This is a genomic window from Pseudomonas sp. Soil_N_39, from assembly GCF_057655955.1.
Genome location: NZ_JBDGLI010000021.1, coordinates 1 through 56919 on the forward strand (window position 1 = coordinate 1; position 56919 = coordinate 56919).

Annotated in this window: 52 protein-coding genes and 4 tRNA genes (1 of these 56 only partly in view); 29 read left to right on the forward strand and 27 right to left on the reverse strand. The window is 61.2% G+C overall.

The window, feature by feature from the left end; translation table 11 throughout:
• Window positions 1–247: 247 nt before the first annotated feature.
• The 6 genes from msrQ to AC3A5O_RS24320 all read right to left on the reverse strand — a co-directional run bounded on the left by msrQ (window position 248) and on the right by AC3A5O_RS24320 (window position 6227).
• The gene (msrQ, locus tag AC3A5O_RS24295; protein ID WP_122564890.1) at window positions 248–868 is read right to left on the reverse strand and encodes a protein-methionine-sulfoxide reductase heme-binding subunit MsrQ; all 621 of its coding nucleotides are present in this window, start codon (window positions 866–868) and stop codon (window positions 248–250) included.
• Window positions 868–1881, reverse strand: coding sequence for a protein-methionine-sulfoxide reductase catalytic subunit MsrP (gene msrP / locus AC3A5O_RS24300; protein WP_092333698.1), 1014 nt, complete (start codon window positions 1879–1881; stop codon window positions 868–870). Before msrP ends, msrQ begins: the two co-directional genes overlap by 1 nt.
• A gap of 75 nt (window positions 1882–1956) precedes the next feature.
• Window positions 1957–2802 (reverse strand): CDP-diacylglycerol--serine O-phosphatidyltransferase, encoded by an 846-nt coding sequence (pssA, locus tag AC3A5O_RS24305; protein WP_053125264.1) that lies wholly within the window; start codon window positions 2800–2802, stop codon window positions 1957–1959.
• Between the two features lie 144 nt (window positions 2803–2946).
• A complete protein-coding gene (gene ilvC / locus AC3A5O_RS24310) occupies window positions 2947–3963 on the reverse strand; it encodes a ketol-acid reductoisomerase (protein ID WP_003185459.1) in 1017 nt (338 codons plus the stop codon).
• Window positions 3964–4008: 45 nt separating this feature from the next.
• Window positions 4009–4500 (reverse strand): acetolactate synthase small subunit, encoded by a 492-nt coding sequence (ilvN, locus tag AC3A5O_RS24315; protein WP_003176102.1) that lies wholly within the window; start codon window positions 4498–4500, stop codon window positions 4009–4011.
• 2 nt (window positions 4501–4502) lie between these two features.
• Window positions 4503–6227, reverse strand: a complete 1725-nt coding sequence (locus AC3A5O_RS24320) for an acetolactate synthase 3 large subunit (protein WP_122564963.1) — start codon at window positions 6225–6227, stop codon at window positions 4503–4505.
• A 401-nt stretch (window positions 6228–6628) separates the two neighbouring features.
• On the opposite strand from AC3A5O_RS24320, the gene AC3A5O_RS24325 reads away from it, so the two are divergent.
• Window positions 6629–7051 carry a DUF4124 domain-containing protein gene (locus AC3A5O_RS24325; protein WP_305468514.1) on the forward strand — a complete coding sequence of 141 codons (423 nt, stop codon included), beginning with the start codon at window positions 6629–6631 and terminating at the stop codon, window positions 7049–7051.
• Window positions 7052–7057: 6 nt separating this feature from the next.
• Here AC3A5O_RS24325 and AC3A5O_RS24330 read toward each other — a convergent pair whose 3' ends face one another.
• From AC3A5O_RS24330 to mrcB, 3 genes are read right to left on the reverse strand one after another with little or no spacing between them, the layout of a single operon-like run.
• Complete coding sequence (locus tag AC3A5O_RS24330) at window positions 7058–7387, reverse strand: YqcC family protein (RefSeq protein WP_487753842.1); 330 nt, start codon at window positions 7385–7387, stop codon at window positions 7058–7060.
• The gene (locus AC3A5O_RS24335; protein ID WP_122564894.1) at window positions 7387–8106 is read right to left on the reverse strand and encodes a tetratricopeptide repeat protein; all 720 of its coding nucleotides are present in this window, start codon (window positions 8104–8106) and stop codon (window positions 7387–7389) included. The genes AC3A5O_RS24330 and AC3A5O_RS24335 overlap by 1 nt, the downstream gene beginning before the upstream one ends.
• 16 nt (window positions 8107–8122) lie before the next feature.
• Complete coding sequence (gene mrcB, locus AC3A5O_RS24340; protein ID WP_060740602.1) at window positions 8123–10441, reverse strand: penicillin-binding protein 1B; 2319 nt, start codon at window positions 10439–10441, stop codon at window positions 8123–8125.
• A 119-nt stretch (window positions 10442–10560) separates the two neighbouring features.
• On the opposite strand from mrcB, the gene AC3A5O_RS24345 reads away from it, so the two are divergent.
• The 3 genes from AC3A5O_RS24345 (at window position 10561) to AC3A5O_RS24355 (ending at window position 13046) form a co-directional block, all read left to right on the forward strand.
• Window positions 10561–12117 carry a bifunctional aminoglycoside phosphotransferase/ATP-binding protein gene (locus AC3A5O_RS24345; RefSeq protein WP_122564895.1) on the forward strand — a complete coding sequence of 519 codons (1557 nt, stop codon included), beginning with the start codon at window positions 10561–10563 and terminating at the stop codon, window positions 12115–12117.
• A 91-nt stretch (window positions 12118–12208) separates the two neighbouring features.
• The gene (locus AC3A5O_RS24350; RefSeq protein WP_122564896.1) at window positions 12209–12550 is read left to right on the forward strand and encodes a pentapeptide repeat-containing protein; all 342 of its coding nucleotides are present in this window, start codon (window positions 12209–12211) and stop codon (window positions 12548–12550) included.
• 223 nt (window positions 12551–12773) lie between these two features.
• Window positions 12774–13046 carry a TfoX/Sxy family protein gene (locus AC3A5O_RS24355; RefSeq protein ID WP_053125275.1) on the forward strand — a complete coding sequence of 91 codons (273 nt, stop codon included), beginning with the start codon at window positions 12774–12776 and terminating at the stop codon, window positions 13044–13046.
• A 225-nt stretch (window positions 13047–13271) separates the two neighbouring features.
• On the opposite strand, the gene AC3A5O_RS24360 is transcribed toward AC3A5O_RS24355, so the two are convergent.
• The 4 genes from AC3A5O_RS24360 to AC3A5O_RS24375 are packed head-to-tail and all read right to left on the reverse strand — an operon-like array spanning window position 13272 to window position 16822.
• Window positions 13272–14120 (reverse strand): ChaN family lipoprotein, encoded by an 849-nt coding sequence (locus tag AC3A5O_RS24360; protein ID WP_354339592.1) that lies wholly within the window; start codon window positions 14118–14120, stop codon window positions 13272–13274.
• 22 nt (window positions 14121–14142) lie between these two features.
• Window positions 14143–14910: a heme ABC transporter ATP-binding protein gene (locus tag AC3A5O_RS24365; protein ID WP_122564898.1), complete on the reverse strand. Its 768-nt coding sequence runs from the start codon at window positions 14908–14910 to the stop codon at window positions 14143–14145.
• Window positions 14910–15893 carry a FecCD family ABC transporter permease gene (locus tag AC3A5O_RS24370; protein WP_163006678.1) on the reverse strand — a complete coding sequence of 328 codons (984 nt, stop codon included), beginning with the start codon at window positions 15891–15893 and terminating at the stop codon, window positions 14910–14912. Before AC3A5O_RS24370 ends, AC3A5O_RS24365 begins: the two co-directional genes overlap by 1 nt.
• Window positions 15894–15943: 50 nt before the next feature.
• Window positions 15944–16822, reverse strand: coding sequence for a heme/hemin ABC transporter substrate-binding protein (locus AC3A5O_RS24375; protein ID WP_487753843.1), 879 nt, complete (start codon window positions 16820–16822; stop codon window positions 15944–15946).
• 256 nt (window positions 16823–17078) lie between these two features.
• Here AC3A5O_RS24375 and AC3A5O_RS24380 point away from each other — a divergent pair, with 256 nt between their 5' ends.
• Entirely contained in the window at window positions 17079–17396 is a 318-nt protein-coding gene (locus AC3A5O_RS24380) for a Rieske (2Fe-2S) protein (RefSeq protein WP_122564901.1), read from the forward strand.
• Here the strand turns inward: AC3A5O_RS24380 and sfsA are convergent.
• Together sfsA and AC3A5O_RS24390 are read right to left on the reverse strand one after the other, a co-directional pair.
• Complete coding sequence (sfsA, locus tag AC3A5O_RS24385; RefSeq protein ID WP_122564902.1) at window positions 17352–18107, reverse strand: DNA/RNA nuclease SfsA; 756 nt, start codon at window positions 18105–18107, stop codon at window positions 17352–17354. The genes AC3A5O_RS24380 and sfsA overlap by 45 nt on opposite strands.
• On the reverse strand, window positions 18107–19279 hold the full coding sequence (locus tag AC3A5O_RS24390; RefSeq protein ID WP_305468519.1) for a pyridoxal phosphate-dependent aminotransferase: 1173 nt from the start codon (window positions 19277–19279) through the stop codon (window positions 18107–18109). Before AC3A5O_RS24390 ends, sfsA begins: the two co-directional genes overlap by 1 nt.
• Before the next feature lie 337 nt (window positions 19280–19616).
• Here AC3A5O_RS24390 and dksA point away from each other — a divergent pair, with 337 nt between their 5' ends.
• The 14 genes from dksA (at window position 19617) to AC3A5O_RS24460 (ending at window position 39297) form a co-directional block, all read left to right on the forward strand.
• Window positions 19617–20060 (forward strand): RNA polymerase-binding protein DksA, encoded by a 444-nt coding sequence (gene dksA, locus AC3A5O_RS24395; protein WP_047229844.1) that lies wholly within the window; start codon window positions 19617–19619, stop codon window positions 20058–20060.
• A 230-nt stretch (window positions 20061–20290) separates the two neighbouring features.
• A complete protein-coding gene (gluQRS, locus tag AC3A5O_RS24400; RefSeq protein WP_487753844.1) occupies window positions 20291–21181 on the forward strand; it encodes a tRNA glutamyl-Q(34) synthetase GluQRS in 891 nt (296 codons plus the stop codon).
• 77 nt (window positions 21182–21258) lie between these two features.
• Window positions 21259–21435: a hypothetical protein gene (locus AC3A5O_RS24405; RefSeq protein ID WP_003176118.1), complete on the forward strand. Its 177-nt coding sequence runs from the start codon at window positions 21259–21261 to the stop codon at window positions 21433–21435.
• Window positions 21419–24373 (forward strand): sensor histidine kinase, encoded by a 2955-nt coding sequence (locus AC3A5O_RS24410; RefSeq protein WP_170866875.1) that lies wholly within the window; start codon window positions 21419–21421, stop codon window positions 24371–24373. Before AC3A5O_RS24405 ends, AC3A5O_RS24410 begins: the two co-directional genes overlap by 17 nt.
• 22 nt (window positions 24374–24395) lie before the next feature.
• On the forward strand, window positions 24396–25829 hold the full coding sequence (locus tag AC3A5O_RS24415; RefSeq protein WP_122564906.1) for a sigma-54-dependent transcriptional regulator: 1434 nt from the start codon (window positions 24396–24398) through the stop codon (window positions 25827–25829).
• An 811-nt stretch (window positions 25830–26640) separates the two neighbouring features.
• Window positions 26641–28038 (forward strand): polynucleotide adenylyltransferase PcnB, encoded by a 1398-nt coding sequence (locus AC3A5O_RS24420; protein WP_305468523.1) that lies wholly within the window; start codon window positions 26641–26643, stop codon window positions 28036–28038.
• Between the two features lie 3 nt (window positions 28039–28041).
• Complete coding sequence (gene folK, locus AC3A5O_RS24425) at window positions 28042–28527, forward strand: 2-amino-4-hydroxy-6-hydroxymethyldihydropteridine diphosphokinase (protein ID WP_122564908.1); 486 nt, start codon at window positions 28042–28044, stop codon at window positions 28525–28527.
• A 368-nt stretch (window positions 28528–28895) separates the two neighbouring features.
• Entirely contained in the window at window positions 28896–29696 is an 801-nt protein-coding gene (gene panB / locus AC3A5O_RS24430; protein ID WP_122564909.1) for a 3-methyl-2-oxobutanoate hydroxymethyltransferase, read from the forward strand.
• Window positions 29693–30553, forward strand: coding sequence for a pantoate--beta-alanine ligase (gene panC, locus AC3A5O_RS24435; protein WP_487753845.1), 861 nt, complete (start codon window positions 29693–29695; stop codon window positions 30551–30553). Before panB ends, panC begins: the two co-directional genes overlap by 4 nt.
• Before the next feature lie 336 nt (window positions 30554–30889).
• Entirely contained in the window at window positions 30890–32554 is a 1665-nt protein-coding gene (pgi, locus tag AC3A5O_RS24440) for a glucose-6-phosphate isomerase (RefSeq protein WP_122564911.1), read from the forward strand.
• 191 nt (window positions 32555–32745) lie between these two features.
• Window positions 32746–34683, forward strand: coding sequence for an acetate--CoA ligase (gene acs / locus AC3A5O_RS24445; RefSeq protein ID WP_122564912.1), 1938 nt, complete (start codon window positions 32746–32748; stop codon window positions 34681–34683).
• Between the two features lie 246 nt (window positions 34684–34929).
• Entirely contained in the window at window positions 34930–35946 is a 1017-nt protein-coding gene (locus AC3A5O_RS24450) for a class I SAM-dependent rRNA methyltransferase (RefSeq protein ID WP_122564913.1), read from the forward strand.
• 119 nt (window positions 35947–36065) lie between these two features.
• Complete coding sequence (locus AC3A5O_RS24455) at window positions 36066–38999, forward strand: DUF748 domain-containing protein (protein ID WP_205929577.1); 2934 nt, start codon at window positions 36066–36068, stop codon at window positions 38997–38999.
• A 1-nt stretch (window position 39000) separates the two neighbouring features.
• Window positions 39001–39297: a DUF2845 domain-containing protein gene (locus tag AC3A5O_RS24460; protein WP_487753846.1), complete on the forward strand. Its 297-nt coding sequence runs from the start codon at window positions 39001–39003 to the stop codon at window positions 39295–39297.
• Between the two features lie 380 nt (window positions 39298–39677).
• On the opposite strand, the gene AC3A5O_RS24465 is transcribed toward AC3A5O_RS24460, so the two are convergent.
• Both AC3A5O_RS24465 and AC3A5O_RS24470 read right to left on the reverse strand, forming a co-directional pair.
• On the reverse strand, window positions 39678–40031 hold the full coding sequence (locus tag AC3A5O_RS24465) for a BON domain-containing protein (protein WP_025215523.1): 354 nt from the start codon (window positions 40029–40031) through the stop codon (window positions 39678–39680).
• A gap of 286 nt (window positions 40032–40317) precedes the next feature.
• Entirely contained in the window at window positions 40318–40740 is a 423-nt protein-coding gene (locus AC3A5O_RS24470; protein WP_487753847.1) for a pilin, read from the reverse strand.
• A 224-nt stretch (window positions 40741–40964) separates the two neighbouring features.
• Between AC3A5O_RS24470 and pilB the strand changes: the two genes are divergently transcribed.
• Genes pilB through yacG form a run of 5 tightly spaced genes read left to right on the forward strand, consistent with a single transcriptional unit; the run spans window position 40965 to window position 45595 of the window.
• Complete coding sequence (gene pilB, locus AC3A5O_RS24475) at window positions 40965–42665, forward strand: type IV-A pilus assembly ATPase PilB (RefSeq protein ID WP_122564916.1); 1701 nt, start codon at window positions 40965–40967, stop codon at window positions 42663–42665.
• Window positions 42666–42667: 2 nt separating this feature from the next.
• Window positions 42668–43885, forward strand: coding sequence for a type II secretion system F family protein (locus tag AC3A5O_RS24480; protein WP_122564917.1), 1218 nt, complete (start codon window positions 42668–42670; stop codon window positions 43883–43885).
• Between the two features lies 1 nt (window position 43886).
• Window positions 43887–44756 (forward strand): prepilin peptidase, encoded by an 870-nt coding sequence (locus tag AC3A5O_RS24485; RefSeq protein ID WP_122564918.1) that lies wholly within the window; start codon window positions 43887–43889, stop codon window positions 44754–44756.
• Between the two features lie 12 nt (window positions 44757–44768).
• Window positions 44769–45392 carry a dephospho-CoA kinase gene (coaE, locus tag AC3A5O_RS24490; protein WP_122564919.1) on the forward strand — a complete coding sequence of 208 codons (624 nt, stop codon included), beginning with the start codon at window positions 44769–44771 and terminating at the stop codon, window positions 45390–45392.
• On the forward strand, window positions 45389–45595 hold the full coding sequence (gene yacG, locus AC3A5O_RS24495) for a DNA gyrase inhibitor YacG (RefSeq protein ID WP_018609255.1): 207 nt from the start codon (window positions 45389–45391) through the stop codon (window positions 45593–45595). The genes coaE and yacG overlap by 4 nt, the downstream gene beginning before the upstream one ends.
• Here the strand turns inward: yacG and AC3A5O_RS24500 are convergent.
• On the reverse strand, window positions 45592–45807 hold the full coding sequence (locus AC3A5O_RS24500) for a hypothetical protein (protein ID WP_053125334.1): 216 nt from the start codon (window positions 45805–45807) through the stop codon (window positions 45592–45594). The two genes, yacG and AC3A5O_RS24500, sit on opposite strands and share 4 nt — an antisense overlap.
• Before the next feature lie 63 nt (window positions 45808–45870).
• Complete coding sequence (locus AC3A5O_RS24505) at window positions 45871–46557, reverse strand: energy-coupling factor ABC transporter permease (protein ID WP_305468537.1); 687 nt, start codon at window positions 46555–46557, stop codon at window positions 45871–45873.
• 159 nt (window positions 46558–46716) lie between these two features.
• Here AC3A5O_RS24505 and AC3A5O_RS24510 point away from each other — a divergent pair, with 159 nt between their 5' ends.
• Genes AC3A5O_RS24510 through AC3A5O_RS24525 form a run of 4 tightly spaced genes read left to right on the forward strand, consistent with a single transcriptional unit; the run spans window position 46717 to window position 49452 of the window.
• Entirely contained in the window at window positions 46717–47343 is a 627-nt protein-coding gene (locus AC3A5O_RS24510) for a DUF1780 domain-containing protein (RefSeq protein WP_025215531.1), read from the forward strand.
• A complete protein-coding gene (locus AC3A5O_RS24515) occupies window positions 47340–47867 on the forward strand; it encodes an MOSC domain-containing protein (protein WP_122564921.1) in 528 nt (175 codons plus the stop codon). Before AC3A5O_RS24510 ends, AC3A5O_RS24515 begins: the two co-directional genes overlap by 4 nt.
• 52 nt (window positions 47868–47919) lie before the next feature.
• Entirely contained in the window at window positions 47920–48093 is a 174-nt protein-coding gene (locus AC3A5O_RS24520; protein WP_076386361.1) for a DUF3094 family protein, read from the forward strand.
• 60 nt (window positions 48094–48153) lie between these two features.
• A complete protein-coding gene (locus tag AC3A5O_RS24525; protein WP_487753848.1) occupies window positions 48154–49452 on the forward strand; it encodes an NAD(P)/FAD-dependent oxidoreductase in 1299 nt (432 codons plus the stop codon).
• A gap of 187 nt (window positions 49453–49639) precedes the next feature.
• On the opposite strand, the gene AC3A5O_RS24530 is transcribed toward AC3A5O_RS24525, so the two are convergent.
• The 8 genes from AC3A5O_RS24530 to rluD form a co-directional block, all read right to left on the reverse strand.
• Window positions 49640–51265, reverse strand: a complete 1626-nt coding sequence (locus tag AC3A5O_RS24530) for a methyl-accepting chemotaxis protein (RefSeq protein WP_122564923.1) — start codon at window positions 51263–51265, stop codon at window positions 49640–49642.
• A gap of 146 nt (window positions 51266–51411) precedes the next feature.
• Window positions 51412–51488, reverse strand: a tRNA-Pro gene (locus AC3A5O_RS24535).
• A gap of 94 nt (window positions 51489–51582) precedes the next feature.
• Window positions 51583–51658, reverse strand: a tRNA-Lys gene (locus AC3A5O_RS24540).
• A gap of 5 nt (window positions 51659–51663) precedes the next feature.
• A tRNA-Pro gene (locus tag AC3A5O_RS24545) sits at window positions 51664–51740 on the reverse strand.
• A gap of 7 nt (window positions 51741–51747) precedes the next feature.
• Window positions 51748–51823: transfer RNA gene (locus AC3A5O_RS24550), tRNA-Asn, on the reverse strand.
• 316 nt (window positions 51824–52139) lie between these two features.
• A complete protein-coding gene (gene clpB, locus AC3A5O_RS24555; protein ID WP_305491125.1) occupies window positions 52140–54704 on the reverse strand; it encodes an ATP-dependent chaperone ClpB in 2565 nt (854 codons plus the stop codon).
• A 130-nt stretch (window positions 54705–54834) separates the two neighbouring features.
• Window positions 54835–55560: a peptidoglycan editing factor PgeF gene (pgeF, locus tag AC3A5O_RS24560; protein WP_122564925.1), complete on the reverse strand. Its 726-nt coding sequence runs from the start codon at window positions 55558–55560 to the stop codon at window positions 54835–54837.
• Window positions 55557–56519: a 23S rRNA pseudouridine(1911/1915/1917) synthase RluD gene (rluD, locus tag AC3A5O_RS24565; RefSeq protein WP_003205696.1), complete on the reverse strand. Its 963-nt coding sequence runs from the start codon at window positions 56517–56519 to the stop codon at window positions 55557–55559. The genes pgeF and rluD overlap by 4 nt, the downstream gene beginning before the upstream one ends.
• Window positions 56520–56669: 150 nt before the next feature.
• Here rluD and AC3A5O_RS24570 point away from each other — a divergent pair, with 150 nt between their 5' ends.
• Window positions 56670–56919, forward strand: the beginning of a protein-coding gene (locus AC3A5O_RS24570; RefSeq protein WP_058546854.1) for an outer membrane protein assembly factor BamD. Its footprint extends 767 nt past the window's final position; 250 of the gene's 1017 nt are visible here — the first part of the coding sequence; it begins with the start codon at window positions 56670–56672; the stop codon falls past the right edge of the window.

Sequence of the window (56919 nt, forward strand, 5' to 3'; positions counted from 1 at the left end):
GGAGGCGAATTCTACAGCGTTACTCGCTGCTGTCAACACCTCTTTTTCACCGCTTTCGACCGAGAAGATCGAACCGCCGATGGAGCCAAATAACACTGCCCTATCTGCTCCTTCCAGGCTTCGATGAACTGAAGCCAAACCCCTTCGAAACTTACTTAACTCATTGAATCTCAAGGAGTTTTCCGTTTCGACTGCGCCGGAAGTGGGGCGAATTATAGACGTCCAGAATCTGCCGTCAACCCCCTAATTACGCTTTTGTTGCAGAAGGCACTTTCCTGCCCAGCAAACGCGGGATTCGACGCATAACCGGCGGGACTCTCAGCATCAACAGTACGACCCCAATAAAGGCGTATATCGACCACTCCTTCAGATCTGCCCGCACGATCCACAGCATATGCAGCAATCCAAGCCCCAGGATCAGATACACCAGGCGATGCAACTTCTTCCAGCGCACGCCAAGTCGCCGCTGGCTGTAACGATTGGATGTGACTGCCAGCGCCAGCAAGCCGAGAAACCCAAGCGCCCCGACAATAATGTAAGGCCGCTTGCTCAATTCGACGCCCAACTGCGACCAATCGAATCCCAGTATGAACGCCGCATACCCGCTTAAATGCAACACAACATAAGCAAAGCACCACAAACCCAACTGGCGCCTGACCGCAATCCACCCCGCCCACCCCGTCATTTTTTGCAACGGCGTCATGCTCAAGGTGATCAACAACAGGATCAGTGTCCCCAACCCGAGCCGATCCACCAGCACTTTGCCCGGGTCAGGACCCAACGAATTCATCAAGGCTTCGTAAAGCCAGAGCAACGGCCAGACTGCCGCGGCGATGAAGACGCTAATTCGCCAGACTGGAAAACGCATCAGTAGTCCTTCCTCAGGTCCATCCCTGCATATAAAGAAGCGACTTCATCCTGATAGCCGTTGAACATCAGCGTATCGCGCACATTGGGACTGAACAGCCCACTCGGCAAACGACGTTCACGCGCCTGGGTCCAGCGCGGGTGGTCGACCGTTGGATTGACGTTGGCATAAAAGCCGTACTCATCAGACGCGATGCTCTGCCACGTGGTTTTCGGCTGCTCGCTCACCAGACTGATGCGCACGATGGACTTCACACTTTTGAACCCATACTTCCACGGGACCACCAACCGCAGCGGCGCGCCGTTCTGGTTTGGCAACTCCCGTCCGTACATCCCAACCGCGAGGATAGCCAACGGGTTCATCGCCTCGTCCAATCGCAAGCCCTCCACATACGGCCAGTCGATCAAGGCGAAACCAGAACGCTGCCCCGGCATGACTTTCGGATCCTGCAGGGTTTCGAAGCGGATGTACTTGGCCTTGGAGGTCGGCTCGACCTGCTTGAGCAATGCAGAGATGGGAAAACCGATCCACGGAATGACCATCGACCAGGCCTCGACACAGCGCAGTCGATAAATCCGCTCTTCCAGCTGATAAGGCTTCATGAAGTCTTCCAACCCATAGCGTCCCGGCTTGCCCACCTCTCCATCCACCACCACGCTCCAGGGCTCGGTCTTCAGGGAGCCGGCATTGGCGGCCGGATCGCCCTTGTCGGTCCCGAACTCATAGAAGTTGTTGTAATGGGTCGCGTCCTTGAACGGCGTGATGGGCTCATTCTTGACCGTGACCGCCTCCCATTGGACGGACGGCAATTTTTCGGCAAACCAGGACGGCGCCTTGCCCGGCTCGACCTCGGCATAACGCGCCGCTTCGGCAGCGCTGGCCCATCGCGGTAAGCTGCTCACGGCGAGACCTGCCATGGTTGCTCCGAGCATTTGACGACGGGAGAGATAGAGGGATTCGGGCGTGACGTCCGATTCACGGCAGTCGGACGACTTGGGGATCTTGATCAGCATGACAACTCCGCAGTATTGGAGGGCAGATGTACCAATAGACTGCGGAGTATGGGGGAAATTACATTAAGGCAACGTTTAGCGTCGGCGAAGACGCAACAAGTATTGCACCGGGCCCGAAGCGGCATAGGCGAGGAATACCAGCAGCAGGATACGCGGCGGATCACTGAACACCACCGCGAATACCAGCACCACCGCCAGAATCGCAACGAATGGCACACGCCCTTTCAGATCCAGCTCCTTGAAGCTGTTGTACTTGATGTTGCTGACCATCAGCATCCCGGCCGCGGCAACCAGCAGCGCTACCAGGAACGACATTTTCGACCCCTGGATGCCGTAGTCGCTGAATGCCCAGACAACACCGGCCACGACACCCGCCGCGGCCGGACTGGCCAGGCCGATGAAGTAACGTTTATCAGCCTTGCCGACCTGGGTGTTGAAACGGGCCAGGCGCAATGCCGCACCCGCCACATAAATGAAGGCGACCATCCAGCCGACCTTGCCCATGTCCCCCAGCGCCCAGCCGAACGCCAGCAAGGCGGGCGCCACGCCAAAAGCGACCATGTCGGACAGTGAATCGTATTCGGCGCCGAACGCGCTTTGGGTATTGGTCATGCGGGCGACGCGCCCGTCCAGGCCATCGAGCACCATGGCGACGAAGATCGCAATGGCGGCGAACGCAAAGTAACGGCTCGCCCCTGCGCTATCGCCGGCGCTCAAGGCAGCCTGGGCACTCATGGAACTGATGATGGAATAGAAACCGGCGAACAGGTTCGCGGTGGTGAACAGATTCGGCAGCAGATAGATGCCACGATGCCGGACCTTACGGCCTTCAGCGTCATGGCCTTCTTCGATGTGCTCATCGATGGGCAACAGGCTTTCGGCGTCAGGAGCCTGGTTTGGCTCGTCGGGACGTTCGCTCATGGACAATACCTTGCAACGGTGTGAAAAATTCGACAGATGTCTGGGACGACGGTTCGACCGCAAACGATGCAGCTTTATACCAGAAGCCATCGCCCAAACGAAAAAACGCGGCCAAGGCCGCGTTTTTCGACTCAAGTTCGCGACTTAGTTCTTGGCTTTGTCGACGATCTTGTTGGCACCGATCCACGGCATCATCGAGCGCAGTTGCTCGCCGATGATTTCGATACCGTGGGCGGCGTTGTTGCGACGCTTGGCGGTCATCGAAGGATAGCCGGTGGCGCCTTCGCTGATGAACATCTTGGCGTATTCGCCGTCCTGAATACGTTTCAGGGCGTTGCGCATGGCCTGGCGGGACTCGGCGTTGATGACTTCCGGACCGGTCACGTACTCGCCGTATTCGGCGTTGTTGGAGATCGAGTAGTTCATGTTGGCGATACCGCCTTCGTACATGAGGTCAACGATCAGCTTCAGTTCGTGCAGGCATTCGAAGTAGGCCATTTCTGGCGCGTAGCCCGCTTCAACCAGGGTTTCGAAACCGGCTTTTACCAGCTCGACGGTACCGCCACACAGAACGGCTTGCTCGCCGAACAGGTCGGTTTCAGTCTCGTCCTTGAAGGTGGTTTCGATGATGCCGGTACGACCGCCACCCACACCAGCAGCGTAGGACAGGGCCACGTTCTTGGCGTTGCCGGACGCGTCCTGGTAGATCGCGATCAGGTCAGGGATACCGCCGCCTTTCACGAACTCGGAACGCACGGTGTGACCCGGGGCCTTCGGCGCGATCATGATCACGTCGAGGTCGGCACGAGGCACGACTTGGTTGTAGTGGATCGCGAAACCGTGGGAGAAGGCCAGGGTGGCACCTTTCTTGATGTTCGGCTCGATTTCGTTCTTGTACAGGGCAGATTGGAACTCGTCCGGGGTCAGGATCATGACCAGGTCGGCTGCGGCAACTGCGGAAGCCACGTCGGTCACTTTCAGGCCGTGGGCCTCGGCCTTGGCAACGGTGGCCGAGCCTTTACGCAGGCCGACAGTCACGTCAACGCCGGAATCTTTCAGGTTGCACGCCTGGGCGTGACCTTGGGAACCGTAGCCGATGATGGCGACTTTCTTGCCCTGGATGATCGACAGGTCGCAGTCTTTATCGTAGAAAACTTTCATGAATTTCCCCTATATCCGGCCATTCAGGCCATTCGCTAATTTGGTTTAGATGCTCAGTACTTTGTCGCCACGGGCAATCCCGGTGACGCCACTGCGTACGGTTTCCAGAATCGAGGCAGTGCCGATCGATTGGATGAAGCTGTCGAGCTTGTCGCTGGTACCGGTCAACTGAACGGTATAGACGCTGGCGCTGACATCGACGATCTGCCCACGATAAATATCGGTAGTACGCTTGATCTCGGCGCGCTGGGCGCCGGTGGCCTTGACCTTGACCAGCATCAGTTCACGCTCGATGTGAGCGCTTTCCGACAGGTCCACCAGCTTGACCACCTCGATCAGCTTGTTCAGGTTCTTGGTGATCTGCTCGATGACTTCATCGTGCCCCACGGTGGTCAGCGTCAGACGCGACAGGGTCGGGTCTTCGGTTGGCGCCACGGTCAGGCTTTCGATGTTGTAGTTGCGCTGCGAGAACAGGCCTACAACACGAGACAGCGCACCCGGTTCGTTTTCCAGAAGCAAGGAAATAATGTGTCGCATGATTAGGTACGCTCCGTCTTGCTCAGCCACATATCGCGCATGGAGCCGTCTTTGATCTGCATCGGGTAGACGTGCTCGCTGGTGTCGACCGCAATATCGATCACCACCAGGCGATCCTTCATGGCGAACGCTTCCTCCATCTTCGACTTCAAATCCTTCGATTCGGTGATGCGCACGCCAACGTGACCATAGGCCTCTGCCAGCTTGACGAAATCAGGCAGCGATTCCATGTACGAGTGCGAATGACGGCTGCCGTAGCTCATGTCCTGCCACTGGCGAACCATCCCCAACACACCGTTGTTCAGGATCACGATCTTCACCGGCAAACCGTATTGCAGGCAGGTGGACAGTTCCTGGATGTTCATCTGGATGCTGCCCTCGCCCGTGACGCAGGCGACATCAGCCTCCGGGAAGCTCAACTTGATGCCCATGGCTGCCGGAAAACCGAAGCCCATGGTGCCCAGGCCACCGGAGTTGATCCAGCGGTTGGGTTTGTCGAACTTGTAGTACTGCGCCGCGAACATCTGGTGCTGGCCCACGTCGGAGGTCACAAAGGCATCGCCCTTGGTCACTTCGCACAGGGTTTCGATCACGGTCTGCGGCTTGATCACGCTGCCGTCGCCCTTGTCGTAAGGGAACAGGCCGCGATCGCCGCGCCATTCATCGACCTGCTTCCACCAACTGGCGACGGACTCCTTGTTCGGAACCTCGCCGATTTCCTTGAGAATGGCGACCATTTCGGTCAGCACGCTCTCGACAGGACCGACAATCGGCACGTCTGCCTTGATGGTCTTGGAGATGGAAGCCGGGTCGATGTCGATGTGGATGATCTTGGCGTTCGGGCAGAATTTAGCCGCGCCATTGATCACACGGTCGTCGAAACGCGCGCCGACCGCCAGGATCACATCGGCGTGGTGCATCGCCAGGTTGGCGGTGTAGCTGCCGTGCATGCCGAGCATACCGATGAACTGACGGTCAGTACCCGGGAACGCGCCCAGGCCCATCAGCGTATTGGTGACCGGCAGGTTGAGCATTTTCGCCAGCTCGGTCAGCGGCGCGGAGCCACCGCCGAGGATTACACCACCACCGGAGTACAACACAGGGCGCTTGGCCGCCAGCAGCATTTCGGCCGCCTTGCGGATTTGCCCGGAGTGACCACGGACCGCCGGGCTGTAGGAACGCAGCTTGGCTTTTTTCGGGAAGATGTATTCGAACTTCTCGGCCGGGTTGGTCATGTCTTTCGGGACATCGACCACGACTGGACCCGGACGACCGGATTCGGCCAGGTAGAAAGCCTTCTTCATGACTTCCGGGATTTCCGACGCGTGCTTGATCATGAAGCTGTGCTTCACGATCGGCCGGGAAATACCGATCATGTCGGTTTCCTGGAACGCGTCGGTGCCGACCATGGTGCTGGGCACCTGACCGGAGATGATTACCATCGGGATGGAGTCCATGTACGCCGTGGCGATACCGGTGATGGCGTTCGTGGCGCCTGGACCGGAAGTCACCAGTACCACGCCGGCCTTGCCGGTGGCACGGGCATAGCCGTCAGCCATATGAGTGGCCGCCTGCTCGTGACGAACCAGGATGTGGGTCACTTCCGGTTCTTTGAACAGGGCATCATAGACATGAAGAAGAGCACCACCGGGGTACCCGTAGATATATTTGACGCCTTCGTCACGCAAAAAGCGGACGAGCATCTCACCGCCAGATAAAAGCTCCACGTTGTTCACCTCTAAAACGCCAGAATACCGACCCACAAAAAGGGGACGGGTCTTAATAGGTTTACTTCTCGGCAGAGCATGAGCGACGGTGGTCGCCGACTACGTCAGCACTGACTGAGCAAGTATTGGGATCGTCCCAAGTGTTGCGGGCCTTTCCCACCCAGCGCGAGGTAACGCGTTGCGGGTGTAACAGGTCGGCGCGGATGTGCGCCTCATGATCTGCCGAGTGGGTCTGCTTCTGGCAGTCCCTCTACAGCGGACTTTGGATTCTTCTGTTTCGCCTCCTTCAAGTCAAGTCGTCTATGTGCTTTATTCGAAGTAAGCGCATGAGAACGCAAGAAAAAACCCTTAAACGGCAACTGTGTTAGCTTCAATTGCGCAACCCAAGACAAGGAAACAGCATGCGAATGATCTTCTTGACGGCCAGCCTGCTGGTTGGCCTGAGCCCGATATGCATGGCCGGCCAGGTCTACAAATGGGTCGACGCCCAGGGCGTGACCCATTTCGGCGCCCAGCCCCCCGACGGCACAGAGGCCACGACTGTGATCAAGTCCGCTCCACCCGCCACCAAACCGGCGGCACCGCCGTCTGGTGGGGTCATTGGCGACCAGAAGGCCATCGACCAACAGGTCAGGAAACAGGTTGCCGAACAGGAAGCCCAGCTCAAGGCGTTCTGCGAACAGGCCCGGACCAACCTGGCACAATTGCAGAACAACCCCAGGGTGCGCGAAGACGTGGAGGGGGAAATGCGCCGCCTCACCGATGAAGAGCGGCGCCTGCGGATCGATGAGACCCGCCAGCAAATCGAGGAGAACTGCCAGTAATGGCGGTCAGCCGACGTCGCTGATCAACCGATCGAATTGCGCCAGCTGCCGCTGCAACTCGACGCCCTGCCCTGGCCGCTGGGCATAGACCATCTCGGCCATGGCAAGGATGCCCGAGGCGTTGGGCAGCGGCAGGTCGTTTTCCAGGATGGCTTTCATCCTGGGCAGGAAAATCCATTGCAGCCACTGCTCGAAATCCAGGGTGTCGACCGCGAACGGCTCGACGCTGGCCAGCGCCTGCGCCGAAGGCGATACCTCGCTCCACCAGCCCTGGACCCGTAGCTCCCGCTCGATCAACAGCAACTGATCGGCGATTTGAGGAAAACGTGTATCCATCAGAGCGAAACCTTGGCCTTCTGACGAGCCAACGCCGCGCCAGCGGAATCGCCCTGTTTCTCACGGGCCTGGGCGATCAATTCCCACAAGCTGGCCTGAAGTGCCGGGCGACCACTGGATAATGTCAGGCCACGGCGGGCCAGTTGTTCGGCTTGCGGCGCATCACCCTGGGCCATGCGCACCTGGGCCAGGCGATAAAGCACCTGGGGTTCACGTGGCGCCACACGCTGGGCACGCTCCAGGCTGGAGGACGCACCGTTGAGGTCACCGCCGGCCTGTTGCTGTTGCGCCGTGGTCAGCAGAGCCAGTACCGGGCCGTCCAGTTGTTCATCGGCAGACAAACCACCGGAACTTGCCGACGGGATGCTGCTCGGCGTCGAAGGCATGCTGTAGCTGCCCTGATCGATCGGCGAGGTTTCGATAGGTCCTGGCGTGATCGGGCCCGGCGTGATCGGCGTGCTGCTGATCGGCGCCGAAGTCGTCGCGCCTCCGCCGGGCACCATCACCACGACGCCGGTGTCGCCTTGCGGGATTGCCTGGACCTGGCCCTGCACCGGCCGTTTCACCGTCGTTTGACGGAAACCGCCATTGGCCGAGACCCGCTCGCTGTTGGACACGGCAGTGCCGGAGTCAACGACCGGAATCGAACCGCGTTGTACGGTAGAGCAACCACTGAGCAAAGCCACGGCCGTTACCGCTGGAATCAACCACTTGTTCACTTGAAACCCTCTTTGCTTAATTCATCCAGTCCTTGACCCAATCCATCACCGATTCGGCAGGATTCGTGCCGCCACAGGCTGCACCGGGTGGTGGTTCGCTGCCGCGAATATACGGCATCTGTACGGCGCCCGGGCAATTGGCGTCGGAGCCTTGGCCGGTACGCGAATCAACCCAGGCCTGGACGATGTTGTCCGGTTGCGGCATGTCCAGCGGCAGCGGGTCGGCCTTGCGCATGAAACTGGTCCAGACCTGCAGCGCACCAGTGGCGCCGGTGAACGGGGTCTTGCCGTTGTCATCACGTCCGAGCCAGACCACTGCCAGCAGGTCCTGGCTGAAACCGGCGAACCAGCTGTCGCGCGAGTCGTTACTGGTACCGGTCTTGCCCGCCAGGGTCAGGGTCCGAGGCAACACGTTATAAACCGAACTGCCGGTGCCTTCACGCATGACTCGCTGCATCGCGCTCTGGATCAGATAAATGGAGGCCGGGTCGAAACGCTGCTGGATCTGGAACGGATAACGCTTGAGCGGCTCACCATCGGCGGTCAGCACGCTGCGGATCCCGCGCATCGGCGTATTGAAACCGCCATTGGCCAGGGTCTGGTACATGGCCGCCACTTCGATCGGTGTAAGGCCACCGGCGCCCAGCAGCATCGACGGGAAGGCCGGGAATTCGCGACTTACCCCCAGGCGCGCCAGGGTCTTGAGTACATTCGGCACACCGACTTCCAGCCCGAGGCGAGCCGTCGACAGGTTGTAGGAATGCGCCAGCCCCTGGTAGAGGAACACCGTGCCGTGGGAACGACGATCATAGTTTTGCGGTTTCCAGACCTGACCATCAGCGCCCTTGACCGAGAACGTCTCGTCCGACAACCAACTGGTCAGCGTGTACTGGCTCGGTTTCTCCAGCGCGGTGAGGTACACCGCAGGCTTGATCAGCGAGCCAATCGGACGCACCGCATCCAGGGCCCGGTTGAAGCCGGCGAAGCTGGCCTGGCGGCTGCCGATCATGGCCTGGACTTCGCCAGTTTCCGGGTTGGTCACGACCATGGCCGCTTCGACTTCGTCGGCGCCCTTGCGTCCGCCCAGCCGCTTGAAGGTGTCCTCGACCGAGGCCTCGGCCTTCATCTGCAGGATCGGGTCGAAACTGGTGAAGATGCGCAGGCCTTCTTCGGTCAAGTCTTCGTCGCGGTAGTCTTCCCGCAGTTGACGCTTGACCAGGTCCATGAAGCCCGGGAACGAACTGTCTGCCAGGCTGCCACGCTTGGTCACGCCCAACGGCATCTTTTTCGCCGCTTCGACTTGCTCGGCTGTCGCCACACCTTGTTGTTGCAGCAGATCGAGCACCAGGTTGCGCCGCTCGAGGGCACGTTCCGGATTACGCCGCGGGTTGTAGGAAGACGGCCCCTTGACCATGCCCACCAGCAACGCCACCTGATGCAGCTTGAGCTCGGACAGCGGCTGGCTGAAGAAGAACTGGCTGGCAAGGCCGAAACCGTGCACCGCCCGTTGACCGTCCTGGCCGACGAACACCTCGTTGAGGTACGCCTCCAGAATCTCCTGCTTGTCGTAGTGCAGCTCCAGCAACAGCGCCATCATGGCTTCGGTGAGCTTGCGAGTCAGGCTGCGCTCGTTGGTCAGGTAGAAGTTCTTGACCAACTGTTGGGTCAGGGTACTGCCGCCCTGGCGCATATGGCCCGAGGAGGTGTTGACCCAGATGGCCCGGGCAATCGACTTGGGCGAGACGCCGAAGTGATGGTAGAAGTCGCGGTCTTCGACGGCGATCAGCGTGTCGAGCAGGAACGGCGGCACCTGGTCGATCTTGATCAGGATCCGATCTTCGAGGTTCTTGGGGTACAGGCCACCAATGAGCAGTGGCTCAAGGCGCACCACCGACAGACTCGCGTTGTTCGCGCCGGTCAGCGCAGCCACGTAGTCGCCGGAAAAACGCACCCGCACCGGTTGTGCCTGTTCCATGCCTTCATAGAACTGGAAGCCACGGGTGTTGAGGTCGATGGTATTGCCATTGACCGAGGCCGCACCCGGACCATTGGCCACGCTTTCACGGCGATAGCCCAAGGCATCGAGCTCGGTCAGGAAGTCGTCCTTGCTCAGCTTTTGTCCGACGAACAGCTCCAACGGCCGGGCATAGACCTTGGCCGGGATGGTCCAGCGCTTGCCGGAGAACTTCTCCTGGACCACGGCATCGAGATAGACCGCAAAACCGGCGAGCACGACGAGGCCCACCAGGCTGAGTTTAAGGGCCCAGCCCAGCCAGGGCCGCAAGCGGCTGGCGGGTGGTTTCTTGGGGGTACGGGGGGATCGGGTACGAGTCATGGCGGCGGATTATACGCACTTTGCTTCGGTTCAACATGAGCCCGCCACGCGGTTTGCGTTAGCGCGGCTTGCGGCCATAATGACGGCCTTGAATTTTTCCAGTCTATGAAGGACCGCCCGTGAGCCAATCCCTGATCGCCGCCCTGCAAAACCCGGCCCTCTACCCGCATCCCGTCGAAGCGTTCCAGGTCATCGAAACCCATATTTCCTGGGTATTGCTCACCGGTCCATACGCCTACAAATTCAAAAAGCCAGTCAACTTCGGCTTCCTCGATTTCACCAACCTCCAGGCTCGCCAGCATTTCTGTGGCGAAGAGTTGCGCCTGAACCAGCGCCTGACCCAAGACCTGTATCTGGACGTGCTGCCGATTACCGGCAGCGTCGAAGCGCCACAACTGGGTGGAGACGGTCCGGCCATCGAATACGCCCTGAAGATGCGTCAGTTCCCCCAGAGCCAATTGCTCAGCACACTGCAAGCCAACGGCGAACTGACCACCGCGCACATCGACGAGATGGCCGCGCAGATCGCCCAGTTCCACCTCTCCACGCCCAAGGTGCCGGCCGACAACGCCGCCGGCACTCCGCAAAGCGTGATGGCGCCGGTGCTGCAAAACTTCGAACAGATCCGTCCGTTCCTCAACGACAAGGCCGACCTGTTGCAACTCGAAGCACTGCAAGCCTGGGCCGAAAGCAGTTTCGAACGCCTCAAGCCACTGTTCACCCAGCGCAAGACCGAAGGTTTCATCCGCGAATGCCACGGCGATATCCACCTGGGCAACGCCACCGTGATCGACGGCAAAGTGGTGATTTTCGACTGCATCGAATTCAACGAACCGTTCCGTTTCACCGACGTCTACGCCGACACCGGCTTCCTGGCGATGGACTTGGAGGACCGTGGTCTCAAGTCCCTGGCGCGGCGTTTCGTCAGCCAGTACCTGGAACTGACCGGCGATTACCAGGGCCTGGAACTGCTGAACTTCTATAAAGCCTATCGTGCCCTCGTCCGGGCCAAAGTCGCGCTGTTCAGCATGCCGGCCGAAGCCGATCCGGTGCAGCGCGCCACCACCCTGCGCCAATACCGCAACTACGCCAACCTGGCCGAAAGCTACAGCACCATCCCTTCGCCTTTCCTGGCCATCACCCACGGTGTTTCGGCCGTTGGCAAAAGCCATGTCGCGATGCGCCTGGTCGAGGCACTGGGTGCCATTCGCCTGCGCTCGGACGTGGAGCGCAAGCGCCTGTTCGGCCAGCAACAGGTCCCCAACGACCCACAAGCCGGCATCTATAGCAGCGACGCCAGCAGCGCCACCTACACCCGCCTGCATGAAGTCGCCGCGGCGATCCTGCGCGCCGGATTCCCGGTAGTGATCGATGCCACCTACCTCAAGCACGATCAGCGCGACGCTGCGGCAAAAGTCGCCGAGGCCACCGGCGCTCCGTTCCTGATCCTCGACTGCGACGCGCCGCAAGCGGTCATCGAAAGCCGCCTGGCGCAGCGTCAGGCCGACCAGCAAGACCCCTCCGATGCGAATCTGGCGGTCATCGCCGCACAACAGTCCAGCCGCGAAGCCCTGACCCCGACGGAAATTCTCTGCAGCAAACAGGTCAAAACCAACGAAAGCGGCACGCTCGACATCGTGGTCGCGCAAATCCGTCAGCGCCTGCCAGGCCTGTAGATCACTATTTCGGCCGTGAAGCGACGCCCGGCTTCACGGCCGTCAAATAGTGGCACTATACTGGCGTCATAAAACCAACAGGTGATATGAAATGAGCCACCCCAAGATTCTCAACAGCCCGCTCTATGCCCTGCTGCGCAAAGATGACATTTCCGGCTTCAACAAGGAGCGCCCCCAAGGTACGGTCGACATGCGCGGCGGCGATTTTCGTGGCCTCGATCTGCGGGAGCTGAACGCGGACGACGTCGATTTCACCGATGCGTATTTCCGCGCTGCCGATTTACGCGGCATCGATTTCCGCAAATCGTCATTGGAAGGCGCGAGCCTGGCCCATGCGCAAATATCCGGCGCCTACTTCCCGCCTGAGTTGTCTGCCGACGAGATCCTGATGTCGATGAATTTCGGCACCCGGCTGCGCTACCGTACCCGCTGACACTGTCTGAACCGGGCCGGCCAACGCGCAGACCTGACACGACCGAACGGATCTCCAGTGCCCCCGCTTGCGCTGGAGAATGCAGCCCCTTCCCACTTCATCGTGCGTAATGCATTAGAAGCTTTTGCGTCGAATCCCACCAAAGAATCACGCTTTTCCTACTGACCGCTACACTGCTCAGAAGCTTGCCCACCGCACCAGTCGGCCGTCGCAAGGAGGCTCGATGAATGATGAACTGCAACACCTGAAGAATCTGGGCAAGACATCGGCCCAGTGGCTGCACGCCGTGGGTATCCACAGCGCTTCCGATCTACGCCGGCTCGGGGCGGTAGACGCCTATCGCGCCGTGCGCACACGCGGCTTCCGGGCGTCCAAGGTGTTGCTGTACGCCATCGAGGGCGCATTGATGGATGTGCATTGGAATGACATCCCCGCCGAACGCAAGGAAGCCCTGAACAAACAGCTGGACGCCCTTTCGACGCGCCACAAAGCCTGATGCCCCTTTCGTTTCCAGAGCGAACCCTGGCCGCGAGGTTATTTCGACAAATCGCAAAAACAATGTTTGACATGGTAATGAGAATCGCTATGATTACCACATCCGGTCGCGAGACTGGTCGATATTTGAACAGCCCTTGGTTCGGACTCTCAGATATCTCCTCATCAGGCTAATCACGGTTATTTGACCCGGCTCTTGCCGGGTCTTTTTTTGCCCGCAAAAACGTCACTGTCCAATCTGTTCGCGCATTTGCGCACAATAATCCTGGGGTGGCATGGCCGGGGTGTACCACACGTAGTCCGCCATGGCGGAGGTCACGTCACGGCCCTCCTCGGCCAACATCAGGACGGTCGGTGCCTCGCTGGCGCCGAGATCCAGAGCATGCAGCGGTACGCCAAGATCTTTTCGCCCATGCCAGGCACCGACGAACAACAATGCCGGGGTCGGCGCTTGCAGCAAGCGTTCGGCCATGCGCCGGTCACGCTGTTGCTGCACGGCCAGCATCGGCGGCATTTGCGACTCCGGCAGCAAACCACAGTGGGACTCTCGGATCTGTCCCAACAGCTGTTCCTTCACCGTGGCGGCATTGGCGCGAGTGCCCATCAAGCCGGGCGCTTGCCGATAGAAACGCTGAATCTCGGCGGCGTCCAGGTTGGCGGCCAGCAACGGATAGCGTTGCGCCAGGGCAAACTCGACGACAGGCCCATACAGACTCCAATCCCAGCCGGGGGACCAGGCCAGCGCGCCGGGCAGATCCTTGGGCAAGGCAGGTAGCTGGCGGACCGAATCAACGCGTGGCTGCTGGGAGGGGGTGAGCATTTCCAACAACAGGCTGCCCTGGGCCCGCTGCCCGGCCAAGGCCTGGAGTAGCCAGAGCTGCAGCGCGTGGTGATCAGGATTGTCGTGCTGCTCCCCCACCACCACCCGCGGCGCCTTTGCCAGGCGTTCGACCAATGTCTGGGGCGTCACGGCCTGGCCGTTGTGCAGATCACGAATCCGTCCGCCGAGCGGAGGCGGCGTAAGGCTCTGGCACGCTGTCAGTACACTCAAGGCCAGAATCAGGAGCAGGCGCACGTCCGTATCCTCCAGGGCGCCCTCATCGGGCAATGATCAATGGATGCCCGCGCTCCGGATGGTCTTGCACCAGCACGTCCAGGCCAAACACCGCCTTGAGCGGTTCCGGGCGCAGCACATGCCGGGGCGTGTCCAGGGCCACCGGCCGACCGGACGCGAGCAGCAACAGGCGATCACAGTAACGCGCCGCCAGGTTCAGGTCATGCAGGATCACCAGCACGGCAGCCCCGCGATTGGCGAATTCACGCACCGCCTGGAGGATGGTGTGCTGATGCAGCGGATCGAGCATCGAGGTCGGCTCGTCCAGCAGCAGGGTCTGCCCCGCCTCACCCGGCCACAACTGCGCCAACACCCGCGCCAGATGCACCCGTTGGCGTTCGCCGCCGGACAACGCCAGGTAGCTGCGACCGTGCAGATGCGCGGCGTCTGCCGCTTGCAGCGCCGCGGTGACGATTTGCTCGTCGCGCAGCCGGCCACTCTGGTGCGGCAGGCGTCCCATGCCGACGACTTCTTCGACACGGAAGGCAAAATCCAGGGTCGAGGACTGCGGCAAGACCGCCAGACGACGGGCGCGCTCGGCACCGTGCCATTGGGCCAGTGGCCGCTCATCGAGCCAGACCTGCCCCTGGCTCGGGCGCAATTCGCCACACAGGCCCGCCAACAAGGTACTTTTGCCCGCGCCGTTGGGCCCGAGCACACCGAGTACTTCGCCGGGATTGAGCAGCAGATCGATGTCCGCCAGCACGGTTTTGCGGCCACGCTGAATGTGCAGGTTCTGTGCGCGCAACATCAGGCACGCCCTCGTACCAATAGATAGAGGAAGAACGGCGCGCCGATGAAGGCCGTGACGATGCCGATCGGCAATTCCGCCGGGGCCAGCGCCAAGCGTGCCACCAAGTCGGCGAGCAACAACAGGCTTGCCCCCGCCAGCACTGAAGCGGGCAATAACACACGATGGTCGGGGCCGGCCACCAGACGCACCAGATGCGGCACCACCAGCCCGACGAAACCGATCATGCCCGCCGCCGCCACCGCCGCGCCAACCCCCAGGGCCGTACAGAACACCAACTCTCGCTTGAGGGCTTCGACGTTGACGCCCAGGTGGGCAGCCTCGGACTCGCCCAGCAACAGCGCATTGAGTTGCCGAGCCCGGCGTGGCAGCCAGAGCGCCACGCCGGCGCTGACCAGCAACAGCGGCCACAACCTCGCGTAGCTGGCGCCGTTGAGACTGCCCAGGTTCCAGAACGTCAGGGTGCGCAGGGTCGCGTCATCCGCCAAGTAGGTGAAGAGGCCGACGGCGGAGCCGGACAGCGCGGTCAGGGCAATGCCGGCCAGGAGCATGGTCGCGACATGGGTCTGGCCATTGCGGCGACCGAGACGATAGACCAGCGCCGTCACGCCGAGCCCGCCAAGGAACGCACACAACGACAACACGTAAGGGCCAAAGGCTTCGGGCAACCCGCCCAGTGCCGAGCCAGCAACGATGGCGAACGCGGCCCCCAGTGCCGCGCCGCTGGACACGCCCACCAGCCCCGGGTCGGCCAAGGGATTACGAAACAGCCCCTGCATCGCCACGCCGGACAACGCCAACACCCCGCCCACCGCCAAGCCCAGCAGGGTGCGCGGCAAACGGATCTGGCCGAGGATCAGTTCGGCTTGCTCCAGGCCATCGGCGGTCACTGGCAAGCCCAACAGGCGCAAGGCGGCGCGCAAGGTGTCCAGCAGCGGCAAGCTCACCGGCCCCAGGGCCAGGGACAGCCAGGTCGCCAGCAGACACAGCAGGCCCAGACCGATGAACAAGGTGCGTGGCTTGACCAACGAGGTCATGGCGCCGTGGCCGACGCAGCCGGATAGAAGCCTGCCGTCAGTTTCACCAGGCTTTGCGGCAACCGCGGGCCCAACCCGCCCACCAACAGCGTCGGATCGAGCTCCATGACGCGCCCATCCCTGGCGGCCCGGGTCGAGGAAAGAATCGGGTTTTCCCTGAACAGCGCCGCACGCGCTTCTTCGCCACTCAAGGCACGGTCGGTAAAGACCAGCACTTCAGGATTCAGGCTGGCCAAGGTCTCCACGGAAAAAGACTTGTAGCCGCTGTGGGTCGCCAAGTTGTGACCGCCGGCCTGCTGCAACAACCAATCGGCGGCCGTGCCCAGGCCTGCGACCAGTGGCTTGCCGCCGGAACTGCCCACCAACAGCAATACGCCAGGCGCCTTTTGTTTGCGCTGGGCCTCGGTCACCCGGGCATGTTGCTGGGCGAGCTGTTCCTGATAACGGTCGAACAGCCGTGTCGCCTCGGTCTCGGCCCCCAGCAATTGCCCCAGGTGCTGCAAATTGCCCTGCAGGGTCGGCAGGTCTGGCGTGGCCGAGAACAATTCGACCTGCACACCGGCGCTGCGGATTTGCGCCAGCACGGGTGGCGGCCCCATTTCCTCGGTGCCCACCAGGATCTGCGGACGCAGGCTCAATACGCCCTCTGCGGACAGTAGTCGCTGATAGCCAATGCTGGGCAGGGCCCGCAAGGCTTCAGGATGCTGGCTAGTAGTGTCGACGCCCACCAGCTTCGACTCGCCCCCCAGCGCACTGACCCATTCCGACAAGGCGCCGCCGGCGCTGACCCAACGTTGCGGCAATTCAGCCGCGCCGGCCCCCTGGTTGACTAACAGTGCGACACAGAGCGCAACAACGCGGATGTTCAGGCGCATCGGGCAGCTTCCTCAAAGAAGTTTTTCGCAGGACTGGGCCGGGACAAGTATCCTCGGCCACCTGCGAAGGAGGCGCCATTTGATAATTGTTTTCATTTGACCGTCAAGCATCGATCTTTTGCCACATAGAGCGATGTGGGAGCGAGCTTGCTCGCGATAGCGGCCTGTCAGTCACTGAGATGTTGAATGTGCCGCCGTCATCGCGAGCAAGCTCGCTCCCACAGGGATTTACACCGACAGACATATAGAGACACACATGAAGTTTCTTTGTAGCGCCGCCGAAGTGCCCGACAACGGCAGTCGCGGTTTCGACCTCGATGGGCGCAAGGTGCTGGCCGTGCGACGCGCCGGCCAGGTGTATGCCTATCTCAACCGCTGCCCGCACCGTGGCGTGCCACTGGAATGGCAACCCGACCAGTTTCTCGACCCCAGCGCCAGCCTGATCCAGTGCGCCACTCACGGCGCATTGTTCCTGATCGAAAGCGGTGAATGCGTGGCCGGCCCCTGCGCCGGTCAGTTCCTGGCTGCGCTAGACAGCCGGGAGGACGAGCAAGGCATCTGGGTCGAGCTGTAGCGGTTCAAGCAATACCGGCAACGCACGGTCCACCCACATCTGCTCGGGCGTCAACGTAACCCCGTAGGCCAGCACCTCCACACCCGCCGACACCGCATCACGCAAGGCAGCGGCGTACGCCGGGTCGATCTCGTGTGCCGGGCGTACCGCCTCGATGCCGCTCAGGTTCACGCAATACAGCTGCACTGCCCGCACGCCTTCCCGAGCCAGGCAGGCAAGCTCCCTCAAATGTTTGGCCCCGCGCAGGGTCACTGCATCGGGAAACGCGGCCACATTAGTACCATCGAAACCCAGCGTGACACTTTTGACTTCGACCCAGGCCGAGCCCTGAGCGTAGTCCAGGCGAAAATCGATACGACTGTTTTCCACGCCATAAGCCACTTCACGCTTGAGCCCGGTAAACCCGTTCAATTCAGTGATGACTCCGGCGCGCAAGGCTTCTTCGACCAAAGCGTTGGCCCGCGCGGTATTGATGCAGGCCAGCCGCCCTTGAGGGGTTTCACCGATTTCCCAGGTGCCGGGCAACTTGCGCTTGGGGTCGCTGGAGCGACTGAACCAGACACGGGCGCCTTCGGCCATGCAATTGAGCATCGAGCCGGTGTTGGGGCAGTGAATAGTAAGGAGTTCGCCGTGAACGGTCTCGATATCTGCGAGAAAACGCTTGTAACGTCGAATCAGACGCCCCTCTTCCAGTGCAGGAGAAAAACGCATCAGCCTTGCCAGCTCCGCAGTCCACGTTCGATTCGCGCCACCGCTTCCTGTAGCCGCGGCAAGCTCTGTGTGTAGGCGAACCGCACATGGTGGCTGGCCTGATGGCGGCCGAAATCCAGACCCGGCGTGAAGGCCACGTGTTCGGTTTCCAGAAAGTGCTGGCAGAACGCAAAGGCATCGCCGCCGAACGCGCTGATATCGGCATAGAGGTAAAACGCCCCCTGCGGTTCCACCGCGATACCGAAGCCCAGCTCCCGCAAGGCCGGCAGCAGAAAGTCGCGGCGCAGCGCGAACTCGGCCCGCCGCTGCTCGAAGATTTCGATCGTGGCGGGCTCGAAACAGGCCAGGGCAGCATACTGGGCCATGCTCGGCGCACTGATGTAGAGGTTCTGCGCAAGCTTTTCCAGCTCGCCGATGGCTGCCGACGGGGCCACCAGCCAGCCAAGCCGCCAGCCGGTCATGCCGAAATACTTGGAAAAACTATTGAGGACAAAGGCGTCGTCGTCGACTTCCAGCACGCTGGCGGCGTCGGTGCCGTAGGTCAGGCCATGATAGATCTCGTCCACCACCAGATGGCCGTTGTGGCCCTTGATGGCCTTGGACAACCCTGCCAGCTCGTCCCGGGTGAGAATCGTCCCGGTCGGATTGGCCGGCGAGGCCACCAACGCACCGACGCTGTCCTGGTCCCAATGGCGATTCACCAGGTCTGGCGTCAATTGGTAGCGCACATCCGGCCCCACGGGCACCAATTGCGCCGCGCCTTCGACCAAACGCAAGAAATGACGGTTGCACGGATAGCCGGGGTCGGCCAACAGCCAATGCTTGCCCGGGTCCACCAGCAAGGCGCTGGCCAGTAGCAACGCGCCAGAGCCGCCCGGCGTGATCATGATACGTCGAGGATCGATGTCGACCCCGTAGCGCTGCCTGTAGAAACCTGAGATGGCCTCGCGCAGCTCGGGGATGCCACGGGCCGCAGTGTAACGGGTCTTGCCCGCCGCCAGCGCCGCCTGGCCGGCCTGGATGATCGGCTCGGCGGTGGTGAAATCCGGCTCGCCTATCTCCAAGTGGATGACGTCATGCCCGGCGGCTTGCAGTTCGTTGGCGCGGGCCAACAGCGCCATCACATGGAAAGGTTCGATGGCGCGGCTGCGCGCACTGTAGGGCTGAGCCATTGGCCTTCCTTCAGGGGAAAAGGACCGATTCTACCCAACTCAGGAACAACTGCGGGAACGCGCGCGAACCCAAAGCGGTCTGAGCCCTCGGATTGCAGGAAATGACTCCTGCGATTGGCCCAGGCTTGACTAGAATCAAGCATTGAGCAGGTTTACATCCCCACCGAAGCGAACCCGATCACGTTTTACAGGCCCCGGCCGCCGCAGGCTCGACAACCGGGAGTAGCGCGGCCCGATTTGATCTGGTAAGTTCGCCCGCTTGCAGCCGCAGGGCCGGCAGGTGTCGGTGATGGAGCAATCCTGCGTAGTGGATTACAAGAGTAGAGGCGGTCCATTCATGCCCACCCAAGCAAAGCAAAATCAAAATCAGTCGCTCAGCGGGTTTGAGCCTTACGTCCCGCAAGCTGGCGAAGAGTACATGGGCGCCCCCATGCGCGCGCACTTCACCAAGATCCTGAACAAGTGGAAACAGGACTTGATGCAGGAAGTCGACCGCACCGTGGATCACATGAAAGACGAAGCGGCCAACTTCCCCGACCCGGCCGACCGTGCCAGTCAGGAAGAAGAGTTCAGCCTCGAGCTGCGCGCCCGTGACCGTGAGCGCAAGCTCATCAAGAAAATCGACAAGACGCTGCAACTGATCGAAGACGAAGAATACGGTTGGTGCGAGTCCTGTGGCGTCGAGATCGGCGTCAAGCGTCTGGAAGCCCGTCCGACCGCCGACATGTGTGTCGACTGCAAGACCCTGGCGGAAATCAAGGAAAAACAGGTCGGCAAGTAATCGCCGAGACTGTCACCGAAACGGAGCGTTCATACGCTCCGTTTTTTGTTTCTGGCACCTTCGGTACACCCAATACCCTTGTGGGAGCGAGCTTGCTCGCGATGACGGCGGCATATTCAATACGGGTGCAAGCTGACCCACCGCTATCGCGAGCAAGCTCGCTCCCACAGGGATAGGTTTCGTCAGCAAGCGTTATATCCCTACCGCTCAGACTCAGTAACATTCGCCCTATGACCGCCACCGCCCCCTACATCGGACGCTTCGCCCCCACCCCCAGCGGCCACTTGCACTTCGGCTCACTGGTCGCCGCACTGGCGTCGTACCTCGATGCCCGGGCCGTGGACGGGCGTTGGTTGCTGCGCATGGAAGACCTCGACCCGCCTCGGGAAGAACCGGGTGCGCAAGCGGCGATTCTCAAGGCGCTGGAAAGCTACGGGTTCGAATGGGACGGCGCGATGGTTCGCCAAAGCGAGCGCCATGATGCCTACGACCAGGTCATCAACCGGCTATTCAGCCAGGGCCTGGCCTATGCCTGCACCTGTTCGCGCAAGCAACTGGAGGCGTATCAAGGCATTTACCCGGGCCTGTGCCGCAATGCCGGGCACGGCACCGAGGACGCCGCCATCCGCCTGCGTGTCCCTGAGCTTGAGTACCACTTCACCGACCGGGTCCAGGGCGAGTTCCGCCAGCACCTGGGCCGTGAGGTCGGTGATTTCGTGATCCGCCGCCGCGACGGGCTCTACGCCTATCAATTGGCCGTGGTCCTGGACGACGCCTGGCAAGGGGTGACCGATATCGTGCGCGGCGCCGACCTGCTGGACTCCACGCCGCGCCAGCTCTATTTGCAAGAACTGCTCGGCTTGCCACAACCGCGTTACCTGCACGTGCCATTGATCACCCAGCCCGACGGGCACAAGCTCGGCAAATCCTACCGTTCACCGCCGCTGGCGGCCGACCAGGCCACGCCGCTGTTGCTGCGGGCGTTGCGCGCACTAGGCCAGCAACCGGGCCTCGAACTGCTCGACGCCAGCCCACGGGAACTGCTGGCCTGGGGCATTCGCCACTGGGACGCGGGCAAGATCCCGCGCACACTGAGCCTGCCCGAAGCGCAAATACGTTGACGGCCCTTGCAGCTTGGCGCCCATCCGTTACCATCGCCGCACGTTTTCGGGCACGCGCATAAATTAGAGAGGCCGGGATGTATATCTATCGCTTGGTCCTGCTCCTGGTAGTGGGGATTTACTTGTTCTCCCCGGCCATCATGGATTGGTGGATCGATGCCACGGGTGCCTGGTATCGGCCGTATCTGCTCTGGCTGATCCTGATTGTCGTGACCTTCATCCTGCAGAGCCAAAAAGATGCCGATGAGCTTTAGCCTGACCCAGATGATCCTGATCAGCGCCGCCTACCTGGCGGTGCTGTTCGGCGTGGCCTGGATCAGCGAACGGGGCATGATCCCCCGGGCGATCATCCGTCACCCGCTGACCTACACCCTCTCACTGGGTGTCTACGCCAGCGCGTGGGCGTTCTATGGCACGGTCGGGCTGGCCTATCAGTACGGTTATGGTTTCCTCTCCAGTTACCTCGGTGTATCGGGCGCGTTCCTGCTGGCGCCAGTGTTGCTCTACCCGATCCTGAAAATCACCCGCACCTACCAACTTTCCTCCCTGGCCGACCTGTTCGCGTTTCGCTTTCGCAGCACCTGGGCCGGCGCCCTGACCACGATCTTCATGCTGGTCGGGGTGTTACCGTTGCTGGCCCTGCAAATGCAGGCCGTGGCCGACTCCATCAGCATCCTGACCCGCGAACCGGTGCAGCACCGGGTGGCGTTGAGTTTCTGCGTACTGATCATCCTGTTCACGATTTTCTTCGGTTCCCGGCACATCGCCACGCGGGAGAAACACGAAGGCCTGGTGTTCGCGATCGCCTTCGAGTCGGTGATCAAGCTGATCGCCATCGGCGGCGTCGGTCTCTATGCCCTGTACGGCGTGTTCGACGGCCCGCAACAGCTGGAAGTGTGGCTGCTGCAGAACCAGACCGCCCTCGCCGCCCTGCACACGCCCTTGCAGGAAGGCCCGTGGCGCACGCTGTTGCTGGTGTTCTTCGCCTCGGCCATCGTGATGCCGCACATGTATCACATGACCTTTACCGAAAACCTCAACCCGCGCTCGCTGGTGAGCGCCAGTTGGGGCCTGCCGTTGTTCCTGCTGCTGATGAGCCTGGCGGTGCCGTTGATCTTGTGGGCCGGCTTGAAGCTGGGCGCCAGCACCAACCCGGAATACTTCACCCTGGGCATCGGCATCGCCGCCAACAGCAAGGCCCTGGCGTTGCTGGCCTACGTTGGCGGCCTCTCGGCGGCCAGCGGCTTGATTATCGTCACCACGCTGGCCTTGTCGGGCATGGCCCTCAACCACCTGGTGCTGCCGCTCTACCAGCCACCGGCCGAAGGCAACATCTATCGCTGGCTGAAATGGACTCGACGGGCGCTGATCGTCGCGATCATCATGGCCGGCTACGGTTTCTACCTGATGCTGGGCGACGGGCAGGACCTGGCCAACCTGGGCATCGTCGCCTTCGTCGCCACCTTGCAGTTCCTGCCCGGCGTGCTGTCGGTGCTGTATTGGCCGACCGCCAACCGCCGCGGCTTCATCGCCGGCCTGCTGGCGGGAATCCTGGTGTGGCTGGTGGCGATGCTGCTGCCGCTGATGGGTAACTTGCAGGGTTTCTATATTCCGCTGCTGAACATGATCTACGTGCTCGACGACACCAGTTGGCACATGGCGGCCATCGCCTCCCTGGCGGCGAACGTGCTGATGTTCACCCTGATCTCGCTGTTCACCAACGCCAGCAGCGAAGAAGCCAGCGCCGCCGAAGCCTGTGCGGTGGACAACGTTCGTCGCCCGCAGCGCCGCGAGCTGCACGCCGCCTCGCCCCAGGAGTTCGCCACGCAACTGGCCAAGCCCCTCGGCGCCAAGGCTGCGCAAAAGGAAGTCGAACAGGCCCTGCGCGATCTTTACCTGCCCTTCGATGAACGCCGCCCGTATGCCTTGCGGCGCCTGCGAGACCGGATCGAGGCCAACCTGTCCGGCCTGATGGGCCCCAGCGTGGCCCAAGACATGGTCGAGACGTTCCTGCCCTACAAGGCCGGTGGCGAGAACTATGTCACCGAAGACATCCACTTCATCGAAAGCCGCCTCGAGGATTACCACTCGCGCCTCACCGGCCTGGCTGCCGAACTGGACGCCTTGCGCCGTTACCACCGCCAGACCTTGCAGGAACTGCCGATGGGTGTGTGTTCCCTGGCCAAGGACCAGGAAATCCTGATGTGGAACAAGGCCATGGAAGAACTGACCGGGATCGCCGCCCAGCGCGTGGTCGGTTCACGCCTGAGCACCTTGGGCGAGCCATGGAAAGGCTTGCTGCAAGGCTTCATCGACCTGCCGGACGAGCACCTGCACAAACAGCACCTGGCCCTCGACGGCCAGACCCGGTGGCTGAACCTGCACAAGGCGGCGATCGACGAGCCGTTGGCACCCGGTAACAGCGGCTTGGTACTGCTGGTGGAAGACCTGACCGACACCCAGATGCTCGAAGACAAGCTGGTCCACTCCGAACGACTGGCAAGCATTGGCCGGTTGGCCGCCGGGGTGGCCCATGAAATCGGCAACCCGATCACCGGCATCGCCTGCCTGGCGCAGAACCTGCGCGAAGAGCGCGAGGACGACGGTGAGCTGACGGAAATCAGCGGTCAGATCCTCGAACAGACCAAACGCGTTTCGCGCATCGTCCAGTCGCTGATGAGCTTCGCCCATGCCGGCGGTCACCAGCACAATGACGAGCCCGTCTGCCTGGCCGAAGTGGCCCAGGATGCCATTGGTCTGCTGGCCCTCAACCGGCGCAATTTCGAGGTGCAATTCTTCAACCTGTGCGACCCGGACCATTGGGTCGATGGCGACCCCCAGCGGCTCGCCCAGGTATTGATCAACCTGCTCTCCAACGCGCGGGACGCCTCACCGGCCGGCAGCGCGGTGCGGGTCAAGAGCGAGGCTTTCGAACACACGATCGACCTGATCGTCGAAGACGAAGGCAGTGGTATCCCACAGAACATCATGGACCGATTGTTCGAACCCTTCTTCACCACCAAGGATCCTGGCGAAGGCACCGGTCTGGGCCTCGCACTGGTCTATTCCATCGTTGAAGAGCATTATGGACAAATCACCATCGACAGCCCGGCCGATGTTCAGAGCCAACGCGGCACCCGTATCCGGGTGACCTTGCCGCGTCATGTCGAAGCGACGTCCGCTGTGAACTGAGACCGTCGAGAGAATCGAATCAATGCCGCACATTTTGATCGTCGAAGACGAAACAATTATCCGCTCCGCCTTGCGCCGCCTGCTGGAACGCAACCAGTACCAGGTCAGCGAAGCCGGTTCAGTGCAGGAAGCACAAGAACGTTTCAGCATCCCCACGTTTGACCTGATCGTCAGTGACCTGCGCCTGCCGGGCGCACCGGGTACCGAGTTGATCAAGCTCGGCCAGGGCACGCCAGTGCTGATCATGACCAGCTACGCCAGCCTGCGCTCGGCGGTCGACTCCATGAAAATGGGCGCGGTGGACTACATCGCCAAACCGTTCGACCACGACGAGATGCTCCAGGCCGTAGCCCGCATCCTGCGCGACCGACAGGCGGCGACCAGCAACCCGGCGGAACCCGTTGGCAAGGCCAGCGCTTCTGCAAAAGCCGGTGCCAGCAACACTAACGGCGAAATTGGCATCATCGGTTCCTGCCCGCCCATGCAGGACCTGTACAGCAAGATTCGCAAAGTGGCGCCGACCGACTCCAATGTCCTGGTCCAGGGCGAGTCCGGCACCGGCAAGGAGCTGGTGGCCCGCGCCCTGCACAACCTGTCGCGCCGGGCCAAGGCACCGATGATCTCGGTGAACTGCGCGGCGATTCCGGAAAGCCTGATCGAGTCCGAACTGTTCGGTCACGAGAAAGGTGCGTTCACCGGCGCCAGCGCCGGGCGTGCCGGGCTGGTGGAAGCGGCGGACGGCGGCACGTTGTTCCTCGATGAAATCGGCGAGCTGCCACTGGAAGCCCAGGCGCGGTTGCTGCGGGTGCTCCAGGAAGGCGAAATCCGCCGGGTCGGCTCGGTGCAGTCGCAGAAGGTCGATGTCCGCCTGATCGCGGCCACCCACCGTGATCTCAAGAGCCTGGCGAAAATCGGCCAGTTCCGCGAAGACTTGTACTACCGCTTGCACGTGATCGCCTTGAAGCTTCCGGCCTTGCGCGAGCGTGGCGCGGACGTCAATGAAATCGCCCAGGCGTTTTTGGCCCGCCAGAGCGCGCGAGTCAACCGTACCGACCTCAAGTTCGCCCCGGATGCCGAACAAGCCATTCGTCATTACGCCTGGCCGGGTAACGTTCGGGAGCTGGAAAACGCGGTCGAGCGGGCAGTGATCCTGTGCGAGAGCCCGGAAATCTCTGCCGACCTGCTGGGCATCGACATTGAACTGAGTGATCTGGACGATGAAGAATTCATCGGCCTGGCCCCACAACAGGGCGGCGCTGCCAACAACACCAGCCACGAACCCACCGAAGACCTGTCCCTGGAAGACTACTTCCAGCATTTCGTCCTGGAACATCAGGACCACATGACCGAGACCGAACTGGCCCGCAAGCTGGGCGTCAGCCGCAAGTGCCTGTGGGAACGGCGCCAGCGCCTGGGGATCCCACGGCGCAAGACCGGGGCGACCAGCGAAAGCTGATTTGTGGGAGCGAGCTTGCTCGCGATGGCAGTGTGTCAGTCACCCTTTGTGCAAACTGATACGCCGCCATCGCGAGCAAGCTCGCTCCCACAGAGGGAAGGTTCGAACACTGATGAATGTGAAAAAACTGTTACCCCAGTCTTTTTCACGTAACAGAAGCCGGGGTTTACGGTAACGAAACCCCGGCTTTTTTTCGCCTCGGAAAAATGGCTATAACCATAGAACCCCCGGTTTCTCTGGGTTTCGCAAAAGTTGGCACGCACCCTGCTATAGCTTTGGTACAAGAACAATAACAAGCAATGCAAAAGACAATAAAAATAAGACGAATCGACTCACGCACAATAAAAACAAGACGGCGAGAGGCGCAGCTAACTGATTCTTTTGGAGAGGCGTTGTATTTGGGGCTTGCCCCACAACCAGGCCGAGAACAATAAAAACTGTCTCAAGACAGGTGCCTGAACTGGTTGGATCGATTGATCACTGCAACACAGCGACCAAAGCAATCCGTTTGCTCTTGGCTCCCGATTGGGAGGGTCACGAAGGGAAAACCTCGTGGCGCGGGCACTCAACAAAAACAAGAAGCCCGAAACCAATAATAAAAACAGAGCACGCAACTAATTCTGGGGGAGCTTCGGCTCCCCTTGTGGTTTCTGTCATTCCCCTTCCCTGAAGCCTACAAAGCTTGTCGCTTGAAGCTTGCAGCTCAAAACTGCTCCGTCCTACACCATCCCTCGACTAAATGCTAGAATCCCCGCCCATCATGCGGTCATTCTTCGTTTTTGGCCGAATATTCCTTCAAACAGTGCATCCCATGCTGAAGAAGCTGTTCCAGTCATTCCGTTCTCCCTTGCGTCGTACGCAACACATTCGCAGCACGCCTGAAGTGCTCAACAGCGGCCAGCATTCGCTGCAAAAGGCCCAGTTCAGCCGTTATGCGGTGAACATCGTCGAACGTTTGCAGAACGCCGGCTACCAGGCTTACCTGGTCGGCGGTTGCGTGCGCGACATGCTGCTCAACATCACGCCCAAGGATTTCGACGTCGCCACCAGCGCCACGCCGGAACAGATACGGGCCGAGTTTCGCAATGCACGGATCATCGGCCGGCGCTTCAAGCTGGTCCATATCCACTTCGGCCGCGAAATCATCGAAGTGGCGACCTTTCGCGCCAACCACCCGCAAAACGATGAAGAGGAAGACAGCAACCAGTCTTCCCGCAATGAGAGCGGGCGCATCCTGCGCGATAACGTCTACGGCACACTGGAAGAAGACGCGCAGCGCCGCGACTTCACCATCAACGCCCTGTATTACGATCCGGTCAGCGAGCGCATCCTCGATTACGCCAACGGCGTACACGACATTCGCAATCGCCTGATCCGTCTGATCGGTGATCCGAAGCAGCGCTACCAGGAAGACCCGGTGCGGATGCTGCGGGCCGTGCGTTTCGCCGCCAAGCTGGATTTCGGCATCGAAAAACACAGCGCCCTGCCGATTCGCGAACTGGCACCGATGCTGCGGGAAATTCCTTCGGCGCGCCTGTTCGAGGAAGTGCTCAAGCTGTTCCTGTCAGGCAACGCGGCCGACACCTTCGAAATGCTGGTGGACCTGCAGCTGTTCGATCCGCTGTTCCCCGCCAGCGCCGAGGCCCTGGAGCACAATCCGACCTATACCCACACCTTGATCAGCGAAGCACTGATCAACACCGACCTGCGCATCAAGCAGAACAAGCCAGTGACGCCGGCGTTCCTGTTCGCCGCCTTGCTCTGGCCTGCCCTGCCGGCCCGGGTGCTGCGCCTGCAAGACCGTGGCATGCCACCGATCCCGGCGATGCAGGAAGCCGCCCACGAGTTGATCGCCGAACAGTGCCAGCGCATCGCTATTCCAAAACGCTTCACGATGCCGATCCGCGAGATCTGGGACATGCAGGAGCGCCTGCCACGGCGCAGCGGCAAACGTGCCGACCTGCTGCTGGACAACCCGCGTTTCCGCGCCGGCTACGACTTCCTGCTGCTGCGTGAAAGCGCAGGCGAGCAGACCGATGGACTGGGCGAATGGTGGACCGATTACCAGGACGCCAACGACAGCGAGCGCCGCGACATGATTCGTGAACTCAGCGGCAAGGATGACGGCGCCAGTGGCCCGCGCAAGCGCCGCCGCAGCAGCGGTGCCAAGCGCAAACGTGCCGGCGTACCGAGCGCATCGGGCGAGTAATCGATGGAACGCATCTACATCGGCATGGGCAGCAACCTGGCCGAACCCGCCGAACAATTGCGCAGTGCCGTCCAGGCGCTGGCGCAATTGCCCGACACCCAACTGGTGGGGGTCTCGGCGTTTTATCAAAGCGATTCCCTGCTACCCGGCCAACCGCGCTACACCAACGCGGTGGCGGCGCTGGACAGCCACCTGGCACCGCTTGACTTGCTCGATGCGCTGCAAGCCATCGAAACCGGACAGGGTCGCGAACGCCTCGAACGCTGGGGCCCACGCACCCTGGACCTGGATATCCTGCTGTTTGGCGAGCGCCTGATCGACGAGCCTCGCCTCAAGGTCCCCCACTACCACATGCAGGCCCGGGCCTTTGTCCTGTACCCGCTGGCCGAATTGGCCCCCGCCGACTTGCGCCTGGCCGATGGGCGCTTGCTCAAGGATCTCCTTGCGGCGTGCCCATTCGTTGGTCTGGAACGCTTGCCACCGAACTGAAGCAGTTCCTCTTGTGGGAGCAAAGCTTGCTCGCGATTGCGGTGGCCAGTGAACATCCATACCGTCTTCTGATCCACCGCCATCGCGAGCAAGCTTTGCTCCCACAGGATGCGGTACTGGACAGTCATTCCGGGGACATGCTCCTACGCTGAAACGCATCAGTAACCCCGGTAACACCCGGCGGTAACACATCCAATTGACTTCCCGAGTGCTCCTCACGACTATAGGCGTCCCGTAGCCGCCAACGCGGCGTTTAAAGGGCGCAATCCAGGCCTTACAAGCACCACGCATAGAAGGTGCGCCTGTATAAATGGCGAATCATGCGCGTTACTCGCAGTAGTTCACGAGCGCCTAATGAGGACTTTTTCATGCCAGCTATTACCCTGACCACGCTGCAAGGTCTCAAGCAAAAAGGTGAAAAAATCACCATGCTGACCTGCTATGACGCAACCTTCGCCCATGCCTGCAATGAGGCCGGTGTCGAAGTGCTGCTGGTGGGCGATTCCCTCGGCATGGTGCTGCAAGGTCACGACAGCACACTGCCGGTGACCACCGCCGAGATGGCCTACCATGTGGCCGCCGTCAAACGCGGTAACACCGATGCGTTGATCCTCGCCGACCTGCCGTTCATGGCCTACGCCACCCTCGAACAAACCATGACCAACAGCGCCATGCTGATGCAGGCCGGTGCCCACATGGTCAAGGTCGAAGGCGCGTTGTGGCTGGCCGACTCGATTCGGCTGCTGGCCGAGCGGGGTATCCCAGTGTGCGCGCACCTGGGCCTGACCCCCCAAGCGGTGAATATCCTCGGCGGCTACAAGGTCCAGGGCCGCAATGAAAACCAGGCGCGGCAGATGCGCGCCGATGCGATTGCGCTGGAGCAGGCGGGTGCGGCGATGTTGCTGCTCGAATGCGTGCCCAGCGAACTGGCGGAAGAAATCACCCAGGCGGTGAAGATCCCGGTGATCGGGATCGGCGCCGGCAACGCCACCGATGGCCAGGTGCTGGTGCTGCACGACATGCTCGGGCTGTCGATCACCGGTCGCGTGCCCAAGTTCGTGAAGAACTTCATGGTCGGGCAAACCTCCATCCAGGGCGCCCTGAGTGCCTACGTCGCGGAAGTCAAGGCGGCGACCTTCCCGGGCGCCGAACACGGGTTTTCCGCATGAACACCGTCAAAACCGTACGCGAATTGCGGGCCGCCGTAGCCCGTGCCCGTGGCGAAGGCAAGCGCATCGCCTTCGTGCCGACCATGGGCAACCTGCACAGCGGTCATGTGGCGCTGGTGACCAAGGCCGCACAACGGGCCGACTTCGTGGTGGCGAGCATTTTCGTCAATCCGCTGCAATTCGGCGCTGGCGAAGACCTGGACAAATACCCCCGCACCCTCGCGGCCGACCAGGAAAAACTGCTCCAGGCCGGCTGCCAACTGCTGTTCGCCCCCAGCGTCGAAGAGATGTACCCCGACGGCATGGCCGGACAGACCCGGGTCAGCGTCCCGCAATTGTCCGAGGGCTTGTGCGGCGCCAGCCGTCCAGGGCATTTCGAAGGCGTGGCGACGGTGGTCAGCAAGCTGTTCAACATGGTCCAGCCTGACCTGGCGGTGTTTGGCCAGAAAGACTTCCAGCAACTGGCGGTGATTCGCGCCCTGGTCCATGACTTGAACATGCCGATCCAGATCATCGGCGAGCCGACCGTTCGCGCCGAGGATGGCCTGGCGCTGTCGTCGCGCAACGGCTTCCTCAGCCCGGATCAACGTGCCGTCGCGCCCGTGATCTATCGCGTCCTGAGCCAGATCGCCGAGGCAATCAAGCAGGGCCAGCGGGATTTCCCCGCGCTGATCGGCGCGCAGCTCAAGCAACTCGAAGCCGCCGGCCTGCGTCCCGATTACCTGGAAATCCGTCACGCCAAGACCCTGCGCCCAGCGTTGAGCGAGGACCGCGACCTGGTGATTCTGGTGGCCGCCTTCCTCGGTACCACGCGCCTGATCGACAACCTGCATCTGGATCTCGACACCCCCGCCTGAACACCACAAAACCCTGTGGGAGCGAGCTTGCTCGCGATAGCAGTGGGACAGTTGATGTAATGCTGACTGACACACCGCCATCGCGAGCAAGCTCGCTCCCACAGTGGACCAGTAATATCCCCAACACCTCCGTCTGTCGGCCCTTGCCCACCCTCGTTGTATAAAAAAGTACCGGGAACCGGTCTTACAAAGTCAAGACAGATCGCAACGCGAGGTTTACTGTAGTCGCCCTGTGTCTGGCGATCGTGTCGATGCAGTGTCCGGACGCCCACCTCGAGCCGCGCCGGAATTTTTAGTGTACAAAAGGTCGTTCAAGTAAAAAGGAAACCCGCAGCGATGGCGTATTACCGAACCCCTCATGACGTGACCGCTCTGCCAGCCTGGCAAGCGCTGAATGACCACCGCAAAGCCATGCAGGATTTCAGCATGCGCGAAGCGTTCAATGCCGATCCGCAGCGTTTCACTCAATTCACCCTGTCGAGCTGCGGCCTGTTTCTCGACTACTCGAAAAACCTGATCAACGCCCAGACCCGCGACCTGCTGGTGGGCCTGGCCAACGAAGTCGACCTCAAGGGCGCGATCAAGTCGCTGTTCGAAGGCGAAATCGTCAACGCCTCGGAAAACCGCCCTGCCCTGCACACCGCCCTGCGTCGGCCGGTGGGCGACAAATTGCTGGTCAACGGCGTCAACGTGATGCCGGACGTGCACAAAGTGCTGAACCAGATCACTGACCTGGTCGGCCGCATTCACGACGGCCTGTGGCGCGGCTACACCGAGAAGCCGATCACCGACGTGGTGAACATCGGCATCGGTGGTTCTTTCCTCGGCCCGGAACTGGTGTCCGAAGCGCTGTTGTCCTACGCGCAAAAAGGTGTTCGCTGCCACTACCTGGCGAACATCGACGGCAGCGAGTTCCATGAACTGACCATGAAGCTGCGCGCCGAGACCACGCTGTTCATCGTCTCGTCGAAATCCTTCAACACCCTGGAAACCCTGAAGAACGCCCAGGCCGCCCGCGCCTGGTACCTGGCCCAGGGCGGTTCCGAAGCGGAGCTGTATCGCCACTTCATCGCCGTGTCGAGCAACAACGCCGCCGCCGTGGCCTTCGGTATCCGTGAAGAGAACATCTTCCCGATGTGGGACTGGGTCGGCGGGCGTTACTCGCTGTGGTCGGCCATCGGCCTGCCGATCGCCCTGGCCATCGGCATGTCGAACTTCAAGGAATTGCTCTCCGGCGCCTATTCCATGGACCAGCATTTCCAGAGCGCCCCGTTCGAGCAGAACATGCCGGTGCTGCTGGCGCTGCTGGGCGTGTGGTACGGCAATTTCTGGGGCGCGCAGAGCCATGCGATCCTGCCGTACGACCACTACCTGCGCAACATCACCAAGCATTTGCAGCAGTTGGACATGGAATCCAACGGCAAGAGCGTGCGCCAGGACGGTACCCCAGTGTCGACCGACACGGGCCCAGTGATCTGGGGCGGCGTCGGCTGCAACGGTCAGCACGCCTACCACCAGTTGCTGCACCAGGGCACCCAGTTGATCCCGGCCGACTTCATCGTGCCGATCGTCAGCTTCAACCCGGTTTCCGACCATCACCAGTGGCTGTACGCCAACTGCCTGTCCCAGAGCCAGGCACTGATGCTAGGCAAGACCCGCGCCGAGGCCGAAGCCGAGTTGCGGGACAAGGGCGCCAGCGAAGAAGAGGTGCAGAAACTGGCCTCCCACAAGGTGATTCCGGGCAACCGTCCGAGCAACACCCTCGTGGTCGAACGCATCAGCCCACGCCGCCTCGGCGCACTGGTGGCGCTGTATGAACACAAGGTGTTCGTGCAGAGCGTGGTCTGGGGCATCAACGCCTTCGACCAATGGGGCGTGGAGCTGGGCAAGGAACTGGGCAAGGGTGTCTACAACCGCCTGGTGGGCAGCGAAGAAAGCCCGGCCGACGACGCCTCGACCCAGGGTTTGATCAACTACTTCCGCGGGCGTCACCGCGGCTGATCGAGTTCACCGCTAATCCCTGTGGGAGCGAGCTTGCTCGCGATGGCGGTGTGTCAGTCAACCTCTGTGTTACTGATCCACCCCCATCGCGAGCAAGCTCGCTCCCACAGTTGCTTTGTGCATGACTTGAACCCTCAGGCTACTGGGCGCATCTTTATGACTTGTCGCAAAAACAAGAATAAGGAACCGTCATGTTCGATATCAGCCAGTACCCCCACGCCGATGCCGTCCGCCGGGCTGCGCAACTGAGTCAGGACGAGTACAAGCGGCTCTACAAAGAATCCATCGAACACCCCAGCGCCTTCTGGGCCGAGCAGGCCACGCGCTTTCTCGACTGGATGACGCCCTGGCAAACCGTCCAGCGCTATGACCTCAAGAACGGCGACGCGTCCTGGTTCGCCGGCGGCAAGCTGAACGTCAGCGCCAATTGCATCGACCGTCACCTGGACACCCGTGGCGACCAGGTCGCGATCATCTGGGAAGGCGACGACCCCGCCGAATCGGCGCAAATCACCTACAAGAAACTGCACAATCATGTGTGCCGCCTGGCCAACGTGCTGAAAAGCCGTGGCGTGAAGAAAGGCGACCGGGTCTGCATCTACATGCCGATGATTCCCGAGGCCGCCTACGCCATGCTCGCCTGCACCCGCATCGGCGCGGTGCATTCGGTGGTGTTCGGCGGCTTCTCGCCGGACTCCCTGCGCGATCGGATTCTCGATGCCGACTGCCGCACCGTGATCACCGCTGACGAAGGCGTGCGTGGCGGACGCTTCATACCGCTCAAGCGCAACGTCGACAAAGCCCTGGAAAGCTGCCCGAACGTCAGCACCGTGCTGGTGGTCGAGCGCACCCAGGGCGAGGTGGGCTGGGTTGAAGGTCGTGACCTCTGGTATCACCAGGCCATGCACGACATCAGCGACGACTGCCCGCCCGAACCGATGGACGCCGAAGACCCGCTGTTTATCCTCTACACCTCCGGCAGTACCGGCAAACCCAAGGGTGTGCTGCACACCACGGGCGGCTATCTGCTGCAAGCGGCGATGACATTCAAGTACGTGCTCGACTACCGCGACAACGAAGTGTTCTGGTGCACCGCCGACGTCGGCTGGGTCACCGGCCATAGCTACATCGTCTACGGCCCGCTGGCCAACGGCGCCACCACACTGATCTTCGAGGGCGTGCCGAGCCACCCCAGCAGTTCGCGCTTCTGGCAGGTGATTGACAAGCACCAGGTCAACATCTTCTACACCGCACCGACCGCCCTACGTGCGCTGATGCGCGAAGGGGCCGGACCGTTGCAGGAAACGTCGCGCAAAAGCCTGCGATTGCTCGGCAGCGTCGGTGAGCCGATCAACCCTGAGGCGTGGGAATGGTATTTCAACATCGTAGGCGAACAACGCTGCCCGATTGTCGATACCTGGTGGCAGACCGAAACCGGCGGCATCATGCTCAGCCCGCTGGTCAGTGCCCCACGGCTCAAACCGGGCTGCGCCACCCAACCGATGTTCGGCGTGCAACCGGTCTTGCTGGATGAGGTGGGCAAGGAAATCAGCGGCGCCGGCAGCGGCGTGCTGGCGATCAAATCCAGTTGGCCGGGGCAGATTCGCAGTGTCTATGGCGACCACCAACGCATGGTGGAGACGTACTTCAAGCCCTATCCCGGCTACTACTTCACCGGCGACGGCGCGCGCCGCGACGAAGACGGCGATTACTGGATCACCGGGCGCATCGACGATGTGATCAACGTCTCCGGGCATCGCATTGGCACCGCCGAGGTGGAAAGCGCCCTGGTGCTGCACGACAACATCGCCGAAGCGGCCGTGGTCGGTTACCCCCATGACCTCAAGGGCCAAGGCATCTATGCCTTTGTCACGCCGATGAACGGTGTGGAGGCCAATGACGAGCTGAAGAAGGAATTGCTCGCCCACGTCAGCAAGGAAATCGGCAGCTTCGCCAAGCCGGAACTGATCCAATGGGCACCGGCGCTGCCCAAGACCCGTTCGGGCAAGATCATGCGACGCATCCTGCGCAAGATCGCCTGCAACGAACTCGACAGCCTCGGCGACACCTCGACCCTGGCCGATCCAAGTGTGGTGGAAGGGCTGATCGACAAGCGCTTGAATCGATAAGCCAAACGACGCGGTTCCCCCTGAGGTACCGCGTCCTTGTGGCGAGGGGCTTTGTGGGAGCAAAGCTTGCTCGCGAAACAGGCACCTCGATTCCTGAAAGACCGCATCGCCTTCATCGCGGGCAAGCCTTGCTCCCACAAAGCCCTTCGCCATAGGTCAGAGCCCGACTCAACAGCATGCAATACCCAACCCGAGTATCCATAACTGCTAAACTCCCGCGCCTCATTTCTCAAAGGCGCGCCCGGCATGTCTTCCTTGAATCAGGCGCTGCGCGCCGCCCTCGACCAGCGTCAGGAACTGCTCGGCCAATTGCATGAGCAAGGCACCGATTGCTATCGCCTGTTCCACGGCAGCCAGGAAGGCGCGCCCGGCCTGACCGTCGACCGCTACGGCCCGCAACTGCTGGTGCAGAGCTTCCATCAGTCACTGGAGCGCGACGACCTGCTGCAACTGCATGGCCTCGTCAACGAATGGCTGGGCCTGGAAACCTTGTTGGTCTACAACGACCGCGCCCGGGGCAATTCGCGCATCGACCGCCAGGACACGGTCTATCAGGCGGACGAGGCCGCCCTGCAAGACCTGGTCGGGCATGAATGGGGCTTGAATTATCGCGTTCGCGGCCGCCATGCCGGGCAGGATCCCTTGCTGTTTCTCGACCTGCGCAACGCCCGAGGCTGGGTCAAGGCAAACAGCCGTGGCAAAAGCGTGTTGAACCTGTTCGCCTACACCTGTGGCGTCGGCCTGAGCGCTGCGGCCGGTGGCGCGCGGGAGGTGTGCAACCTGGACTTCGCCGAAGGCAACCTGGCGGTGGGCCGCGAAAACGGCCTGCTCAACCCCGATTTGCCACCCATGGAATTCGTGCAGTCGGATTACTTCCCGGCGATTCGCCAACTGGCCGGCCTGCCCATCAGCCAGCGTCGCGGGCAAAAACTGCCCAGCTATGTGCGCCTGGAGCAACGCCAGTACGACCTGGTGCTGCTCGACCCTCCGGCCTGGGCCAAAAGTGCCTTCGGCACTGTCGACTTGTTGCGCGACTACCAAAGCCTGCTGAAACCGGCGCTGCTCACCACCGCTGACAATGGCGTGCTGATCTGCTGCAACAACCTGGCAAAAGTGCCCATGGACGACTGGCGCGAGCAGGTGTTGCGTTGTGCGGAAAAAGCTGGCCGACCGGTGCGCGAGTGGAGCGTGCTGGCACCCGGCAGCGATTTTCCCTCCCTGGATCAACAACCGCCACTCAAGACGCTGATCCTCCAACTCTAAGCCAGACTCGGAATTCTTACGCGCAAAACGGACAAATCTGTTAAATCACAGTGGCTTCGGAACCGTAAACGCATGCCATACTCCAAGGCACTCTGAATTCACACTAGATGAAGCCGCACATGCCCAAAGGATTGATTCGCGCTTTCGGCGCCCTGTTGACCGCACTGGCCCTCTACAGCCTGTTGGGTTTTCTGATATTGCCGGGCATTGCCTTGCGCATCGCCAATCAGCAATTGGCCGCCCATGCGACAGTGCCGGCGCAGATCCAGCGTATAGAACTCAATCCTTTCAGCCTTGAAGTCACCCTCTGGGGCCTGAATATTGGCGAGCCAGGCAAGGAGCAGGTCGGCTTCGAACGGCTCTACGCCAATCTGCAACTCGACAGCTTGTGGTCCGGCGCCCTGCATCTGGTCGACATCGAGCTGGACAAGCCCAAGACCGAAGTCGTGTTCACCAAGGACGGCCAGTTGAACCTGCTGGGCCTGTTCAAGCTGCCTGCCAGCGAACCGACGCCCGCCGATCCCGAGGCCAAGCCGTTCCCCCTGCGGGTCGATCGAATCAAGTTGGCCGGCGGATACGTGCATTTCCAGGACCTGCGCCCCAGCGAGCCCATCGAATTCCTCTACGACACCCTCGATTTCGAGCTGAAGAACCTCAGCACCCTGCCCGACGACAATGCCGACATGACCCTGGTGGCGGCCGGCCCCCAGGGCGGACAGATCGATTGGACCGGCAATTTCAGCCTCACACCCATTGCCTCCCAAGGCACGCTCAAGGTCACTGGCGGCCAAATGAAAGCCTGGTGGCCCTACGTACGCGACGCCGTACCGCTGGTGTTGGAAAACGGCGTCCTGAACCTCAACGCCGATTACAAGCTCAACCTGGCCAAAGGCACCGAGCTGCTGCTCAACAACGTCGCCGTCAGTGTCGCGCCCTTCGCCATCAAGTCCCCCGATGGCCGTCCACTGGTGAAACTCGAACGCCTGGACGTGAGCGAAACCACGGTGGACCTGGCCAAGCAGCAGGTTATCGTGGGCAAGATCCGCAGCCAGAAGCTGGAAACCTGGGCCGCTCGCGAGGCGGACGGGCAGTTGGACTGGCAGAAGCTCTTCGCCAGCCAGCCAGCCAAACCGCAGGTCAAGGCTGAACCGGCATCCGCCCCGGCGGCGGCCGACTCGCCAAAAGCTGAACCGGCACCGCCCAGCAAACCGTGGCAAGTGCTGTTGAAGGACGTGCAACTGCGCGACTACCGAGTGCACCTGGCCGACCGCCAGGCGCAGCCCGCCGTGGCCCTGGAGGTCGGCCCGCTGAACCTCGACCTGCAGAACTACGACACCCTCAATGGCTCGCCCTTTACCCTCAAGCTGGACACCGGACTGGGCAAACAGGGCAAGATCCTGGCCGATGGCGAGGTCAACCTGAACCCGATCAGCGCCAGGCTCAAGGTCAAGACCCAGGACATCGACCTGCGTGTCGCCCAGTCGTATATCAACCCATTCATTCGCCTGGAGCTGCGCTCCGGGATGCTCGGCAGTGACCTGGCGGTCGACCTCAAAAGCACCGAGCCGCTGGCATTCGCCGTCACCGGCCGCGCCCAGGTCGATCAGTTGCACACCCTCGACACCCTCAAGACCCGTGATTTCCTCAAGTGGCAGAAACTGGTCCTCGAGGGCCTGAACTATCAGCACGGCGACAGCCTGTCCATCGACAAGGTCAACCTGTTCCAGCCTTACGCGCGGTTCATGATCAATGACGACCGCACCACCAACGTCGATGACCTGCTGATCCCGCAACCGGCCGACAGCGGCACGAAGAGCACCGCGGCAAAACCGGCGTCCCAGGAAAAACCGCTGGGCATTCACATCGGCGGCATCGCCATCAACGACGGTTCGGCCAACTTCGCCGACTTCAGCCTGACACCCAACTTCGCCACGGCCATCCAGCAACTCAATGGCCAGATCGGCACCATCGACAGCCGCCAGGCTCAACCGGCCAGCGTGGACGTCAAGGGCAAGGTCGACCGTTACGCACCTGTCACTATCAAGGGCGCGGTCAACCCCTTCGACCCGATGGCCAGCCTCGACATCGCCACCAGTTTCAAACGGGTCGAGCTGACGACCCTGACGCCCTACTCCGGCAAGTTCGCCGGTTATCGCATCCGCAAGGGCCGGCTCAATCTCGATCTGCATTACCGAATCACCAAGGGCCAGCTCCAGGCGGAGAACAAGGTGGTGGTCGAGCAATTGCAGTTGGGGGAAAAAGTCGACAGCCCGGACGCTGTGAGCCTGCCGCTGAAACTGGCCATCGCTTTGCTCAAGGACTCAGAGGGCAAGATTTCCATCGAACTGCCGGTCACTGGCAACCTCAACGATCCGCAGTTCAGTGTCATGCCCATCGTCTGGCAGACCCTGCGCAACCTGGTGGTACGCGCGGCCCAGGCGCCGTTCAAGCTCATCGGCGGGCTGGTGGCCGGCGGCGGCTCGGAGGACCTGGGCAGCGTCGCGTTTGCGCCGGGCTCCAGCGACCTGAGCAAGGACAACGAAGGCACGCTGCTCAAACTCTCCGAAGCCCTGGCCAAACGGCCGGAGCTGCGCCTGGAGATCGAAGGCACCGCCGCCGAGAGCAGCGACGGACCATTGCTCGCCGCCCAGCGCCTGGAGCGCGAATACCAGTACAACTACTACAAGATGCTCCAGCGTCGGGGCGACAAAGTTCCGGCCCAGGCTTCGCTGATAGAAGTGCCCGAGGATGAAAAGGCCCCGCTGCTCGAAGGCATCTACCGCACGCGCCTCAAGACCCAGCCGCCGGCCGAATGGACGCAACTGGATAAAAAGGCCCGTATCGAGAAACTGCGCGAAGGCGTGATCAAGTTCTGGAGCGGCAGCGACGTGCTATTGCGTCAGCTGGGGCAGGAACGGGCCAGCAGCATCAAGGATTTCCTGGTGGACAAAGGCCAATTGGCCGACGACCGCGTGTACTTCATCGACGCCAGCCTCGGCCAGGCTGAAAGCGATGGCCGGGTGATTACCCCTATGCATCTGGATGCCGAATAAGATGAAACCGTGCTACAGGCTCAGCCTGGGTCTGTTGCTCGCCGCCGGTCAGGTATCGGCTGCCGACACGTTGCGCTGCGGCAGCCAGTTGATCAGCGTCGGCGACCGCTCCAGTGAAGTGCTGCAAAAGTGCGGGCAGCCCGCGGCACGGGATGACCTGGGCTACAAGCGCAGTGTCAATCGCCGGGAGGAATACCCGGTGGAAGAATGGACCTACGGCCCCAACAGCGGCATGTACCAGTACCTGCGTTTCGAGGGGAATCGGCTGGTGCAGATCACCAGCAAGCGGGGGCGCTGAATGTACCGCCGCCATCGCGAGCAAGCTCGCTCCCACATTTGATCGCATTGCTTCCGGCAGAACTCGATCCCCTGGGGGAACAGGCTTGATCGCTTTCTTCTGAAAGAACTCGATCCCTGGGGGAACAGGCTTGATCGCTTTCTTCTGAAAGAACTCGATCCCTGTGGGAGCGAGCTTGCTCGCGATAAGGACAACCCGGTTTCCCCGGCCGGACCGCACACTCTTCCCTCCCCAGAATAGAACAGGCCCCCGGCACGAATGCCGGGGGCCTGTAATGGCCACGTCCGTGTGGCCTTTCGCATGAACTCCAAAGCAACGGCAAGCGTATGACTCAGCCCGCTTACCGTGCCTTCTCCCGGTCCAGGCGAGAAGTCTTAGCCTTACTCGGCTTTCAGGCCGTCAGCCGATACGGCCTTGACGCCTTTGATTTTCTTGGCGATCGCCACGGCGGTGTCTTTTTGTGCATCAGTGACTTTGGTCATCGAAGACAGGGACACAACACCTTTATTGGTTTCGACTTTGATGTCGCTGCCAGGAATGCCTTTTTCGGTGACCAGGTCAGCTTTGACCTTGGTGGTGATCCAGGTATCGGAAACGTCTTCCTTGGCCTCTGTCACTTCGCCCGCAGCCAGCATCATTGGCGCCTGAGTTGCTTGAGTGGTCTCGGCGAATGCGCTAGCCATGGTCAGGGTCAGTGCGGTAGCAGCGGCGGCAGTGATAGCGAACTTCTTCATACGAGTAACTCCTGTTTTTCTCAAAAACTGCCGGAGGTGGATCCCGGCAGGGTTATCAGGAGTAGTGCGAAGGCTGTGCCAGTTTTGAAACATTTATAAATTTCTTATAAATCAGCAGGTTAAGCGAAGCGGTTGTTTTCGTGATCATGCAAAATGCATGACCTGGCGATTTTCAACATGCAAGTTGCGGGTTTCGCTCGCCCGCTAAGCTTCTGAATTACTGAACATTTCCAACGCCCAATAAAAAGCCCCGGTGTTTAAGCGGGGCCGAGTCAACAGGGATCGTTTATGGACCCGCGGCGGCACCGGTACAGCCAGCTGGCAAGAATTCTTGAGCGGCAGTAGAGGCACAGGTCCAGACCCCTGCGGCAGATCGACTGAGCGTGATGGTTCTGCCGAGCACCGGAGCAGGTGCATTAAGGAGGGTGCAAGCGATCGTGCCTACTCCATCGTTGGCCGTCCCCGACGCTGTGAGTGTGCAGTTGCTGGTGGGTGATGTGCCACCAATGTTGGCCAGCGTAGGGCTCGTCCCCTGATTCATGACATCTTCGAACGCCACTCTTAATGCACTGATTTCCGCCAGCCCGGCCGTCGCCTTGGCTCGCGCTTGGTACCTGGAGTACTGCGGCAACGCGAATGTCGCCAGAATGCCGATGATCGCCACGACGATCAGCAGCTCGATCAGCGTAAAACCCTTTTGCTTATTCATAGACATCTCCCATGCATGAGTCGAAATCTCATGACCTGAAACGGCCATTGCAGGGCACATGCCAACCCTCAAGCCCTATCAATAAAGGGGTTTGAACCCGCACAACGGCGGCGTCCTACCTCCACAACCGCACTATCTGACGTTTTTTGTCACCCTGGCCCGCTGGTTTGGCGTCGATGCTTGACTAGGCTATAAGTCATGAACTGTCCGCGTCCGGTATCCCCATGAATGACATCGCCCTCAGCGGCCTGACCAAGCAATTGGTGCTGGCCGAACTGATCACCGAGCAAAGTGCGCAACAGGCGTATCAACAGGCGCAACGCAGCCGCATCCCCCTGGTCAGCTACCTGGTGCAGAACAAACTGGTCCAGAGCCGTCAGGTCGCGGAAATTGCCTCGGAGCATTTCGGCGTCGCCCTGCTGGACCTCAACAGCCTGGACAAAGAAGCCCAGCCCACCGGCCTGGTCAGCGAAAAACTGGTGCGCCAGCACCATGCCCTGCCGCTGTGGCGACGCGGCAACAAACTGTTCGTGGGCATCTCCGACCCGACTAATCACCAGGCCATCAATGACATCCAGTTCAGCACCGGCCTGACCACCGAAGCCATCCTGGTGGAGGACGATAAACTCAGCGACGCCATCGAGAAATTCTTCGAATCCACAAGTACGGGCCTGGAAGGCATGGGCGATGCCGACCTCGACGGCCTGGACATCGAATCGATCGACGACACCAAGCAGGATTCCATCGGCGGCCAGGACACCGACGACGCGCCCGTGGTGCGTTTCGTCAACAAGATGCTGCTGGACGCGATCAAGGGCGGCTCTTCCGACCTGCACTTCGAGCCTTACGAAAAAATCTACCGGGTGCGGGTGCGCACCGACGGCATGCTGCGGGAAGTGGCCCGGCCGCCGATCCAACTGGCGACCCGTATTGCCGCCCGCCTGAAGGTCATGGCCAGCCTGGATATTTCCGAGCGGCGCAAACCCCAGGACGGCCGATTGAAAATGCGCCTGTCGAAAACCAAGTCCATCGACTTCCGGGTCAACACCCTGCCGACGCTCTGGGGCGAAAAAGTGGTAATCCGGATCCTCGACCCGTCCAGTGCGCAAATGGGCATCGATGCCCTGGGCTATGAACCGGATCAGAAAGACCTGTACATGGCCGCCCTCAAGCAACCACAAGGGCTGATCCTGGTCACCGGACCGACCGGCTCGGGCAAGACCGTATCGCTGTACACCGGGCTGAATATCCTCAACACCGTGGACATCAACATTTCCACCGCCGAAGACCCGGTGGAGATCAACATGGAAGGCATCAACCAGGTCAACGTGAACCCGCGCCAGGGGCTGGACTTCGCCCAGGCCCTGCGCTCGTTCCTGCGCCAGGACCCGGATGTGATCATGGTCGGCGAGATCCGCGACCTGGAAACCGCCGAAATCGCCATCAAGGCCGCCCAGACCGGGCACCTGGTGCTCTCCACCTTGCACACCAACAGCGCCGCCGAAACCCTGATCCGCTTGCAGAACATGGGCATTCCGGGGTTCAACATCGCCACCGCCGTGCACCTGATCATCGCCCAGCGGCTGGCGCGCAAGCTGTGCAACCACTGCAAGAAGGCCATCGAGGTTCCCGAGGAAACCTTGCTCAAGGAAGGTTTCCCCCGGGAACGCATCGGCACATTCACGATCTATGAGCCGGTCGGTTGCGAACAGTGCAACCACGGCTACAAAGGGCGCGTGGGGGTTTACGAAGTGGTCAAGAACACGCCCGAGCTGCAACGGTTGATCATGGCCGAGGGCAACTCGCTGGAAATCGATCTGCAAATGCGCAAGGACGGCTTCAATGACCTGCGCACATCGGGGCTGCTCAAAGTGATGCAGGGCGTCACCAGCCTCGAAGAAATCAACCGGGTCACCAAGGATTGAGCATGGCGGTCAAGGCAGTAAAAACCGACGTCTATACGTGGGAAGGCAAAGACCGCAAAGGCGCGAAAATGACCGGCGAGCTGACGGGCCAGAGCCCAGCCCTGGTCAAGGCACAACTGCGCAAGCAAGGCATCAACCCGGAGAAGGTGCGCAAGAAATCCACCTCGATATTCAGCAAGGGCAAGCGCATCAAGCCGCTGGACATCGCCCTCTTCACCCGCCAGATGGCCACGATGCTCAAGGCTGGCGTGCCGCTGTTGCAGGCGTTCGACATCATCGGCGAAGGCTTCGACAACGCCAACATGCGCAAGCTGGTGGACCAGGTGAAGCAGGAAGTCGCCGCCGGCAACAGCTTCGCCGCCTCGCTGCGCAAATGCCCGCAATATTTCGACGAGCTGTACTGCAACCTGGTGGACGCCGGCGAACAGGCCGGTGCGTTGGACACCCTGCTGGACCGGGTGGCGACTTACAAGGAAAAGAGCGAAGCCCTCAAGGCCAAGATCAAGAAAGCCATGACCTACCCCACGGCAGTGATACTCGTCGCAGCGGTGGTCACCGGCATCCTGCTGGTCAAGGTGGTGCCGCAGTTCGAATCAGTCTTCTCCGGGTTCGGGGCGCAGCTGCCGGCTTTCACGGTGATGGTCATCGGCCTGTCGGAATTCATGCAGCAATGGTGGTGGATGTTGCTTGGCGCCTTGGTGGGGACGTTCTTCGGGGTGAAATATGCCCTCAAGCGGTCCCAGGCGTTTCGTGACTGGCGAGACAAGTGGCTGCTCAAGCTCCCCTTGATCGGCACCTTGATGTACAAGTCTGCGGTGGCGCGCTTCGCCCGCACGCTCTCGACGACATTCGCCGCTGGCGTGCCGCTGGTCGAAGCCCTCGATTCGGTATCGGGCGCCACCGGCAACGTGGTGTTCAAGCGCGCCGTGCAGCGCATCCGCCAGGACGTCTCCACCGGCATGCAGTTGAATTTTTCCATGCGCGCCTCAGGCATCTTTCCGAACCTGGCCATCCAGATGACCGCCATCGGCGAGGAATCCGGCGCGCTGGACGACATGCTCGACAAGGTGGCGAGCTTTTATGAGGCCGAAGTGGACAATCTGGTGGACAACCTCACCAGCCTGATGGAACCCTTCATCATGGTGATCCTGGGGGTCGTCGTCGGTGGCCTGGTGGTTGCCATGTACCTGCCCATCTTTCAACTCGGCTCTGCGATCTGACATGCCCCTGAGCGAATTTTTCGTGCTGTATCCCGTGGCTTTTGTGCTCGTTGCGGCATTGCTCGGCCTGATCATCGGCAGCTTCCTCAACGTGCTGGTGTGGCGCCTGCCAAAGATGCTCAACCGCGAATGGCGCCTGCAAGCCCACGAGCTGCTAGGCCTGCCCGCCGAAACCCCGGGCCCGGTCTACAACCTCATGCTGCCCCATTCCCAGTGCCCGCACTGCGGCCATCGCATCCGCGCCTGGGAGAACATTCCGCTATTGAGCTACCTGATGCTGCGCGGCCGCTGTTCGGGTTGCGCCGCGCCCATCGGCAAGCGCTATCCCCTGACCGAAGTGGCCTGCGGCGCGTTATCGGCGTTCGTCGCCTGGCATTTCGGCTTTGGCTGGCACGCTGCGATGGTGTTGGTGCTGACCTGGGGCCTGCTGGGCATGAGCCTGATCGATGCCGAGCATCAATTGCTGCCCGATACCTTGGTATTGCCGTTGTTGTGGCTGGGCTTGATCGTCAACAGCTTCGGGCTGTTCGTTTCCCTGGACCAGGCGATGTGGGGCGCGGTGGCCGGCTACCTGGCGTTGTGGTCGGTGTTCTGGGTGTTCAAGCTGATCACCGGCAAGGAAGGCATGGGCTACGGGGATTTCAAGCTGCTGGCGATGCTGGGCGCCTGGGGTGGCTGGCAGATCCTGCCGCTGACGCTGCTGTTGTCATCGCTGGTGGGCGCCGTTATCGGGGTCATTGTGCTGCGCTTGCGTGATGCTCCCGGGTCGACGCAAATCCCCTTTGGGCCTTATCTGGCCATTGCCGGCTGGATTGCCTTGCTCTGGGGTGGTCAAATAACCGACTTCTATTGGCAGTCTGTCGGTTTCTAATGTCGATCTTTTATGAATAACCCTCTGGAAAAACCCTGGATTCTCGGCCTGACCGGTGGCATCGGCAGCGGCAAGAGCGCGGCAGCCCAGCATTTCATCGACCTGGGCGTGCACGTCATCGACGCCGATCATGCGGCACGCTGGGTGGTCGAACCCGGGCGCCCGGCGCTGGCGAAAATCGCCGAGCACTTCGGCCCTGGCGTATTGCAGGCTGACGGAACCCTGGACCGGGCGGCGCTGCGCAAGCTGATTTTCGAGCAGGCCGATGAGCGCCGCTGGCTCGAGGCGCTGCTACATCCGCTGATCGCCGAGGAAATAGCCCATCATCTGGCTCAGGCACAATCGTCCTACGCGATCCTGGTGTCGCCGCTGCTGATCGAATCTGGGCAGTACGCCATGACCCAGCGGGTCCTGGTGATCGATGCACCGGAACAACTGCAGATCGAACGTACGTTGCAGCGCGACCAGACCAGCGAACAGCAGGTCCAGGCAATCCTCAAGGCTCAGTCCAGCCGTCAGGATCGCCTGAACCATGCCGACGACGTGGTGGTCAACGATCGCGACCTCGCCTGGCTGCACAGCGAGGTCGAGCGCCTGCATCACTTTTACCTTACTTTGCGTGGAGGCCAATCATGAGCCAAACCCCAACCGTTGATTGCCCAACCTGTGGTGCCCCTGTGGAATGGAGCCCGGAGAGCACATTCCGGCCGTTCTGCTCTGATCGCTGCAAACTGATCGACCTCGGCGCCTGGGCGTCGGAAGAACACAAGATTCCGGTCAGCCCCGACGCCGAGGATGAGCTGTTCAGCGAAGACTTCGAGCCACGCTCACACCACTAAGGCCGCATGAAACCGTAGTCCTGCTCATCGTCGAGGTTTTCCGCGAGGAAACTCAACTCGTCGGCCAGGTCTTCAGCGCTGCGCACTGTCTTGCTCTGCTGCACGATGGCACTGAGCAAGGCCCGCAGGCTCAAGCCCGGATCGAAGCCGATCTCCATGGCGGCGTCGTGGCTACGCCTGATCTCTTGCCTGGCCCACTCATAAACACTCATGGTTGTACTCCTGGAAGTTTTCCAGAGCATGAAGGGCGTGCGGTGGGGCAGCCTTGACGTGAATCAAGGCTTGTCATCATCGTTCCACGGTGCCGACAGGTAGCGCGTGCGGTTGAAGGTCTCCAGCCATTCGGGGCTGAACACCACCAACGCACTGATCACCATGCCGTTGATGAAAGCCTCGGGAAAGATGATCAGCCAGAGGTAGCCGATGAAATCCTCCAGCCAGTAAGGCATGGCGAATATCCCGTCGTACCACAACAGGCCAAGCCCCAGCAGCAGGCATGCCAACGCCGAAAGCGCGGCGGCGAGAAATCCCGAACAGAAGATGTACACGAACAGATTGCGCGGCTGGGCGCGCTCCACCAGGATCGCGCAACACTCGGTGACCAGCACCGGCAGCAGGATCAGCAGCGCACCGTTGACCCCGACCGCCGCCATGTCCTGACGGCCCAGCAGCACCAGCGCAAGCTGCGCGCACAAGCCACCCAGGATTGCCAATGGCCAGTCCAGCAGCAGCGTCACGGCGGTCATGCCGATGAAATGATACGAGACGCCGGTGTCGAAATCCCGTCGCACCAGCCACAGCATGAACAACGCCAGCACCGTGCCGAACAGCAAATGCTGGCGACGGCTGTCGGTGAACAGCTCGACCCATGGTGCCCGCACCACGGCCCAGGCCAACACCGGCACATACATCAGCCAACCGGCCGCCAGGGTTTGCGGTGAGAGCAGTTCGGCACCGATCATGGGACTACTCCTTTCGCTTGCCCTTGTTGCATCGATTTTCTGTGATGAGGGAGCAAGCTCCCTCGCCACAACTCTCGGCAGTCTACACCCCGCCCCCTAACGGCCATTAATCAACGCAACGCTTCCAGCTTGTCGCAATTGAACGCTAAGCTTGGGCCCATGGATGACTCCGATTACTTACGCCTGCTGACCATCGCGGCCGAGCAAGCCAACGCCTTTCTCTCCAATGCCCGCAAATGGGAGCGTGAGCGTTGGGTCTGCCAGCGTCTGCTGCAAGGGCTGAACGTGCCTTATCGCGCCGACGAGTTCGCCCCGGCCGGTGAGCCACCGGACGTGCTGTTTCGCGATGCCAATTTCGAGGTGTTTTTCGTACTCGACGAAGGTCGCCGCCTCAATGACGAATGGCGCGATGAACTGCAACGCCGCCGCAGCGCATTCTCCCTGAGCCAACTGGTGCGGCGCGAAGCCAAGCCCCGGCGGATCCCGGCCAATGAGTTCCTGATGCGCCTGGCCCCGACCTTGCGCAAGAAAGCCCACAACTACACCGAGCGCGGCATGGACCTGGGCGACTTGGACATCATCGCCTTCGCCAGCCTCAAGCGCGAAGTGCTGGACCTCAACAGTCACTTCCCACCGCCTACCGAATACCTGCGCCAGGGCTGGCGCTCGCTGTCGCTGGTGGGGCCGACGTTTGCCCGAGTGCTGTTCGCCCACCCCGACGCGCCGGACTTTTTGCGGGGTAACCTGGGGCGCAGCATCGTGTTCGATGTCGGGATCAGCCTGTGAGCCCATTGCAGGAATTGATCGCCGCCGTGCCGCAGCAGGGCCGCGTACGCTGGATTGGCGTGCGCCCCCAAGGCCACGCACCGATGATCGAACTGGACGCCGTGGAGGCCCGCCTGGAAGCCGGACTGACCGGCGATCATGCCCGCCCCGGTGCGCGCAATGCGCGACAAGTGACGCTGATCCAATGGGAGCACCTGGCGGTGATCGGCTCGCTGATGGGCCGCCCCGAGAACCAGCCAGTACTGCCTCAGGAGTTGCGGCGCAATATTGTGGTCAGCGGCATCAATCTGTTCAGCCTCAAGGGTCGGCGCTTTCGCATCGGCCAAGCCATCTTTGAAACCACCGGCTGGTGCCAACCCTGCGCACGACTGGAACGAAACCTCGGCGAAGGTACGTTCCAGGCCGTACGCGGCCATGGCGGAATCACCGCCCGAGTGTTAAAAAGTGGAATCATTCGCCTGGACGACCGCCTGAGCGTCGAACCTGTTCCGGCGAGCGGCTACGCTGCTTTCAATGCCGGCTAGCCGGACGCTGTAACGTCTTCACCTTTCGCAACGTCTACCTGACGAGGCCTTTATGACCAGTCGCCTGAACCCAGAAGACCAGAAGCATGTCGAAGAGTACCTGCAACTGTCCCAGCACCGAGTCGAGCGCCGGCCTTTCCGGCCGTGGATGCTCCTGGTGGTGGTACTGGCCATCACGATCGGCCTGGGCCTGTTGAGCCGACTGATCAGTTACCTGACGCTATGAAGCGCTTGGCGCTCGCTCGGGTAACGGCACCGAATTCCTTTAGCCTTGCGAGATATCCCCATGACTCATCGTATTGTCATCGTTGGCGGCGGCGCCGGCGGTCTGGAGTTGGCTACCCGTCTGGGTAAGACTCTGGGCAAGCGTGGCACGGCCAGTGTGATGCTGGTCGACGCGAACCTGACCCACATCTGGAAACCCCTGCTGCATGAAGTGGCTGCCGGTTCCGTGAACTCCTCCGAAGACGAACTCAACTACGTCGCCCAGGCAAAATGGAACCACTTCGAGTTCCAGCTTGGGCGCATGAGCGGCCTGGACCGGGAGCGCAAGCGAATCCAGCTGGCCGCGACCTATGACGAGGCGGGCGTCGAGCTGTTGCCGGCTCGGGAATTGGGCTACGACAGCCTGGTGATTGCCGTCGGCAGCACCACCAATGACTTCGGCACCGAAGGCGCGGCGCAACACTGCCTGTTCCTGGACACCCGCAAGCAGGCCGAGCGCTTCCATCAGCAATTGCTCCACCACTATCTGCGTGCCCACGCCGGACAGACCGATATCGTCGAGCGCATCAGCGTCGCCATCGTCGGCGCCGGTGCGACCGGGGTCGAACTGGCGGCCGAGCTGCACAATGCCGCCCACGAACTGCACGCCTACGGCCTGGACCGGATCAAACCGGAAAACATGCACATCACCCTGATCGAGGCGGGCCCACGGGTCTTGCCGGCGCTGCCAGAGCGTATCGGCGGACCGGTGCACAAGACCCTGGAAAAACTCGGCGTCAACGTCATGACCAACGCCGCCGTCAGCCAGGTGACCGCCGACAGCCTGATCACGGCGGATGGCCAAGTGATCGACGCGAGCCTGAAAGTCTGGGCCGCCGGAATTCGCGCACCGGACTTCCTCAAGGACATCGACGGGCTGGAGACCAACCGGATCAACCAGCTGCAAGTGCTGCCGACGCTACAGACCACCCGCGACGAGAACATCTTTGCCTTCGGCGATTGCGCCGCCTGCCCGCAACCGGGCAGCGATCGCAACGTTCCACCCCGCGCCCAGGCAGCGCACCAGCAGGCCTCGCTGCTGGCCAAATCCCTGAAGCTGCGGATCGAAGGCAAGGCCCTGCCTGAATACAAGTACACCGACTACGGCTCGCTGATTTCGCTGTCGCGGTTCTCGGCGGTGGGCAACCTGATGGGCAACCTGACCGGCAGTGTGATGCTCGAAGGCTGGCTGGCGCGGATGTTCTATGTGTCGCTGTACCGCATGCACCAGATGGCGCTGTACGGCATGTTCCGCACGGCCATGCTGATGCTGGGCAGCAAGATCGGGCGCGGGACTGAGCCTAGGCTGAAGTTGCACTGAGGAAACAGGGCCTGCCAATGATTGCGGTGAACCAGCGGCATTGATGCCGAATGATCCACCGCTATCGCGAGCAAGCTCGCTCCCACAGTTGATCGCGGTCATCCTGTGGGAGCGAGCTTGCTCGCGATGGGGGCGGTACAGTCAAGACTTGAGCTCGGGCAGGCTCACTGTCCGAGCCATCCATCGATCAAACCTGAAACCGCTGCACCATCGTACGCAGCGAATTCGCCAGCTGCGACAACTCATGGCTGGAGGCACTGGTCTGGTCCGCGCCGGAAGCCGAGCGCACGGACAAATCACGAATGTTCACCAGGTTGCGATCCACCTCACGGGCCACTTGCGCCTGCTCTTCGGCGGCGCTGGCGATGACCAGGTTGCGTTCGTGGATTTCATTGACCGAGGCCGTGATGGTCTGCAGCGCGTCCCCTGCCCGCTCCGCCATGGCCAAGGTGCTGGCGGCGCGACTGGAGCTGGCCTGCATGGAATCGAGTGCCTGGGTGGCACCGCTGCGCATGCCCTGGACCATTTGCTCGATTTCCTGGGTCGATTGCTGCGTGCGATACGCCAGCGCCCGCACCTCATCGGCCACCACCGCAAACCCACGCCCGCTCTCACCCGCCCGCGCCGCCTCAATGGCCGCGTTGAGAGCCAGCAGGTTGGTCTGCTCGGCGATGGCGCGGATCACGTCCAGCACCTTGCCGATATCCTGCGACTGGTTGGCCAACGATTGCACCAAGCCGCCGGTCACCTGCACATCGCTGGCGAGGGCGCCGATGGCATCGACTGTGTCGCTGACCCGCTGCTGCCCCAGGGAGGCCGATTCACTGGACTGACGGGTGGCATCGGAGGTGGAAACCGCATTGCGCGCCACTTCCTCCACAGCGGTGGTCATCTCGGTGACGGCAGTGGCGGCCTGTTCAATTTCGTTGTTCTGTTGCTGCAAGCTTTGAGTGCTGTCGAGGGTGACGGCGTTCAGCTCATCGGCCGCGGTGGCCAATTGCGCGGCAGAGCCGCTGATGCCCTGCAGGGTCTCACGCAGATTCTGTTGCATCGCCGCCAACGCCTTGAGCAGGCGGCTCACTTCGTCGTTGCCATGGGTCTCGATTGGCCGGGTCAGGTCACCCCGGGCGACGCTCTCCGCGGCATTCAAGGCCTCGCCCAAGGGTTTGACGATACTGCGCGTGAGCAGCATGGCCAGGGCCACCGTGGCCAGGGCGGCCAGCACAATGAACAGGCTGACGATCATGCGGGAATTGGCGTAGTGCTCCTGGGACTTCTGGCTCTCGACGGACACCTGCTTGGAGAACAACTCCGCCAGATCGTTGAGCTGCTTGCCGGAACCGTCCACCACGGTCTTCATGTCCACCAGCAGCAGCTTGATCAGCTCGTCCCGACGCCCTTGCTCCGCCAAGGTGAAGGATTGCGCGATACCGGTACGGTAAGCGGCAAAGGTCTGCTTGAACTGGTCGTAAAGGGCCTTGCCTTCAGGCGTCACGACGAGTTTTTCGTAAGCCGCGATTTTTTCGCCCAGTTCTTTGTCGCGCGTGTCCATTTGTGCGCGGTACACCGGGATATTCTTCGGGTCTTGGTCCAGGGCCATGCGCAGGGAGATGGTGCGGATCCGCAGCATCCACTCGCGGATATCGCCCCCCTCACGAATGCTGGGCAGCCACTGGGTTTCCACGGCGACTTCACTGTCACGAATGCTCGACATCTGACCCAGCGCAAACACCCCGAGTAACGCCACCAGCACGGCGATCAAGGCAAACCCCAACGCGGCACGGGGGGCGATATTCAACTGACGAAGCGACATAGGGGAGTGCCTTTTTTATTGGTGGCCTGAGGTGGGGCCAGGCCCCTGTCGCTGGGTTATCGGCAAGTTGTACGATGTCTTAAGTCGATCCACTTTATTGCAGGCAAAAAAAATCCCCGTATCTTTCGATACGAGGATTTTTAGTATGGTCGGGGTAAGGGGATTCGAACTCCTGACATCCTGCTCCCAAAGCAGGCGCGCTACCGGACTGCGCTATACCCCGGTAAAAAAAAGGCGACCTTCGCAAGTCGCCTTCCTCGATCAGCGCTTTTGGCCTCTGATCTTAAGATTCGATTCCAGCGAGCTGGTTTCAAAAATGGTGGGTCGTGTGGGATTCGAACCTACGACCAATTGGTTAAAAGCCAACTGCTCTACCAACTGAGCTAACGACCCAAATATGGTCGGGGTAAGGGGATTCGAACTCCTGACATCCTGCTCCCAAAGCAGGCGCGCTACCGGACTGCGCTATACCCCGATTAAAATGGCTCCGTGACCAGGACTCGAACCTGGGACCCAATGATTAACAGTCATTTGCTCTACCGACTGAGCTATCACGGAACTGATATTTCAAGTTACTGCAATTTTGAAGCTACAACGTTGAAGCTCGCTTCAACCTCTTCTACCCTTAAGCATCGCTGCGTTCGTGTGTCTGAGGCGCGCTATTCTACAATCTTCAAAACCTCTGTCAACCCCTTAAATTGCTTTCAAGACAATGATTTGCAACTTATTTTGGATTCCTTCTCAGTGAGAAGTCGCCCTTGGGGTGACGTACTGCGGGGCGCACTTTACAAGCCTTTTCCTTTGAGTTCAACGGCCTGATGAAAAAAATGGCCTTGCAAGGCAAGGCCATTTCCATCGTCGCCAAAGCCGGCCTTCAGTTGAAGACGATTTCGTCGTTCTCCACCGTACCGGTCACGGTTTCGCCCGGCATGAAGCGCCCGGACAGGATTAACTGTGCCAGCGGGTTTTCGATCCAGCGCTGGATCGCTCGCTTGAGCGGCCGTGCGCCATAGACCGGGTCGTAACCCACCGCAATCAACTTGTCCAACGCCTCACCGCTCAACTGCAATTTCAGCTCACGCTCGGTGAGGCGGCTGCGCAGGCGACCCAACTGGATCTCGGTAATGCCGGCAATCTGATCCCGGGCCAACGGCTCGAAGATCACCACTTCGTCGACCCGGTTGATGAACTCCGGACGGAAATGGGTAGAGATCGCGTCCATCACCGCCGCGCGCTGCGCCTCGCGATCGCCCACCAGCTCCTGGATCTGCGTCGAGCCCAGGTTGGAGGTCATCACGATCACCGTATTGCGAAAGTCCACCGTGCGCCCGTGGCTGTCGGTCAGGCGACCATCCTCCAGCACTTGCAGCAAAATGTTGAACACATCCGGATGGGCCTTCTCGACCTCATCGAGCAGGATCACCGAATACGGCTTGCGCCGCACCGCCTCGGTCAGGTAACCGCCCTCTTCATAGCCGATATAACCCGGTGGCGCACCGATCAGCCGTGCCACGGAATGTTTCTCCATGAACTCGGACATGTCGATGCGCACCATGGCCTCTTCCGTGTCGAAGAGAAACTCGGCCAGCGCCTTGCACAGCTCGGTTTTACCCACACCGGTCGGGCCGAGGAACATGAACGAGCCACTCGGACGATTAGGGTCCGACAACCCGGCGCGGGACCGGCGCACGGCGTTGGAGACCGCTACGACCGCCTCTTCCTGGCCAATCACGCGCTGGTGCAGCAAGCTTTCCATTTTCAGCAGCTTGTCGCGCTCGCCTTCAAGCATCTTCGAGACCGGAATGCCGGTCCATTTGGACACCACTTCGGCGATCTCTTCCTCGGTGACCTTACTGCGCAGCAACTGGTTTTCGCTCTTGCCGTGCTGGTCGACCATTTGCAGGCTGCGTTCCAGATCCGGGATCACCCCGTACTGCAGCTCGGCCATGCGGTTGAGGTCGCCTTTGCGGCGAGCCGCTTCCAGTTCCTGGCGGGACTGTTCGATCTTTTGCTGGATCTGCGCCGAGCCCTGGACTTCGGCTTTCTCCGAGTTCCAGATTTCCTCGAGGTCGGAATACTCACGCTCGTGACGAACGATTTCTTCCTGCAACCTTTCCAGACGTTTCTTCGCCGCTTCGTCGCTTTCTTTCTTCAGGGCCTGGGATTCGACCTTGAGTTGAATCAGGCGCCGCTCCAACCGATCCAGCACTTCGGGCTTGGAGTCGATTTCCATGCGGATGCGGCTGGCCGCCTCGTCGATCAGGTCAATGGCCTTGTCCGGCAACTGCCGGTCGGTGATGTAGCGGTGGCTGAGCTTGGCCGCGGCGATGATCGCGCCATCGGTGATCGCCACCTTGTGGTGAACTTCGTAGCGTTCTTTAAGGCCGCGCAGGATGGCGATGGTGTCTTCTTCGCTCGGTTCCTCCACCAGCACTTTCTGGAAGCGCCGCTCCAGCGCCGCGTCCTTCTCTATATATTGGCGGTACTCGTTGAGCGTGGTCGCGCCGACACAGTGCAACTCGCCCCGGGCCAACGCCGGCTTGAGCATATTGCCGGCGTCCATCGACCCCTCGCCCTTGCCCGCACCGACCATGGTGTGCAATTCGTCGATGAACAGGATGATCTGCCCTTCCTGCTTGGACAGTTCATTGAGCAGCGCCTTGAGCCGTTCTTCGAACTCGCCACGGTACTTGGCACCGGCGATCAAGGCCCCCATGTCCAGGGACAACAGGCGCTTGCCCCTGAGGCCGTCCGGCACTTCGCCGTTGATGATGCGCTGGGCCAGGCCCTCGGCGATGGCGGTTTTACCCACGCCTGGCTCACCGATCAGCACCGGGTTGTTCTTGGTGCGGCGTTGCAGCACCTGGATCGTGCGGCGGATTTCATCGTCGCGACCGATCACCGGGTCGAGCTTGCCTTCCTCGGCCCGCTTGGTCAGGTCGACGGTGTATTTGTCCAGCGCCTGGCGCGACTCCTCATGGTTGGCGTCGTTGACGGCTTCGCCGCCACGCAGGTTGTTGATGGCATTTTCCAGGGCTTTCTTGCTCACGCCTTGGCCGAGCAGCAACTTGCCAAGCTTGCTGTTCTCGTCCATGGCGGCGAGCAGCACCAATTCGCTGGAAATGAACTGGTCGCCCTTCTGCTGGGCCAGGCGGTCGGCCTGGTTGAGCAGACGCGCCAGATCCTGGGACATGTTCACGTCACCGGTCGGATTCTGGATCTTGGGTAACTGGTCGAGCTCCTTGGCCAGTTCTTTGCGCAGGCTGTTGACGTCAAAGCCGACCTGCATCAACAGGGGCTTGATGGAGCCGCCCTGCTGTTCGAGCATGGCCTGCATCAAATGCGCCGGTTCGATACCGGGATGGTCCAGACCGACGGCCAGGGACTGGGCATCGGACAGGGCCAATTGTAATTTGCTGGTTAAACGATCAATACGCATGGGTCACCTTCCTAATGAGCAGGCCGGACCTTGAAAACATCCTGAATGAAGAAACCTGCCAGATACCGTTATAGATGTGGTCGATTCTGGAAGATTCAAGCCGGGCGCCCTTGATGCAGATCAGAGAAGTCTAGCGTTCGATCCAGATCAGCGAGGCAAAGCGACCGGTGCGCGGGTTGCGGCGGTAGGAAAAGAAACGTGGGTCGGTCACGGTGCAGAGACCGCCCCCGTAAACGGCCGTGACACCGCGTGCCGCCAGCCGCAAGCGGGCCAACTGATAGATATCGGCGAGGAACTTGCCGGGATTGGGGCTCGCGGCAAAGGCTTTTACCGCTTCAGGCAGTTGCGCGATGAAGGCTTCACGCACTTCCGGCCCGACTTCGAACGCTTGCGGGCCGATGGCCGGACCGAGCCAGGCCAGGATTTCTTCCGCGGGCACGGCAAGGCTGTCGAGGGTGGCCTCCAGCACACCGTTCGCCAGCCCGCGCCAGCCGGCATGGGCCGCCGCGACGCGGGTGCCGGCACGGTTGCAGAACAGCACCGGCAGGCAGTCCGCCGTCATCGCCGCGCAAGCGATACCCGGCGTCGCGGTCCAGCTGGCATCGGCGGTCGCCACCTGGGCCGGGTCAGCCTCGACCACAGCAATGCCGTGGACCTGCTGCAGCCAGGCCGGGGTGATAGCGAATGGATCGGTGACGCGACGGCGGTTTTCGGCGACGGCCGTGGGGTCGTCGCCCACATGGTCGCCCAGGTTGAGGCTGTCGAACGGCGCCAGGCTGACGCCGCCCTCGCGGGTGGTGACGCAGGCCTTGACCCGGGCCGGCGCGGGCCAGTCGGGTGTCAGCCAGTCACTCATCCGATGAACGCCTCGCGGTCCTGCTTGAGCAACGTCAGCAGCCAAACGAAATCATCCGGCAACGGCGATTCCCAGCTCATGCGCTTGCCGGTCGTCGGATGATCCAGTTCCAGGAAACGCGCGTGCAGCGCCTGGCGCGGGAAATTCTTCAGCGATTCGACCATGGTCTGGCTGGCGGCTGGCGGAATGCGGAAACGACCGCCATAAGCCGGGTCGCCCACCAACGGGAAGTTGATGTGGGCCATGTGCACGCGGATCTGGTGGGTACGACCGGTTTCCAGCTTGACCCGCACGTGCGTGTGGGAACGGAAACGCTCCAGCACGCGGTAATGACTGACCGCCTGCTTGCCGCCCTCCATTACCGCCATGCGCTGGCGCTGCTGGCCGTGACGACCGATCGGGGCGTTGATCTTGCCACCGGCAGTGACGACCCCGATCACGATGCATTCATAGATGCGGCTGACACTGCGGCTTTGCAGCTGTGTAACCAGCTGTGTCTGCGCCTGGATGGTCTTGGCCACCACCATCAGGCCGGTGGTGTCCTTGTCCAGGCGATGCACGATGCCGGCACGGGGCACATTGATGATGTCCGGTACGTGGTGCAGCAAGGCATTGAGCAGCGTGCCGTCGGCATGACCGGCCGCCGGGTGCACCACCAGGCCCGCAGGCTTGTTGATCACCAGGATGTCATCGTCTTCATAGACGATGTCCAGGGCAATGTCCTGGGCGACCCATTCTCCCTGGGCCTCCTGCTCGGCAGTCAGTTCGAGGATGGCGCCGCCATGGACGATGTCGCGCGGACGAATCACCGCCCCATCCACAGTCAGGCGGCCGTCCTTGATCCAGGCGGAAAGGCGCGAGCGAGAGTGCTCGGCAAAGAGTTGTGCGGCGACTTGATCGAGGCGTTGGCCGCCCAATTCGGACGGCACCTCTGCGCGAAGTTCTATTTTATCGGACATGCTCGGACTAGGCGTCGGCACAGCCTTTGGTTTCGGCTGCGCGCTTGTGGTTAAATACGGCGTCTTTTGCCCCGAGGCTTTCAACGGGGCGCTCATCATAACAGGACGGCCCCGCCCAAGACAGCGGCCGTCATAGGGACGCAAGCCGCCATGCAAGTGAAACACCTGCTGCTGATCGCCATCCTCGCATTGACTGCTGCTTGCTCGTCGAAGGAAGTCGTAGACGAAAACCTGAGCGAAGTCGAACTGTACCAACAGGCGCAGAACGACCTGGATAACAACAGCTATACCAGCGCCACCGCCAAGCTGAAGGCGCTGGAGTCGCGGTATCCGTTCGGTCGCTACGCCGATCAGGCCCAATTGGAGCTGATCTACGCCAACTACAAGAACGCCGAGCCGG

What these genes read in the sequence shown, in the direction of transcription:
- msrQ (WP_122564890.1), bottom strand. Translation starts at nt 868, where the DNA reads ATGCGTTTTCCAGTCTGGCGAATTAGCGTCTTCATCGCCGCGGCAGTC.
- msrP (WP_092333698.1), bottom strand. Translation starts at nt 1,881, where the DNA reads ATGCTGATCAAGATCCCCAAGTCGTCCGACTGCCGTGAATCGGACGTC.
- pssA (WP_053125264.1), bottom strand. Translation starts at nt 2,802, where the DNA reads ATGAGCGAACGTCCCGACGAGCCAAACCAGGCTCCTGACGCCGAAAGC.
- ilvC (WP_003185459.1), bottom strand. Translation starts at nt 3,963, where the DNA reads ATGAAAGTTTTCTACGATAAAGACTGCGACCTGTCGATCATCCAGGGC.
- ilvN (WP_003176102.1), bottom strand. Translation starts at nt 4,500, where the DNA reads ATGCGACACATTATTTCCTTGCTTCTGGAAAACGAACCGGGTGCGCTG.
- AC3A5O_RS24325 (WP_305468514.1), top strand. Translation starts at nt 6,629, where the DNA reads ATGCGAATGATCTTCTTGACGGCCAGCCTGCTGGTTGGCCTGAGCCCG.
- AC3A5O_RS24330 (WP_487753842.1), bottom strand. Translation starts at nt 7,387, where the DNA reads ATGGATACACGTTTTCCTCAAATCGCCGATCAGTTGCTGTTGATCGAG.
- mrcB (WP_060740602.1), bottom strand. Translation starts at nt 10,441, where the DNA reads ATGACTCGTACCCGATCCCCCCGTACCCCCAAGAAACCACCCGCCAGC.
- AC3A5O_RS24350 (WP_122564896.1), top strand. Translation starts at nt 12,209, where the DNA reads ATGAGCCACCCCAAGATTCTCAACAGCCCGCTCTATGCCCTGCTGCGC.
- AC3A5O_RS24355 (WP_053125275.1), top strand. Translation starts at nt 12,774, where the DNA reads ATGAATGATGAACTGCAACACCTGAAGAATCTGGGCAAGACATCGGCC.
- AC3A5O_RS24365 (WP_122564898.1), bottom strand. Translation starts at nt 14,910, where the DNA reads ATGTTGCGCGCACAGAACCTGCACATTCAGCGTGGCCGCAAAACCGTG.
- AC3A5O_RS24375 (WP_487753843.1), bottom strand. Translation starts at nt 16,822, where the DNA reads ATGCGCCTGAACATCCGCGTTGTTGCGCTCTGTGTCGCACTGTTAGTC.
- AC3A5O_RS24380 (WP_122564901.1), top strand. Translation starts at nt 17,079, where the DNA reads ATGAAGTTTCTTTGTAGCGCCGCCGAAGTGCCCGACAACGGCAGTCGC.
- sfsA (WP_122564902.1), bottom strand. Translation starts at nt 18,107, where the DNA reads ATGCGTTTTTCTCCTGCACTGGAAGAGGGGCGTCTGATTCGACGTTAC.
- AC3A5O_RS24390 (WP_305468519.1), bottom strand. Translation starts at nt 19,279, where the DNA reads ATGGCTCAGCCCTACAGTGCGCGCAGCCGCGCCATCGAACCTTTCCAT.
- dksA (WP_047229844.1), top strand. Translation starts at nt 19,617, where the DNA reads ATGCCCACCCAAGCAAAGCAAAATCAAAATCAGTCGCTCAGCGGGTTT.
- gluQRS (WP_487753844.1), top strand. Translation starts at nt 20,291, where the DNA reads ATGACCGCCACCGCCCCCTACATCGGACGCTTCGCCCCCACCCCCAGC.
- AC3A5O_RS24405 (WP_003176118.1), top strand. Translation starts at nt 21,259, where the DNA reads ATGTATATCTATCGCTTGGTCCTGCTCCTGGTAGTGGGGATTTACTTG.
- AC3A5O_RS24410 (WP_170866875.1), top strand. Translation starts at nt 21,419, where the DNA reads ATGCCGATGAGCTTTAGCCTGACCCAGATGATCCTGATCAGCGCCGCC.
- AC3A5O_RS24415 (WP_122564906.1), top strand. Translation starts at nt 24,396, where the DNA reads ATGCCGCACATTTTGATCGTCGAAGACGAAACAATTATCCGCTCCGCC.
- AC3A5O_RS24420 (WP_305468523.1), top strand. Translation starts at nt 26,641, where the DNA reads ATGCTGAAGAAGCTGTTCCAGTCATTCCGTTCTCCCTTGCGTCGTACG.
- folK (WP_122564908.1), top strand. Translation starts at nt 28,042, where the DNA reads ATGGAACGCATCTACATCGGCATGGGCAGCAACCTGGCCGAACCCGCC.
- panB (WP_122564909.1), top strand. Translation starts at nt 28,896, where the DNA reads ATGCCAGCTATTACCCTGACCACGCTGCAAGGTCTCAAGCAAAAAGGT.
- panC (WP_487753845.1), top strand. Translation starts at nt 29,693, where the DNA reads ATGAACACCGTCAAAACCGTACGCGAATTGCGGGCCGCCGTAGCCCGT.
- pgi (WP_122564911.1), top strand. Translation starts at nt 30,890, where the DNA reads ATGGCGTATTACCGAACCCCTCATGACGTGACCGCTCTGCCAGCCTGG.
- acs (WP_122564912.1), top strand. Translation starts at nt 32,746, where the DNA reads ATGTTCGATATCAGCCAGTACCCCCACGCCGATGCCGTCCGCCGGGCT.
- AC3A5O_RS24450 (WP_122564913.1), top strand. Translation starts at nt 34,930, where the DNA reads ATGTCTTCCTTGAATCAGGCGCTGCGCGCCGCCCTCGACCAGCGTCAG.
- AC3A5O_RS24455 (WP_205929577.1), top strand. Translation starts at nt 36,066, where the DNA reads ATGCCCAAAGGATTGATTCGCGCTTTCGGCGCCCTGTTGACCGCACTG.
- AC3A5O_RS24460 (WP_487753846.1), top strand. Translation starts at nt 39,001, where the DNA reads ATGAAACCGTGCTACAGGCTCAGCCTGGGTCTGTTGCTCGCCGCCGGT.
- AC3A5O_RS24465 (WP_025215523.1), bottom strand. Translation starts at nt 40,031, where the DNA reads ATGAAGAAGTTCGCTATCACTGCCGCCGCTGCTACCGCACTGACCCTG.
- AC3A5O_RS24470 (WP_487753847.1), bottom strand. Translation starts at nt 40,740, where the DNA reads ATGAATAAGCAAAAGGGTTTTACGCTGATCGAGCTGCTGATCGTCGTG.
- pilB (WP_122564916.1), top strand. Translation starts at nt 40,965, where the DNA reads ATGAATGACATCGCCCTCAGCGGCCTGACCAAGCAATTGGTGCTGGCC.
- AC3A5O_RS24480 (WP_122564917.1), top strand. Translation starts at nt 42,668, where the DNA reads ATGGCGGTCAAGGCAGTAAAAACCGACGTCTATACGTGGGAAGGCAAA.
- AC3A5O_RS24485 (WP_122564918.1), top strand. Translation starts at nt 43,887, where the DNA reads ATGCCCCTGAGCGAATTTTTCGTGCTGTATCCCGTGGCTTTTGTGCTC.
- coaE (WP_122564919.1), top strand. Translation starts at nt 44,769, where the DNA reads ATGAATAACCCTCTGGAAAAACCCTGGATTCTCGGCCTGACCGGTGGC.
- yacG (WP_018609255.1), top strand. Translation starts at nt 45,389, where the DNA reads ATGAGCCAAACCCCAACCGTTGATTGCCCAACCTGTGGTGCCCCTGTG.
- AC3A5O_RS24500 (WP_053125334.1), bottom strand. Translation starts at nt 45,807, where the DNA reads ATGAGTGTTTATGAGTGGGCCAGGCAAGAGATCAGGCGTAGCCACGAC.
- AC3A5O_RS24505 (WP_305468537.1), bottom strand. Translation starts at nt 46,557, where the DNA reads ATGATCGGTGCCGAACTGCTCTCACCGCAAACCCTGGCGGCCGGTTGG.
- AC3A5O_RS24510 (WP_025215531.1), top strand. Translation starts at nt 46,717, where the DNA reads ATGGATGACTCCGATTACTTACGCCTGCTGACCATCGCGGCCGAGCAA.
- AC3A5O_RS24520 (WP_076386361.1), top strand. Translation starts at nt 47,920, where the DNA reads ATGACCAGTCGCCTGAACCCAGAAGACCAGAAGCATGTCGAAGAGTAC.
- AC3A5O_RS24525 (WP_487753848.1), top strand. Translation starts at nt 48,154, where the DNA reads ATGACTCATCGTATTGTCATCGTTGGCGGCGGCGCCGGCGGTCTGGAG.
- AC3A5O_RS24530 (WP_122564923.1), bottom strand. Translation starts at nt 51,265, where the DNA reads ATGTCGCTTCGTCAGTTGAATATCGCCCCCCGTGCCGCGTTGGGGTTT.
- clpB (WP_305491125.1), bottom strand. Translation starts at nt 54,704, where the DNA reads ATGCGTATTGATCGTTTAACCAGCAAATTACAATTGGCCCTGTCCGAT.
- pgeF (WP_122564925.1), bottom strand. Translation starts at nt 55,560, where the DNA reads ATGAGTGACTGGCTGACACCCGACTGGCCCGCGCCGGCCCGGGTCAAG.
- rluD (WP_003205696.1), bottom strand. Translation starts at nt 56,519, where the DNA reads ATGTCCGATAAAATAGAACTTCGCGCAGAGGTGCCGTCCGAATTGGGC.